Annotated in this window: 63 protein-coding genes (1 of these 63 cut by a window edge); 35 read left to right on the top strand and 28 right to left on the bottom strand. The window is 61.1% G+C overall.

All coding sequences use genetic code 11. The features are described 5' to 3' along the window. A protein-coding gene (locus HB676_RS09540; RefSeq protein WP_346347305.1) for a DEAD/DEAH box helicase crosses the window boundary here: on the top strand, positions 1-773 show its final stretch. Its footprint begins 1,600 nt before the window's first position; only the last 773 of its 2,373 coding nucleotides appear in the window; its start codon lies off the left edge, out of view; it ends in the stop codon at positions 771-773. A 98-nt stretch (positions 774-871) separates the two neighbouring features. Here the strand turns inward: HB676_RS09540 and HB676_RS09535 are convergent, their stop codons facing one another. The 4 genes from HB676_RS09535 to HB676_RS09520 form a co-directional block, all read right to left on the bottom strand. Next, positions 872-2,167 (bottom strand): MFS transporter, encoded by a 1,296-nt coding sequence (locus tag HB676_RS09535; RefSeq protein WP_213737536.1) that lies wholly within the window; start codon positions 2,165-2,167, stop codon positions 872-874. Next, the gene (locus HB676_RS09530) at positions 2,164-2,505 is read right to left on the bottom strand and encodes a hypothetical protein (RefSeq protein ID WP_213737535.1); all 342 of its coding nucleotides are present in this window, start codon (positions 2,503-2,505) and stop codon (positions 2,164-2,166) included. The genes HB676_RS09535 and HB676_RS09530 overlap by 4 nt, the downstream gene beginning before the upstream one ends. Further along, a complete protein-coding gene (locus HB676_RS09525) occupies positions 2,502-3,071 on the bottom strand; it encodes an isochorismatase family protein (protein WP_213737844.1) in 570 nt (189 codons plus the stop codon). Before HB676_RS09525 ends, HB676_RS09530 begins: the two co-directional genes overlap by 4 nt. An 80-nt stretch (positions 3,072-3,151) precedes the next feature. Then, entirely contained in the window at positions 3,152-3,586 is a 435-nt protein-coding gene (locus tag HB676_RS09520; protein ID WP_213737534.1) for a MarR family transcriptional regulator, read from the bottom strand. A gap of 186 nt (positions 3,587-3,772) precedes the next feature. On the opposite strand from HB676_RS09520, the gene HB676_RS09515 reads away from it, so the two are divergent. The 3 genes from HB676_RS09515 (at position 3,773) to HB676_RS09505 (ending at position 5,533) form a co-directional block, all read left to right on the top strand. After that, positions 3,773-4,477, top strand: coding sequence for a glutathione S-transferase N-terminal domain-containing protein (locus HB676_RS09515; RefSeq protein WP_213737533.1), 705 nt, complete (start codon positions 3,773-3,775; stop codon positions 4,475-4,477). A gap of 122 nt (positions 4,478-4,599) precedes the next feature. Further along, positions 4,600-5,130 carry a 2'-5' RNA ligase family protein gene (locus HB676_RS09510; RefSeq protein WP_213737532.1) on the top strand — a complete coding sequence of 177 codons (531 nt, stop codon included), beginning with the start codon at positions 4,600-4,602 and terminating at the stop codon, positions 5,128-5,130. 28 nt (positions 5,131-5,158) lie between these two features. Beyond that, positions 5,159-5,533 carry an ArsC family reductase gene (locus HB676_RS09505; RefSeq protein ID WP_213737531.1) on the top strand — a complete coding sequence of 125 codons (375 nt, stop codon included), beginning with the start codon at positions 5,159-5,161 and terminating at the stop codon, positions 5,531-5,533. A gap of 10 nt (positions 5,534-5,543) precedes the next feature. Here the strand turns inward: HB676_RS09505 and HB676_RS09500 are convergent, their stop codons facing one another. Beyond that, positions 5,544-6,176, bottom strand: a complete 633-nt coding sequence (locus HB676_RS09500; RefSeq protein ID WP_249780150.1) for a PAS domain-containing protein — start codon at positions 6,174-6,176, stop codon at positions 5,544-5,546. 399 nt (positions 6,177-6,575) lie between these two features. Here HB676_RS09500 and HB676_RS09495 point away from each other — a divergent pair, with 399 nt between their 5' ends. The 17 genes from HB676_RS09495 (at position 6,576) to HB676_RS09415 (ending at position 22,063) form a co-directional block, all read left to right on the top strand. Next, entirely contained in the window at positions 6,576-7,331 is a 756-nt protein-coding gene (locus HB676_RS09495) for an ABC transporter ATP-binding protein (RefSeq protein WP_213737529.1), read from the top strand. Further along, positions 7,324-8,079: an ABC transporter ATP-binding protein gene (locus HB676_RS09490; protein ID WP_213737528.1), complete on the top strand. Its 756-nt coding sequence runs from the start codon at positions 7,324-7,326 to the stop codon at positions 8,077-8,079. Before HB676_RS09495 ends, HB676_RS09490 begins: the two co-directional genes overlap by 8 nt. Before the next feature lie 30 nt (positions 8,080-8,109). Further along, positions 8,110-9,330 (top strand): ABC transporter substrate-binding protein, encoded by a 1,221-nt coding sequence (locus HB676_RS09485; RefSeq protein WP_213737527.1) that lies wholly within the window; start codon positions 8,110-8,112, stop codon positions 9,328-9,330. A gap of 75 nt (positions 9,331-9,405) precedes the next feature. Further along, complete coding sequence (locus tag HB676_RS09480) at positions 9,406-10,269, top strand: branched-chain amino acid ABC transporter permease (protein ID WP_213737526.1); 864 nt, start codon at positions 9,406-9,408, stop codon at positions 10,267-10,269. 1 nt (position 10,270) lies between these two features. Further along, complete coding sequence (locus HB676_RS09475; RefSeq protein ID WP_213737525.1) at positions 10,271-11,239, top strand: branched-chain amino acid ABC transporter permease; 969 nt, start codon at positions 10,271-10,273, stop codon at positions 11,237-11,239. A 183-nt stretch (positions 11,240-11,422) separates the two neighbouring features. Further along, complete coding sequence (locus HB676_RS09470) at positions 11,423-12,067, top strand: DUF47 domain-containing protein (protein ID WP_213737524.1); 645 nt, start codon at positions 11,423-11,425, stop codon at positions 12,065-12,067. Between the two features lie 14 nt (positions 12,068-12,081). Then, positions 12,082-13,086 carry an inorganic phosphate transporter gene (locus tag HB676_RS09465; protein ID WP_213737523.1) on the top strand — a complete coding sequence of 335 codons (1,005 nt, stop codon included), beginning with the start codon at positions 12,082-12,084 and terminating at the stop codon, positions 13,084-13,086. A 99-nt stretch (positions 13,087-13,185) separates the two neighbouring features. Continuing rightward, positions 13,186-14,805 (top strand): peptide chain release factor 3, encoded by a 1,620-nt coding sequence (locus tag HB676_RS09460; RefSeq protein ID WP_213737843.1) that lies wholly within the window; start codon positions 13,186-13,188, stop codon positions 14,803-14,805. A 93-nt stretch (positions 14,806-14,898) separates the two neighbouring features. Continuing rightward, a complete protein-coding gene (locus HB676_RS09455; protein ID WP_213737522.1) occupies positions 14,899-15,504 on the top strand; it encodes a hypothetical protein in 606 nt (201 codons plus the stop codon). 95 nt (positions 15,505-15,599) lie between these two features. After that, positions 15,600-15,878 (top strand): hypothetical protein, encoded by a 279-nt coding sequence (locus HB676_RS09450; RefSeq protein WP_213737521.1) that lies wholly within the window; start codon positions 15,600-15,602, stop codon positions 15,876-15,878. Positions 15,879-16,066: 188 nt separating this feature from the next. Further along, positions 16,067-16,375, top strand: a complete 309-nt coding sequence (locus tag HB676_RS09445) for an HdeA/HdeB family chaperone (protein ID WP_213737520.1) — start codon at positions 16,067-16,069, stop codon at positions 16,373-16,375. A gap of 128 nt (positions 16,376-16,503) precedes the next feature. After that, positions 16,504-17,088, top strand: coding sequence for an NnrU family protein (locus HB676_RS09440; protein WP_213737519.1), 585 nt, complete (start codon positions 16,504-16,506; stop codon positions 17,086-17,088). A gap of 2 nt (positions 17,089-17,090) precedes the next feature. Then, complete coding sequence (gene panB / locus HB676_RS09435) at positions 17,091-17,915, top strand: 3-methyl-2-oxobutanoate hydroxymethyltransferase (RefSeq protein ID WP_213737518.1); 825 nt, start codon at positions 17,091-17,093, stop codon at positions 17,913-17,915. 205 nt (positions 17,916-18,120) lie between these two features. Continuing rightward, positions 18,121-18,774 (top strand): tetratricopeptide repeat protein, encoded by a 654-nt coding sequence (locus HB676_RS09430; protein ID WP_213737517.1) that lies wholly within the window; start codon positions 18,121-18,123, stop codon positions 18,772-18,774. Positions 18,775-18,806: 32 nt separating this feature from the next. Further along, positions 18,807-19,367, top strand: coding sequence for a hypothetical protein (locus tag HB676_RS09425; RefSeq protein ID WP_213737516.1), 561 nt, complete (start codon positions 18,807-18,809; stop codon positions 19,365-19,367). A gap of 63 nt (positions 19,368-19,430) precedes the next feature. After that, positions 19,431-20,816, top strand: a complete 1,386-nt coding sequence (gene der / locus HB676_RS09420) for a ribosome biogenesis GTPase Der (RefSeq protein ID WP_213737515.1) — start codon at positions 19,431-19,433, stop codon at positions 20,814-20,816. Further along, positions 20,813-22,063, top strand: coding sequence for an MFS transporter (locus HB676_RS09415; RefSeq protein ID WP_213737514.1), 1,251 nt, complete (start codon positions 20,813-20,815; stop codon positions 22,061-22,063). The genes der and HB676_RS09415 overlap by 4 nt, the downstream gene beginning before the upstream one ends. A 20-nt stretch (positions 22,064-22,083) precedes the next feature. Here HB676_RS09415 and HB676_RS09410 read toward each other — a convergent pair whose 3' ends face one another. The 9 genes from HB676_RS09410 to HB676_RS09370 all read right to left on the bottom strand — a co-directional run bounded on the left by HB676_RS09410 (position 22,084) and on the right by HB676_RS09370 (position 30,286). Next, positions 22,084-23,055, bottom strand: coding sequence for an AraC family transcriptional regulator (locus HB676_RS09410; protein ID WP_213737513.1), 972 nt, complete (start codon positions 23,053-23,055; stop codon positions 22,084-22,086). Positions 23,056-23,182: 127 nt separating this feature from the next. Continuing rightward, complete coding sequence (locus tag HB676_RS09405; RefSeq protein WP_213737512.1) at positions 23,183-24,040, bottom strand: outer membrane beta-barrel protein; 858 nt, start codon at positions 24,038-24,040, stop codon at positions 23,183-23,185. 192 nt (positions 24,041-24,232) lie between these two features. Beyond that, entirely contained in the window at positions 24,233-24,655 is a 423-nt protein-coding gene (locus tag HB676_RS09400; RefSeq protein WP_213737511.1) for a heme-binding protein, read from the bottom strand. A gap of 18 nt (positions 24,656-24,673) precedes the next feature. Next, complete coding sequence (locus tag HB676_RS09395) at positions 24,674-25,459, bottom strand: DUF1445 domain-containing protein (RefSeq protein WP_213737510.1); 786 nt, start codon at positions 25,457-25,459, stop codon at positions 24,674-24,676. Further along, positions 25,453-26,241, bottom strand: a complete 789-nt coding sequence (locus tag HB676_RS09390) for an SDR family oxidoreductase (RefSeq protein WP_213737509.1) — start codon at positions 26,239-26,241, stop codon at positions 25,453-25,455. Before HB676_RS09390 ends, HB676_RS09395 begins: the two co-directional genes overlap by 7 nt. Further along, on the bottom strand, positions 26,232-27,677 hold the full coding sequence (hydA, locus tag HB676_RS09385; RefSeq protein WP_213737508.1) for a dihydropyrimidinase: 1,446 nt from the start codon (positions 27,675-27,677) through the stop codon (positions 26,232-26,234). The genes HB676_RS09390 and hydA overlap by 10 nt, the downstream gene beginning before the upstream one ends. A 4-nt stretch (positions 27,678-27,681) precedes the next feature. Further along, a complete protein-coding gene (locus tag HB676_RS09380) occupies positions 27,682-28,452 on the bottom strand; it encodes an ABC transporter permease (RefSeq protein WP_213737507.1) in 771 nt (256 codons plus the stop codon). Further along, entirely contained in the window at positions 28,449-29,231 is a 783-nt protein-coding gene (locus tag HB676_RS09375) for an ATP-binding cassette domain-containing protein (protein ID WP_213737506.1), read from the bottom strand. The genes HB676_RS09380 and HB676_RS09375 overlap by 4 nt, the downstream gene beginning before the upstream one ends. A gap of 8 nt (positions 29,232-29,239) precedes the next feature. Next, a complete protein-coding gene (locus HB676_RS09370; RefSeq protein WP_213737505.1) occupies positions 29,240-30,286 on the bottom strand; it encodes an ABC transporter substrate-binding protein in 1,047 nt (348 codons plus the stop codon). A 148-nt stretch (positions 30,287-30,434) separates the two neighbouring features. On the opposite strand from HB676_RS09370, the gene HB676_RS09365 reads away from it, so the two are divergent. After that, positions 30,435-31,157: a GntR family transcriptional regulator gene (locus HB676_RS09365; RefSeq protein ID WP_213737504.1), complete on the top strand. Its 723-nt coding sequence runs from the start codon at positions 30,435-30,437 to the stop codon at positions 31,155-31,157. Here the strand turns inward: HB676_RS09365 and HB676_RS09360 are convergent. Both HB676_RS09360 and HB676_RS09355 read right to left on the bottom strand, forming a co-directional pair. Further along, positions 31,133-31,297 (bottom strand): hypothetical protein, encoded by a 165-nt coding sequence (locus HB676_RS09360; protein ID WP_213737503.1) that lies wholly within the window; start codon positions 31,295-31,297, stop codon positions 31,133-31,135. The two genes, HB676_RS09365 and HB676_RS09360, sit on opposite strands and share 25 nt — an antisense overlap. Positions 31,298-31,369: 72 nt before the next feature. Continuing rightward, positions 31,370-31,612: a DUF1127 domain-containing protein gene (locus HB676_RS09355; RefSeq protein WP_213737502.1), complete on the bottom strand. Its 243-nt coding sequence runs from the start codon at positions 31,610-31,612 to the stop codon at positions 31,370-31,372. Positions 31,613-31,842: 230 nt separating this feature from the next. Between HB676_RS09355 and HB676_RS09350 the strand changes: the two genes are divergently transcribed. Beyond that, positions 31,843-33,186, top strand: coding sequence for a PLP-dependent aminotransferase family protein (locus HB676_RS09350; RefSeq protein ID WP_213737501.1), 1,344 nt, complete (start codon positions 31,843-31,845; stop codon positions 33,184-33,186). Between the two features lie 40 nt (positions 33,187-33,226). Here the strand turns inward: HB676_RS09350 and HB676_RS09345 are convergent, their stop codons facing one another. Next, positions 33,227-34,042: an IclR family transcriptional regulator gene (locus HB676_RS09345; protein ID WP_213737500.1), complete on the bottom strand. Its 816-nt coding sequence runs from the start codon at positions 34,040-34,042 to the stop codon at positions 33,227-33,229. Positions 34,043-34,290: 248 nt separating this feature from the next. On the opposite strand from HB676_RS09345, the gene HB676_RS09340 reads away from it, so the two are divergent. The 9 genes from HB676_RS09340 to HB676_RS09300 all read left to right on the top strand — a co-directional run bounded on the left by HB676_RS09340 (position 34,291) and on the right by HB676_RS09300 (position 43,236). Further along, positions 34,291-35,655, top strand: a complete 1,365-nt coding sequence (locus tag HB676_RS09340) for an MFS transporter (protein WP_213737499.1) — start codon at positions 34,291-34,293, stop codon at positions 35,653-35,655. Positions 35,656-35,725: 70 nt separating this feature from the next. Further along, the gene (locus HB676_RS09335; RefSeq protein ID WP_213737498.1) at positions 35,726-36,592 is read left to right on the top strand and encodes a hypothetical protein; all 867 of its coding nucleotides are present in this window, start codon (positions 35,726-35,728) and stop codon (positions 36,590-36,592) included. Further along, the gene (locus HB676_RS09330) at positions 36,589-37,305 is read left to right on the top strand and encodes an NAD(P)H-dependent oxidoreductase (protein WP_213737497.1); all 717 of its coding nucleotides are present in this window, start codon (positions 36,589-36,591) and stop codon (positions 37,303-37,305) included. Before HB676_RS09335 ends, HB676_RS09330 begins: the two co-directional genes overlap by 4 nt. Positions 37,306-37,331: 26 nt before the next feature. Further along, positions 37,332-38,279, top strand: coding sequence for a DUF6282 family protein (locus tag HB676_RS09325; RefSeq protein ID WP_213737496.1), 948 nt, complete (start codon positions 37,332-37,334; stop codon positions 38,277-38,279). 62 nt (positions 38,280-38,341) lie between these two features. After that, positions 38,342-38,695, top strand: coding sequence for a hypothetical protein (locus tag HB676_RS09320; protein WP_213737495.1), 354 nt, complete (start codon positions 38,342-38,344; stop codon positions 38,693-38,695). Positions 38,696-38,791: 96 nt separating this feature from the next. After that, positions 38,792-39,664 (top strand): NmrA family NAD(P)-binding protein, encoded by an 873-nt coding sequence (locus HB676_RS09315; protein ID WP_213737494.1) that lies wholly within the window; start codon positions 38,792-38,794, stop codon positions 39,662-39,664. A 175-nt stretch (positions 39,665-39,839) separates the two neighbouring features. After that, the gene (locus tag HB676_RS09310) at positions 39,840-40,844 is read left to right on the top strand and encodes an AraC family transcriptional regulator (RefSeq protein WP_213737493.1); all 1,005 of its coding nucleotides are present in this window, start codon (positions 39,840-39,842) and stop codon (positions 40,842-40,844) included. A 420-nt stretch (positions 40,845-41,264) separates the two neighbouring features. Continuing rightward, positions 41,265-42,386: an alkene reductase gene (locus tag HB676_RS09305; RefSeq protein WP_213737492.1), complete on the top strand. Its 1,122-nt coding sequence runs from the start codon at positions 41,265-41,267 to the stop codon at positions 42,384-42,386. A gap of 169 nt (positions 42,387-42,555) precedes the next feature. Further along, a complete protein-coding gene (locus tag HB676_RS09300) occupies positions 42,556-43,236 on the top strand; it encodes an alpha/beta hydrolase (protein ID WP_213737491.1) in 681 nt (226 codons plus the stop codon). A gap of 107 nt (positions 43,237-43,343) precedes the next feature. Here the strand turns inward: HB676_RS09300 and HB676_RS09295 are convergent, their stop codons facing one another. The 6 genes from HB676_RS09295 to radA form a co-directional block, all read right to left on the bottom strand. Continuing rightward, on the bottom strand, positions 43,344-44,210 hold the full coding sequence (locus HB676_RS09295; protein WP_218625686.1) for an IclR family transcriptional regulator: 867 nt from the start codon (positions 44,208-44,210) through the stop codon (positions 43,344-43,346). Positions 44,211-44,381: 171 nt separating this feature from the next. Further along, on the bottom strand, positions 44,382-45,527 hold the full coding sequence (locus HB676_RS09290; RefSeq protein WP_213737490.1) for a hypothetical protein: 1,146 nt from the start codon (positions 45,525-45,527) through the stop codon (positions 44,382-44,384). 102 nt (positions 45,528-45,629) lie between these two features. After that, positions 45,630-46,370 carry an SDR family NAD(P)-dependent oxidoreductase gene (locus HB676_RS09285; protein ID WP_213737489.1) on the bottom strand — a complete coding sequence of 247 codons (741 nt, stop codon included), beginning with the start codon at positions 46,368-46,370 and terminating at the stop codon, positions 45,630-45,632. Positions 46,371-46,524: 154 nt separating this feature from the next. Next, a complete protein-coding gene (gene purF / locus HB676_RS09280; protein ID WP_213737488.1) occupies positions 46,525-48,075 on the bottom strand; it encodes an amidophosphoribosyltransferase in 1,551 nt (516 codons plus the stop codon). A gap of 23 nt (positions 48,076-48,098) precedes the next feature. Continuing rightward, entirely contained in the window at positions 48,099-48,728 is a 630-nt protein-coding gene (locus HB676_RS09275) for a CvpA family protein (RefSeq protein ID WP_213737487.1), read from the bottom strand. A 176-nt stretch (positions 48,729-48,904) separates the two neighbouring features. Next, entirely contained in the window at positions 48,905-50,380 is a 1,476-nt protein-coding gene (gene radA / locus HB676_RS09270; protein WP_213737486.1) for a DNA repair protein RadA, read from the bottom strand. 269 nt (positions 50,381-50,649) lie between these two features. Here radA and HB676_RS09265 point away from each other — a divergent pair, with 269 nt between their 5' ends. Then, the gene (locus HB676_RS09265; protein WP_213737485.1) at positions 50,650-50,913 is read left to right on the top strand and encodes a hypothetical protein; all 264 of its coding nucleotides are present in this window, start codon (positions 50,650-50,652) and stop codon (positions 50,911-50,913) included. Next, entirely contained in the window at positions 50,910-51,467 is a 558-nt protein-coding gene (gene dcd, locus HB676_RS09260) for a dCTP deaminase (protein WP_213737484.1), read from the top strand. Before HB676_RS09265 ends, dcd begins: the two co-directional genes overlap by 4 nt. 371 nt (positions 51,468-51,838) lie before the next feature. On the opposite strand, the gene HB676_RS09255 is transcribed toward dcd, so the two are convergent. From HB676_RS09255 to HB676_RS09235, 5 genes are all read right to left on the bottom strand, one after another. Then, complete coding sequence (locus tag HB676_RS09255) at positions 51,839-52,231, bottom strand: hypothetical protein (protein WP_213737483.1); 393 nt, start codon at positions 52,229-52,231, stop codon at positions 51,839-51,841. 34 nt (positions 52,232-52,265) lie between these two features. Further along, a complete protein-coding gene (locus HB676_RS09250; protein WP_213737482.1) occupies positions 52,266-52,787 on the bottom strand; it encodes a hypothetical protein in 522 nt (173 codons plus the stop codon). A 164-nt stretch (positions 52,788-52,951) separates the two neighbouring features. Then, positions 52,952-53,680, bottom strand: coding sequence for a sulfite exporter TauE/SafE family protein (locus HB676_RS09245; RefSeq protein WP_213737481.1), 729 nt, complete (start codon positions 53,678-53,680; stop codon positions 52,952-52,954). A gap of 276 nt (positions 53,681-53,956) precedes the next feature. Continuing rightward, positions 53,957-54,253, bottom strand: a complete 297-nt coding sequence (locus HB676_RS09240; RefSeq protein WP_213737480.1) for a hypothetical protein — start codon at positions 54,251-54,253, stop codon at positions 53,957-53,959. Next, complete coding sequence (locus tag HB676_RS09235) at positions 54,250-54,522, bottom strand: hypothetical protein (RefSeq protein ID WP_213737479.1); 273 nt, start codon at positions 54,520-54,522, stop codon at positions 54,250-54,252. Before HB676_RS09235 ends, HB676_RS09240 begins: the two co-directional genes overlap by 4 nt. 181 nt (positions 54,523-54,703) lie before the next feature. On the opposite strand from HB676_RS09235, the gene HB676_RS09230 reads away from it, so the two are divergent. Beyond that, positions 54,704-55,513 (top strand): transglutaminase family protein, encoded by an 810-nt coding sequence (locus tag HB676_RS09230; protein ID WP_213737478.1) that lies wholly within the window; start codon positions 54,704-54,706, stop codon positions 55,511-55,513. The last annotated feature ends 753 nt before the right edge of the window (positions 55,514-56,266 follow it).

Raw genomic sequence — 56,266 nt, 5'->3', positions numbered from 1 at the left:
TCGAAGCGCGCGGCCTGGGCTATGTCAGCTTCCACGGCGGGTTGCCTTCTGAAAAACGTCCGGCGCTGGTTGAGCGGTTTCGGGACGACCCCACCTGCCGCGTGTTTCTTTCCACCGATGCTGGTAGCACGGGGCTAAATCTGCAGCACGCTTCGACGCTGGTGAACATGGATTTGCCGTGGAACCCGGCGATTCTCGAACAGCGCATCGCGCGCATCCATCGCATGGGCCAGAAGCGGCCGGTGCAGGTCATCAATTTCGTGGCGAAAGGCACCATAGAGGAAGGCATGCTTTCGGTGCTGGCGTTCAAGCGCTCCTTATCGGCAGGAATCCTCGACGGCGGCAGCGGGGAGGTTTCGCTTGGTGGCTCGCGTCTCAACCGCTTTATGAAGGACGTCGAAAACGTCACCGGGCGTATCGGAGTGGGCGAGGCCGTGGCACCGGCTGAGGAAGTAAGGAATATCGTCACCACCAATGACGCCGGATCCTTGGAAGACATAAGCGCGGAAGTGAACGCCGCCGCTGGAACGCCGGCGGTCGTGCCGGTCGATGGTTCCGATCCGTGGCAGGCCTTGGCGCACATCGGCGCGCAGTTTATCGGCGCTCTGGCGGCCGCCAACGATCCCAACGCTCCGGCGCATCCGTGGATCGAGCGCGATCCGGTGAGCGGCACGCAAAGCCTCAAAATGCCGCTGCCACCGCCGGAAACCGCGAGACAAATTGCCAACGCGCTTTCCGCGCTCGCCGATGGCTTGCGGGGCAAGATCGCGTGACGGCGGCCGGCAGCTAGTGATCCATCGCGATCGCTCGGGCTGAATGCAAACGGGATCGGAGTGCGACCCAGTGTCCGTTCATCCTTGCTAACATGTCCTTAGGCCCGGGCGTGCTGGCTAGATTGATAGGCTTCGATCGCAGGCTCGTCGTCGACGCTGATGTGAAGACGCCCGGCGTCGAAGCTCATCCTGAGGTGACGGTACTTGCGCAGGTAATGCAGGCCGACGATCGCGGCGGCAAAACCGGCGGCCGCGCCAACGCCGAGCGACCAGCGCGGTCCAAAACGGTCGGCGATCCAGCCGACGATCGGCGCACCGATCGGGGTGCAGCCGAGTGCGATCGCAAGCCGTATCGCCATCACGCGTCCGCGCATGGCGGGCTCGGTGGAGAGCTGCATCAGGCTGTTGGTCGAGTTGGAGAACGTCAGGGCCGATACGCCGATCATCACGAGTGCCATGCCGAACAGCCAGGCGTTGGGCGCCAGCGCGGCCAGCGTGCAGCCAAGTCCGAAGATGGCGCAACCGACCATCAGAAGCGTGAAGTGAGGTTTCTCCCGCCCGGCCGCGAGCAGCGCACCAACGATGGTCCCGACCGCCATCACCGAGGTCAGAAGTCCATATTGGCTCGCGCCGGCATGAAACACCTTGACCGACATGGTCGAGATGAAAATCTGGAAGTTGAGTCCGAACGTTCCGATCAGGAACAGCATCAGCACAATGGCCTTGAGATCCGGACGTTTCCAGACGTAGCGAAAGCCTTCGACCAAACTGCCGCGCGTTCGTATCGCCCGGTCCTGGACATGAAGCTCGTTGACGCGAAGCAACGCCAGCGAACAGAGCACCGCGACAAAGGAAGCAGCGTTGATCAGGAATACCCAGCCCGAACCGACCGATGCGATCAGGGTGCCCGCGATGGCCGGACCGATCATCCGCGCGGCGTTGAACGATGTGGAATTCAACGCCACGGCGTTCGACAGGTCGGCTTCCCCGACCAGTTCGGCGACAAAGGTGTGGCGCGCCGGCGAGTCGAAGGCCGTGACGCAGCCGAGCGCAAACGCAAACATGTAGACATGCCACAATTGAACGAGCCCGGTGATGGTGAGAATGCCAAGTCCGAAGGCCAAGATGCCCATCGCCGCCTGTGTGCCGATCAGAAGCCTTCGCCGGTTGAAATGATCCGCCGCAAAACCGGTGAGGGGCAGCATCAGCAGATGCGGCCCAAACTGCAGCGCCATCAATACGCCCATTGCGGTCGCGTTGTTATCGGTCAATTGGGTGAGGACCAGCCAGCCCTGGGCGATACGCTGCATCCAGGTTCCCACATTGGAAACCAGCGCGCCGCCGGCCCACACCCGATAATTGAAACCGCGCAGCGAGCGGAATGTGCGTTTCACCTAGCCTCCCTCGATTGGTCGGGAGCGTTGCCGCCGTGAAAGCGCCCAAAGAGGCGCGCCGTGATCAGCGCCAGGACAACAATGCCCAGCCCCAACGCCGTCACATGCTCGGTCGATCGCGCGTCAAATTCTCCGACGCGACTGATCAGAAGGTAGCTGATGACGAGGTTGAACGAACCCCAGAGCACATTGACTGATGACGACGACAAGCCTTCGCCGGGCGGATTCGCAAACGGGCTTTGAAACGGCCGTCCCATCACGCCGCTGACAAAATGTGGAATGGCGTTGGTGAGAAAGGCGCCACCGAAGAAATAGGACAGATCGTGAAGCCACGTCATTGTCCGGCACTCCCATGATCGAGAAGGTCGATGATCTGTTTCGTCGTGCCGGTTTCGCCCAGCCGCGGGAAAACATGTGCGATGCTGTAGTCGTGCGCCGCGGGGCGCAGATCGGTCATGGCGTCGATCGCGAGGGTGACGTTGAAACCCTGCTCGTAAGCCTGGCGTGCGGTCGATTCGACGCCGGTCGCGGTGGCCACGCCGGCGATCACCACCTGCGTAACATCGAGGGCCTTCAGTTGGTGTTCGAGGTCCGTGCTCGCGAACGCGCCCCACGTCCGTTTGGTCACGACGATGTCGCCCGGCTGCCGGTTGATCTCGGGAATGAGGTCAGTCCATCCGGCGGGGAATGGTGTGCTCCGGCGCGGCTGTTCGGTGCGGCCCGGCGCGCCGCCATCGACATTGACAAGCACGACGGGCAGGCCGCGGCGGCGGAATGCATCGGCGAGGGCGCTGGCGTTTTTGATGACATCGCCGATCGGGTGCACCGTTGGCAACGAGACGATGCCTTGTTGCAGGTCGATCACAACAAGCGCGGTCTTTGGGTCAATGAGGGAAACGGTCACGAGGCTCGCTTTCGTATGATTGAACGGCGGTGCGTTGGTGTGCTGCGGCGGCTGAACGATATCGGTGGCGGAGGGCGCCATCAGGATTCCGCCAGCCGCTTGATCAGCGCGGCAGCCGCGACCAGCGTTCGTTGTTCAGCCGGGTCTAGTTTTGTCATCGCGGCCAGCAGCCATTCCCGTTTGGCGAGCGTGCGCTGTCGCCGCGCCTCGGTCCCGTGGAGTGTCAGTTCAAACAGGATTTGGCGTCCGTCGGTTGGATGAGGCTTGCGCTGGACCAGTTTGGCTTGCTCGAGATCGGCCAGCGTGGTGCCCATCGATTGCGGCTTCACGAATTCCGCGCGGGCGAGATCCGCCGTCGTCATGGGGCCCGTCCTGTCGAGCCGGGCGAGGACCGCAAGCTGCGACCAGGTCAGTTCATTCGGGTTCGCTTCCGTCCGCAGCCGGCGGACTAGCTGCCCGATGGCGAGCGAAAGTTCGGCAACCACGGGTTCAGGCGAGACAGGATCATCGGTCATAAATCCCTTTGTAGGGATCGACAGTCAAACTTACAAGTAAAACTGTTAAGTTTGCCTGTTCAAATTCTGTTGATCAAGGCCCTTTTCAACTTGGGAAATGGTCTCGCTTTTCAAGACTTGCCTTGGCGAAGATAAAAGGCCTGATCACTGCGCAAACAAAAACAATCATTTCAGCGAGCATTATGAATGTCAGACCTGTCCGAGTTTCCGATCACCAAGCGCTGGCCGGCGCAACATCCCGACCGCCTCCAGCTCTACTCGCTGCCGACGCCGAACGGCGTCAAAGTCTCGATCATGCTGGAGGAGATCGGGTTGCCGTATGAGCCGCACACGATCAATATCCTCAAGAATGAGACCTTCACGCCGGAGTATTTGTCGCTCAACCCGAACGGCAAGATCCCGGCCATCATCGATCCCAACGGACCCGGTGGCGCGCCGCTCGGCTTGTTCGAGTCCGGTGCGATCCTGCAATACCTCGCCGAGAAGACCGGAAAGCTTCTGCCAAGCGATCCGGCGCTGCGTTATCAGACCATCCAGTGGGTGTATTTCCAGATGTCGTCGATCGGGCCGATGTTCGGTCAGGTCGGCTTCTTCCATAAATTTGCCGGCAAGGAGATCGCCGACAAGCGCCCGCTGGAGCGCTACGTCAATGAATCGAAACGCCTGCTCGGCGTGCTGGACACGCGCCTGACCGGGCGGCCATGGATCATGGGCGACGACTACACCATCGCCGACATTGCCTCATTAGGGTGGGTCCGCAACCTGAACGGCTTCTACGGCGCGGGCGAGCTTGTCGGGTTCGATACGTTCAAGCAGGTCGGGTCCTGGCTGGAACGGGGCCTGGCGCGGCCCGCGGTGCAACGGGGACTGGAGATTCCGCCGCGGCCGTGAGGGGACCTGTAAGCTTCCGGATTTGCAAATTCGGATCGGTATGAACTTTACATCCTTGTTTGTTCCTGTTTTGTTCTGATAAGATTACCCGCCCGTCAGCGGGCCCTTGTCAGTGGCGGGTCATGTCGATCTTTCTCGCGTTAGTTCCAGACGCCGGACCAGCGAAACGCATCTATGGCGTGGCCAAGGCAATCAAACGCGCACGTCACTTCGAGGGCAATCTCACCGCGATGAATCGACTGCACGTGACGCTATTTTTTCTCAATGAAGATGAAAGCGATGCGCGCGACTACATCATCGGGAAGACGAATGAGGCTGCGCGCAACATATGCATGCCGCCGTTCGAGGTTTCGTTCGACCGCACCGCGAGCTTCCGCGGCAGTCCGGGCCATCATCCCTTCGTCCTGCTTGGCGGCGACGGATTGGGCCGGCTGAAACTGCTTCGGCAAGCGCTTGGCGTGCAACTGGCGAGAAACGGACTGAAGCATCTGGTGAAGCGGGATTTCAATCCGCCTGTCACGCTTTTATACGCCGAGCGCGAGGTGGAAGAGCAGCCGATCGAGCTGATCTGCTGGACAGTGGACGGGTTCGTACTCATCCACAGCGACCATGGGCACAGGTACCTTGCGCGGTGGCCGCTCCGTGTAGAATAAAAGGACAATTGCGGAAGGGGAGACCACCGTGCCCGTCACCATCTACGGCATCAAGAACTGCGACACCATGAAGAAAGCCCGCACTTGGCTGGACAGCCACGGCGTGGCTTACGTCTTTCATGACTACAAGACCGAGGGCATCGCCAAGGACAAGCTCAAGCAGTGGAGCGATGAACTCGGCTGGGAAACCCTGCTCAACCGTGCGGGCACCACCTTTCGCAAACTGCCCGATAGCGACAAGGAAGGCTTGAACGAACGCAAGGCGCTCGCGCTGATGCTGGCACAGCCCTCGATGATCAAGCGGCCGGTGCTCGATCTCGGCGGCAAATTGCTGGTTGGATTCAAGCCGGAGATTTATGCCAAGGAAGTCGCGCCGTCAGGTGCCCGGCGGGCCAAGAGCTAGATCGGTTCAGCTAGATCAATTCGACGATGCTGTCGAAAGGCTCGTCGCTGAATTCGATCACGTCACCGACGGCGATGCGGCCGGGTGGGCGGTGAAACAGATCGCGATCGATCACGGCCCGCAGCTTTGCGGTTGGCAGGCTGTCATTGCCCCGCATCAAATTCCTGATCTCGAAATTGCCGTCTTCAGAGATGGTTTTCAGCGACGCGATGACATGCGTGACATTGCCGCGGTCCGAGAACGGCAGCAGCAGGCGCTCATAGGCCACCACGCGTCCATAGCTGTCGTCGACGTTGGAGATCGTATAGACGGGAAGGGCGCGTCTCAGGCACTCGTAATAGACCGGCATCACCAGCGGCTCCAATCTGGAGCCGAGATATTCCTCGAGACGTTTGCCCTTGCCGGTGTGGCCGTAGGCGCTCGACATCCGCGAGCCGTCGCTCTGGATGATCAGACGCGGCGGCTGCGTTTTCTGGACGGTGAAAAACACCATGTCCGGAAGTTCTTCCTCGATTCGTGACGGTTCGTATTCCGCGACCTGCGGCAACAATTGCTCGCGGGCATATAGTCGCAGCCACGTGTTCAGGAGATCACGCTGTTTGATCGATTTAACGATCGTCGCGTTGGCGCTTTCAAATTCCAAAGTCGCAAATTCCAGGGTTGCAATTCGATTTCGGCATAAACAACCAACCATCGACGGCCCGGGCAAATTTTTAATGAAGGCCTGAAATTGCATCCAAACAGCGTTAATGGCTGCTTTCGGGATGATGTGACCGGCCTTTCGACAAGCGCCTGGCGGGACCGGCCGAACGTTCCTTCCTGATCACATGCGCTATTCGACTAAAGGCCGAAACCGGGCCGATACCGGCGCCTGAGTTGCCCAGCTTTCCACCTTGCGCAAGGAGGGCCGTTGACGGCATATTCCGCCCCGGAGGCGGCCGGTCCACGACGAATTCCAAGACGTCGGGGAGAACCTGCCGGTTAGAAAAAATCAGCCACCCGCGATGGGGCGTCGCGGTGATGGCGGATGGGGGAAATTTGATTGGCCGATGAGTTCATTCTCGAAACCCACGGATTGACCAAGGAATTCGCGGGTTTTTTTGCCGTTCGCGACGTCGATCTTCGGGTCCGCCGCGGCAGTATTCATGCATTGATCGGTCCGAACGGGGCAGGCAAGACCACCTGCTTCAATCTTCTGACCAAGTTCCTGAAGCCGTCAGCGGGCCGCATTCTTTACAAGGGGCAGGATATCACGGCGCTGGCGCCGGCAGATGTCGCGCGTCTCGGCCTGGTGCGCTCGTTCCAGATTTCAGCGGTATTTCCGCATCTGACCGCGCTTGAGAATGTGCGGGTCGCGCTGCAGCGCCAGCACGGGCACTCCTTCGACTTCTGGCGTTCCAAAACGGTGCTCGACCGCTTCAACAATCGCGCGCATGAACTGCTCGACGATGTCGGTCTCAGCGAATTTGCCAAGACGCCCGCGGTCGAGATGCCTTACGGTCGCAAACGCGCGCTCGAAATTGCAACCACGCTGGCGCTCGACCCGGAAATGATGCTGCTCGATGAGCCGATGGCCGGCATGGGGCATGAAGACATCGACAAGATCGCCGCGCTGATCAAGCGCATCTCGGCGAAATACACCATCCTGATGGTCGAACATAATCTGAGCGTGGTGGCGAACCTTTCCGACATCATCACCGTGCTGACGCGCGGTCATGTGCTGGCGGAAGGCAATTATGCCGACCTGACCAAGGACGAGCGCGTCAAGGAAGCCTATCTGGGGGCCGGGCATGGTTGATTTGAAAACGGCCAGTGCCGCCACGACAAATTCCATGTCGGCATCCGGCGCGCCGGTGCTGTCGGTCAAGAATCTCGAAGCGTGGTACGGCGAATCCCACATCCTGCATGGCATCAATTTCGATGTGAATGCCGGCGAAGTCGTCACTTTGCTGGGACGCAACGGCGCCGGCAAGACCACGACGCTGAAATCGGTGATGGGGATCATCGGCAAGCGCACCGGCGCGATCCGTTTCGACGGCCAGGATATCATCCGCGCTTCGTCGGACAAGATCGCGCGGTTGGGTATCGCGTTCTGTCCGGAGGAGCGAGGGATTTTCGCCAGTCTCGACGTTCGCGAAAACCTGCTGTTGCCGCCGGTGGTGCGCCCAGGCGGCCTGTCGCTGGATCAGATCTTCGAACTGTTTCCCAACCTCAAGGAGCGGCTGAACAGCCAGGGCACCAAATTGTCCGGCGGCGAGCAGCAGATGCTGGCGATCGGGCGAATCCTGCGCACCGGCGCGCGGTTCCTGATGCTGGACGAGCCGACCGAAGGTCTCGCACCTGTCATCATCCAGCAGATCGGCCACACCATTGCGCGCCTCAAGAAAGAAGGTTTCACCATCCTTCTGGTTGAGCAGAATTTCCGGTTCGCCGCGACCGTGGCGGACCGCTACTACATCGTCGAACACGGCAAGATCATCGACGGCTTCGCCAATGCGGAGCTACAAGCCAATATGGACAAACTGCATACCTATCTCGGCGTCTGACAGCCGGAAGGAATAACAGAGGGAACCGATATGAAAACCAGAATTGCCGCATTATTGCTCGGCACCGCGCTGAGCTTCGCGGCTGCAAATACTGCCTTCGCACAGGACAAGACCATCAAGATCGGCGCACTGTCCGATCAATCCGGCCTCTACGCCGATCTCGGCGGCCCCGGCTCGACGCTGGCGGCCCAGATGGCGGTCGAGGATTCCGGCATGGTTGCGAAGGGCTGGAAGATCGACATCATCTCCGGCGACCATCAGAACAAGCCCGACATCGGTGTAAACGTCGCGCGCCAGTGGTTCGACGTCGACAAGGTCGACGTCATCGTTGACGTTCCCAATTCCGGTGTCGCGCTGGCGGTGAGCAATCTGGTGAAGGAAAAGAACGGGGTATTTCTCGACTCCGGCGCGGGCACCTCGGATTTGACCAATGCGCAGTGCACGCCGAATACCATTCACTGGACCTACGATACTTATACCCTGGCGCACGGCACGGGTTCGGCGCTGGCCAAGGGCGGCGGTGATTCCTGGTTCTTTCTGACGGCGGATTACGCCTTCGGAGCTGCGCTCGAACGCGATACCACCAGCGCCGTGCAGGCGGCCGGCGGCAAAATACTTGGCGGCGTCAAGCATCCGCTCAACACCGCGGATTTTTCGTCGTTCCTGTTGCAGGCACAGGCGTCGAAAGCCAAGGTTATCGGCTTGGCGAATGCCGGCGGCGACACCACCAACAGCATCAAGCAGGCGGCTGAGTTCGGCATTGTCAGCGGCGGCCAGAAACTTGCTGCGTTGCTGCTGTTCATTACCGACGTTCATTCGCTCGGTCTCGCCACCGCGCAGGGACTTAGCTTCACGGAAACGTTCTACTGGGATGCGAACGATCAGAGCCGAGCGTTCGCGAAGCGTTTTCAGGAGCGCATGAAGAACAAGGGCATGCCGACCATGGTGCATGCCGGGGTCTATTCAAGCCTGCTGCATTACTTCAAGGCGCTTGAAGCGCTCGGCGGCAATCCGCACGATGGCGCCAAGATTGTCGCCAAGATGAAGGAATTGCCGACCGACGATCAGTTGTTCGGCAAGGGCAGCATTCAGCCGAACGGCCGCAAAATCCATCCGGCCTATTTGTTCGAGGTCAAGAAACCCTCGGAATCCAAGATGCCCTGGGATTATTACAAGCTGGTTGCCACCATCCCAACCGAGGAAGCCTTCACGCCGCTGGACAAAAGCACTTGTCCGCTGCTGAAGAAGTAACCGCGACCCGCCGGCCTTGCGCCGGCGGGTTTTAATCTGCGTGACAACGGGATTGAGCGCGAAAGATCGATCGATATGCAAGCTCTCTACGCACAGCTCCTGGTGGGATTGATCAACGGTTCGTTCTACGCGCTGCTCAGTCTTGGGCTCGCCGTGATCTTCGGGATGCTCAACATCATTAATTTCGCGCACGGCGCGCTCTATATGATGGGGGCGTTCTGCGCCTACTTCCTGCTCAACATCGCCGGGATCGGATACTGGCCCGCGCTGATCGTCGCGCCCATTGTGGTCGGCATTTTCGGCATGATCCTGGAGCGGACCATGCTGAAATGGCTGTCCGGCCTAGATCATCTCTACGGGCTGTTGCTGACCTTCGGATTGGCGCTGATCATCCAGGGCGTGTTTCAGAATTATTTCGGCTCCTCGGGCCTGCCTTACGCCATTCCCGATGAACTCAAGGGCGGCATGAATCTCGGCTTCATGTTCCTGCCGATCTACCGCGGCTGGGTCGTGATCTTCTCGTTGATCGTGTGCCTGCTCACCTGGTACCTGATCGAGCGAACGAGATTAGGCGCCAATCTGCGCGCCGCCACCGAAAATCCGACACTGGTGCGGGCCTTCGGCATCAACGTGCCGCGCATGATCACGCTGACCTATGGGCTCGGCGTCGGGCTTGCGGCGCTGGCCGGGGTATTGTCGGCGCCGATCAACCAGGTGCGCCCGCTGATGGGCGCCGACCTGATCATCGTCGTGTTCGCGGTGGTCGTGATCGGCGGCATGGGCTCGATCATGGGATCGATCATTACCGGATTTGCGCTCGGCGTGATCGAGGGACTGACCAAATACTTTTATCCGGAGGCCTCCAACACCGTGGTATTCGTGCTGATGGTGCTGGTGCTGCTGGTGAAGCCTTCGGGACTGACGGGACGGACGACCTGACATGACAGCTTTGACCGACGATACCCTGCCGGTAACCGGGCGCACCATCCGCGACGAGATGATCGCGTTCGGCGTCATGACCGCGTTGTTGCTGATCGTGCCGTTCACCGGGCTCTATCCGTTCTTCGTGATGCAGGCGCTGTGTTTTGCGCTGCTCGCCTGCGCCTTCAACCTGTTGATCGGCTACGGCGGATTGCTGTCGTTCGGTCACGCGATGTTTCTCGGTACCGCGGGCTATGTCACCGCACATGCGCTGAAGGTCTGGGGTCTGACGCCTGAGCTCGGCATTCTCGTGGGCACTGCGGCGGCCGCCGGGCTTGGCATCGTCACCGGGCTGGTCGCGGTCCGCCGTCAGGGCATCTATTTCGCGATGATCACGCTGGCGCTGTCGCAGCTCTTGTTTTTCATCTATGTGCAGACGCCGTTCACCCATGGCGAAGACGGCATCCAGGGCGTCCCGCAGGGCTATCTGTTCGGGGTCTTCAACCTCGCCAAGTCCACAGTGCTGTATTACGTCATCGTCGCGGGCTTCCTGCTCGGGTTCCTGATCATCTTTCGTACCATCAACTCGCCGTTCGGCGAGGTGTTGAAATCGATCCGGGAAAACGAGCAGCGGGCGATCTCGCTCGGCTACAAGACCGACCAGTACAAGCTGCTCGCCTATATCCTGTCGGGAACACTGGCGGGATTTGCCGGCTCGTTGAAGGTGTTCGTCGCGCAGAACGCCTCACTGACCGACGTGTACTGGACAATGTCCGGTGAAATCGTGCTGATGACGCTGGTCGGCGGTCTGGGCACGGTGTTTGGACCTGTGGTCGGCGCTTTTGTGATCATCGCCATGCAGCAATATCTGGCTGGATTCGGCCAGTGGGTGACGGTGATCCAGGGCGTGATCTTCGTGGTCTGCGTGCTGACGTTCCGTCGCGGCGTGATCGGCGAAATCGCGCATTATTTCCGGCGCTCGCTTTAGAAGCCGAATACGCGCCGATTACGCTCTGGAACGGACGAAATCCAGAGCCGTTCCTGCCTCCACAAAGCAGTGGATGAACCGGTCCCCCTGACCGCGCCCCACGCGCTTTCCCGAAAAATGCTCTATGACAGTTTTATGACAGATGGCTTTTAGCCAGTCTTTTCCGCGATATGGACCTAACAAATGCTGCGCTGGTTTCGTTATTTTTTGCCCAGGGAAGAGCGGTTTTTCGAGCTGTTCGCCCGGCACTCCCAGACGGTGGTGCAGGGGGCGCTGGCGCTGCAGGGCATGCTGCGCGGCGGCGATGAAACACCGATATTCTGTCAGCGCGTCAACCAATTCGAGAACGATGCCGACAACGTCACCCGCGAAGTGCTGACCGCGGTGCGCCGGACTTTTATTACGCCGTTCGACCGCGTCGACATCAAGAACCTGATCACGTCGATGGATGACGCCATCGACCAGATGCAGCAAACCGCCAAGGCGGTCATCCTGTTCGAGGTGCGGACCTTTGAGCCGCCGATGCGCGAAATCGGAACGCTCTTGGTCGAATGTGCCAATCTGGTCGGCCGCGCGCTGCCTCTGCTGCAATCGATCGGCAACAATGTCGCGATGCTGACCGCGATTACCGAGGAACTGACCAAGCTGGAGGGCCGGGTCGACGATCTCCACGACATCGGCCTCAAGGAGCTATTCCTCAAGCACCGCGACGCCAATGCGATGGATTTCATCGTTGGCGCGGAAATCTACGATCATCTGGAGAAGGTCGCCGACCGGTTCGACGACGTCGCGAACGAGATCAATAGCATCGTCATCGAACAGGTATAGGGCAGGGCTGCGCAGTGGATGCCACGCTTGGTCTTCCCGTTCTGGTCGGATTGATAGCGGTCGCGCTATTGTTCGACTTCCTCAACGGATTGCATGACGCCGCCAATTCGATCGCGACCATCGTCTCGACGAGGGTGTTGCGGCCGCAATATGCGGTACTGTGGGCGGCGTTCTTCAATTTCGTCGCCTTTCTGGTGTTCGGCCTCAACGTTGCGCAGACCATCGGCACCGGGATCATCGACCCCGCCATCATCGATGTGCAGGTGATCTTCGCCGCTTTGATCGGCGCCATCGTCTGGAACCTGATTACCTGGGCGCTGGGCATTCCATCCTCCAGCTCGCACGCCTTGATCGGGGGACTGGTCGGGGGCGGCATGGCCAAGGCCGGGTTGTCGGCGGCGGTCTGGAGTGGACTGACCAAGACGCTGCTCGCGATCGTGCTGTCGCCATTGGTCGGATTTCTTTTCGCGCTGGTGCTGGTTGCGATCGTGTCCTGGGCCTCGGCGCGCTCGACACCTTTCGCGGTCGACCGTGCCTTTCGCATCCTGCAATTCGCCTCGGCCTCGCTGTATTCGCTGGGGCATGGCGGCAACGATGCGCAAAAGACCATGGGCATCATCGCGGTGCTGCTGTTCTCGCAGGGCCAGCTCGGCGAACATTTTTTCGTGCCGTTTTGGGTAGTGCTGGCCTGCCAGGCCGCGATGGCGATGGGCACGCTGATGGGCGGCTGGCGCATTGTCCGCACCATGGGCCTGCGGATCACCAAACTGACGCCGATGCAGGGATTTTGCGCCGAGACTGGCGGCGCCGCGACGCTGTTCATCGCGACCTGGCTCGGGGTTCCCGTCTCGACCACGCATACCATCACCGGCGCGATCGTCGGCGTCGGCGCCGCGCGGCGGGTCTCGGCGGTACGCTGGAACGTCGCCAGTTCGATCGTCTATGCCTGGGTGATCACGATCCCGGCCTCGGCCGGCGTCGCGGCGCTGGCCTATTGGGCGGTGCTGTTGCTGCACTAGCCGGACATCCCCTCGATTGGAGTTTGGCTTGGCAATTCTTATATGAAGTTGCGCCGATCCTCCTTGATCCGGCCCGGTTTCCCTGCCATGGCCTCACTGATGTCCGACCTCGCACTATCGACCGAATCGCCGTCCCGCTCGCCGCTCGCCGCTGAAGTCGCGCGGCGCCGGACCTTTGCGATCATCTCGCATCCTGACGCCGGCAAGACCACGCTGACCGAAAAGCTGCTGCTGTTTGGTGGCGCCATCAATCTGGCCGGGCAGGTCAAGGCCAAGGGCGAGCGCCGCAATACCCGTTCCGACTGGATGAAGATCGAGCGCGAGCGCGGCATTTCGGTCGTGACCTCGGTCATGACATTCGAATTCGAAGGTCAGGTGTTCAACCTTCTGGACACGCCGGGCCACGAAGACTTTTCCGAGGACACCTATCGCACGCTGACGGCGGTCGACTCCGCGGTCATGGTGATCGACGCCGCCAAGGGCATCGAGGCGCGGACCCGCAAGCTGTTCGAGGTTTGTCGTCTGCGCGACATTCCCATCATCACCTTCATCAACAAGATGGACCGCGAGAGCCGCGACACGTTCGATCTGCTGGACGAGATCGAAAAGACGCTGGCGCTCGACACCACGCCGATGACCTGGCCGGTCGGCCGCGGCCGCGATTTCCTCGGCACCTACGATATCGCCACCGGCGGCGTGCGCCTGCTCGAAGGCGGCGGCGCCAAGACCGGCGCGGCGCAACAGATCGACATCGCCGATCTCGCCGGCCGCAACGCCAATCTCGATGTCGGCGCGATCAAGGAAGAGCTGGCGCTGGTTTCGGAAGCGTGCAAGCCGTTCGAACTCGACGCGTTTCGCGAGGGCCATCTGACACCGGTCTATTTCGGCAGCGCGCTGCGTAATTTCGGCGTCGGCGATCTGCTCGAAGGGCTCGGCCGTTATGCGCCGCCGCCGCGCGCGCAGGACAGCAATCTGCGCAAGGTCGAAGCATCGGAGCCGCGCATGAGCGCCTTCGTCTTCAAGATCCAGGCCAATATGGATCCGAACCACCGCGACCGCATCGCCTTTGCGCGGCTGTGCTCGGGCAAGCTCACCCGCGGCATGAAGGCCAAGCTGGTGCGCACCGGCAAGAACATGTCGCTGTCGAGTCCGCAGTTCTTTTTCGCACAGGATCGTGCGCTGGCCGATGAAGCCTTTGCCGGTGATGTCGTTGGCATTCCCAATCACGGCACGCTGCGGATCGGCGACACCCTGACCGAAGGCGAGGACCTCACTTTTGTGGGCGTGCCGAGCTTCGCGCCGGAAATCGTGCGCCGGGTGCGGCTCACCGACGCGATGAAAGCCAAGAAGCTCAAGGAAGCCCTGCAGCAGATGTCGGAAGAGGGCGTGGTGCAGGTGTTCCGCCCGCGCGACGGCGCGCCGGCGCTGGTCGGCGTGGTCGGCCCATTGCAGCTTGACGTGCTCAAGGCGCGGCTCGACGCCGAATATTCGCTGCCGGTGGAATTCGAGGTTTCGGAATTTCAACTGGCGCGCTGGATTTCGTCCGATGATCGCAAGAAGCTCGATACGTTCGTGGCGGCTAACAGCTCCGGCGTCGCTGACGACGTCGACGGCGATCCGGTGTTTCTGGCCAAGAACGAATTCTATCTCGGCTACACCAAGGAACGCGCCGAAGGCATCGTGTTTTCCAGCGTCAAGGACGTGAAGAAGAAGGCGTGAACGCGCGCGGATGTGAACGCTGCCGGGCTTGATACCAGCCGCTGATCGCCTCACTTTACAAGCTAGGTCGTATCGCCACCGAGGGCTCGTATCATGCTGCGTCGCATCGGGTTCGGTCTCATCGTCATCGCTGCATTGATCGCGGGAAACGCCAGCGCGCGGCATCGCCATCAAATCAATCCGGTCCCGTTTTCGCATTCGCCCTGCAGCGTGCTGGATGGGCGGCCGTGCACGCCGACCTTCTGCAGCGTTTTCAATCACGGGCCGTGTATTCCCGACATTGATTATCCCTACGGCGAGAACCTGCAGCTTACGATCCAGACCGTGCCCTCTCAGGATGACGCGCCTAAATATCAGAAGCCCGACCACGATCTCGACAGCATCGGCGACCTGTTTGCGCAATTGCGCTCCTGCTGGACACCGCCGCAGGCTGACTCCGCGAAGGAGGGCATGCAGATGACGGTACGCTTCAGCTTCAAGCGTTCCGGCAACATGATCGGCCCCCCGCGCATCACCTTTGCCACCGCGGGCGCGCCGATGGATGTGCGCAATACCTATCTCAAGGCGATCAACGCCTCGCTCGACGCCTGCGTGCCACTGAAATTCACCGACAGCCTCGGCGGCGCACTCGCCGGCCGCCCGATCGCGATCCGCTACGTCGATAACCGCGAGCTGGACAAGAAGTCCGCGACGCCGTGAAACCCGCGGGAAGCTCTGTAGAAACCGTTTCCCGGGGAACCAGCCGCGTCTGCGGTTGTTGTGATTTGATATAATCAAATTCCCGGGAGGACATAATGTACAAATTAGCTGCCGCGTTATTGCTGCTGTCCACTTCCGCCTTCGCTCAAAACAAGGGTGCAGACCCCGCGGCGCTTAAGAGCTGTCCCCCGATCGGCCAAACTGCGAAAGGCGAGTTGATCTATTCGCTCGAGTGTAAGGCAATCACGACTGATTCCACGGTTGGCGAGTACAAGCCCGATATGGCCGATACCAATTTGAAGAATACGGTGGTCCCGAAGTCTGGCGGAACGCAGACGCCCGAAGCAACGCCGACCAAAGGCGAGACCCGATAATACGAGAAACCCGATGTGCGATACACATCGGAGGATCTCGATATTGCCTTGTGAACTTCATCCCAATCCCAATCCGTCGCTCGATAGCAACGACCCGACTTGCAACGCCGGGTCGTCGCGCTAGGATGAGCGAAACGGCGCAAATTTCCGCGTCTCCGGACAAAACCGGGCAACGGGAGAGAAATGCCATGAAGTTCGTGATCGCACTTTGCTGCGCCGCCATGCTCGTCACCTGCGAGGGGGCATCAGCGGCAACGCCGGCGGTGCAGGCGGTAGACTTTTCGACGATGAGCTGTGAGCAGTTCTGGCAGAGAACCCCGGCATCCGATCGCGGTCCATTCCTGTTCTGGTTGAGCGGCTATTTCGGACACCAGAAAAATTCCTCCGTCCTCGACCCGGCGAACTTCACCGAGAAGACCAAGGCGCTGTCCGACTATTGCGCCAGGCAGCCTAATGACAATGTTCTCTCCGCCGCCGGCAAGGCGTTTGCCGATTAGGGCGGTTTCAAGCGAAGTGGATAAGGCGCCAGGCGGACAGGACTGATCTGTGCTTTTGGCGCATTGCAGTCCGCGCCCCTAAAGTGGTACCCGATCCCTCCAAAGTCGGCCCTGCAATGGAGGACATCTTGGGACTGCTCGTGATGATCCTGGGCCTGGTGCTGTTTCTCGGCATCCACACGCTGCCGGCGCAGCGCGATCGGCGCGCGCGCGTGGTCGCGGCGATGGGCGAGGGCGGCTACAAGATCTTCTATGCCCTGGTGTCGCTGGCGGGCCTCGCGCTGATCATCTGGGGCTTTGCCCATTATCGCAAGTTCGGCTGGATCGACGTCTGGTATCCGCCGAAGGCGCTCAAGCACATCACCGTGGCGCTGATGCTGCCGGCCGTGATTCTGGTGGTGGCAGCCTTCATTCGCGGGCGTATCTACAGCACGCTGAAGCATCCGATGCTCGCGGGGATCAAGTTGTGGGCGGCGGCGCATCTGCTCGCCAATGGCGATCTCGGGTCGATCATCCTGTTCGGCTCGTTCCTGGGCTGGGCGGTATTCGACCGGATCTCGCTCAAGCACCGGGCCGACACCGGTGCGCCTTCCATTCCGGTCGGAGGTCCCGGCAACGACATGATTGCGGTGGTCGTCGGGTTGATCGCCTATCTGGCGCTGGCCTTTGCGTTTCATCCCGTCGTGATCGGCGTTCCCGTCGTAGGAGCTTAAACATGTCAGTTCAGTCCACGATCAAGCGCAAGACCGCGCCTGACATCCGCGCCCGCAAGAATGCCGAGCCGATCGTAATGCTGACCTCGTATCACGCGCATACCGCGGCCCTGGTCGATCGCTATTGCGACGTGATTCTGGTCGGCGATTCCCTGGGCAACGTCATGCACGGCTTCGAGACCACGGTGCCGGTAACGCTCGATATGATGATCCTGCAGGGCCATGCCGTGATGCGCGGCTCGCAGCAGGCGCTGGTCGTGGTCGACATGCCCTTCGGGTCCTATGAAGCCTCCAAGGAGCAGGCGTTTCACTCGGCGGTACGGATCCTGAAGGAAACCCTTTGCGGCGCGGTGAAGCTCGAAGGCGGCGAGCGGATGGCGGAGACCATCGCGTTTCTCAGCGATCGCGGCATTCCCGTGATGGGTCACATCGGTCTGACGCCGCAGTCGATCAACACGCTCGGCTCGTTTCGCGCCCAGGGCCGCGAGGAGGGCAGTTGGGAGCCGATCGAGAACGACGCGCGCGCGGTCGCGCAGGCCGGTGCGTTCTCGGTGGTGGTCGAGGCGATCGCCGAACCGCTCGCCCGCAAGATCACCGAGACCATCGACATTCCCACCATCGGCATCGGCGCCAGCGCCGCCTGCGATGGTCAGGTCCTGGTGCTCGAGGATATGCTGGGGCTGTCACCGCGGGCGCCGAAATTCGTCCGCCGCTACGGCAATCTCGGCCCGATGATCGAGGCCGCGATCGAGGGTTATGCGACCGACGTGCGCTCGCGGGCTTTCCCGGGGCCGGAACATGTCTACGGGATGAAGGCCAAGGGCTGAAAAGCCGATAGAGAGGGGCCGCGAGGGCGGGGGCAGGCGACGGCTGGAACCGGTTCCGGGGGGCCGGCCGATCGTTAACGCTTTGATAGGCCCGGCTTTGCCTTGCCAGCGCCATATCGCTAGGGTATCGCCGCCGCCACGCGGGGATCAGGTTTGGGGCAAAGCCTTGTTTTGGGGCGGCCTATCGGGGACGGGATATCTTTAAGTGTCTGAATTATTTGATGAAGTAGACGAGGACGTCCGCCGCGACCAGCTCAAGCAGATCTGGGACCGGTATTCGATCTTTATCGTCGCCGGCGCGCTGCTGATCGTGGCTGCGGTCGGCGGCTGGCGCGGCTATGAATATCTGCAAATGCAGAAGGCGGTCGAGACCGGCAAGGCTTTCGACGCCGCTGTCGAACTCGCCGACCAGGCCAAGCACGCCGAGGCCGAAGCGGCGTTCGGCAAGCTGGCGGCAACAGCGCCCGCGGGCTACCGCATGCTGGCGCGGCTGCGCGAAGCGGCTGAAGTCGGCAGCCGGGATCCGCAGGCGGCGGTCAAGATGTACGACGATATTTCGGTCGATCGCAGCATCGGCGCGGTAGAGCAGGATCTGGCCAAGGTTCGCGCCGGCGGTTTGCTGCTGGAAACCGCGACCTATCCCACCATGCTCCAGCGCCTTGAGGCTTCGACGACGCCGACGGCGACCTTTCGCCATAGCGCACGGGAATTGCTGGCGCTGTCGGCCTGGCGCGCCAACGACAATGCGGCGGCGCGCAAATGGCTGGATTTGATTGCCAATGACGGCGAGACGCCGTCGGGCCTGCGTTCGCGCGCCGAAGCGCTGCAGGCCTTGCTTCCGCCGGTCGCGAAGAGCTGACGGCGAACAACGAGTTGAATGAGAAGTCGACCATGCGCCGCTCGCAACGTCTGATCGCTGCTGCTGTCCTCATCGCGCTCACAGGCGCGCTGGCCGGCTGCTCTGGCGGTGGCATCTCCAGCTTCGATCCAAGCGATATGCTGGATTTCCTCGACACCAAGAAAAAGCTGGCGGGCGAACGCAAGCCGGTATTCCCCGAGGGCGTGCCGGGCCTGGAACAGGGCGTGCCGAAGAGCCTCTACAAGGGCGCGTCGCAGCAGGAGATCGATCAGCAGAACGCCGCCGCGGCCGCTGCGCCGCCGCCACAACAGCCGCCGGAAAAGCCCAAGCGCGGCGCCAAAGCCAAGAAACCGCCGGCTGCTGATACGGCAGCGGACCCCGCCGCAGCCCCCGCTGGCGGGACCGAGGAAGATGCGGCCGCAGCCGCACCGCCCGCACCGAAACCCAAGAAAATCGTCCGCCAGCGCACCACCGCGCCGCCGCCTGATCAGCCGACCGCGCAATCTGCCCCCGCCGGGCAGCCTGCGCAGCCGACGCAACAATCCGCCGCGCCGTTCCCCGCGCCACTGCCAGGCGGTACCTTCACGCGTTAATTTCAGCCTCTCGTCTCTTTGACCCGCGCGTTGTAAAGAACATTCTGCGCGCATGGATCTTTTATGCCCTTCACGATTGCCATTATCGGCCGGCCCAATGTCGGAAAATCGACGCTGTTCAATCGGCTGGTCGGGCAGAAGCTCGCGCTGGTCGATGACGAACCCGGCGTCACGCGCGATCGCCGCGAAGGCGCGGCGCGCCTTGGCGATCTCGAATTCACGATCATCGATACCGCCGGTCTCGACGAGGGCGCCAAGGGCTCGCTGACCGCGCGGATGCAGGAGCAGACCGAAACCGCGATCGCACTCGCCGACGCGCTGATGTTTGTGGTCGACGCGCGCGCCGGCCTGACGCCGAACGACCGCGCCTTCGCCGATTTCGCGCGCCGCGCCAACAAGCCGGTGATTTTGGTTGCCAACAAAAGCGAAGGCAAACAGGGCGATGCCGGCGCGATGGAATCCTACGCGCTGGGGCTCGGCGATCCCATCCAGATTTCGGCCGAACATGGCGAGGGCCTCAGCGATCTCTACGACGCGTTGCGCGGCTTGATGCCGGAACCGGCCGAGGAGTTGGAAGAGTTCGACGATGACGACGTCATCGATCCCGATGAAGATATCTCCAAGCGGCCAATTCGGGTCGCGATCGTCGGCCGCCCCAATGCCGGCAAGTCCACGCTGATCAACCATCTGCTCGGCGAGGAGCGGCTGTTGACCAGCGCCGAGGCCGGCACCACCCGCGATTCCATCTCCGTCGAAATCACCTGGCAGGGCCGGGATTTCCGCGTGTTCGATACCGCGGGCCTGCGGCGCCGCTCGCGGATCGAGGAAAAGCTGGAAAAACTCTCGGTGGCGGATGCGCTGCGCGCGGTGCGCTTCGCCGAGGTCGTCGTGCTGATGATGGATGCGCAGAACAAGTTCGAGGAACAGGATTTGCGGATTGCCGATTTGATCGAGCGCGAGGGCCGCGCGCTGGTGATCGCAGTCAACAAATGGGATTTGATGGGACGCCAGACCAGCCTGCTCTCGGCGCTGCGCACCGACGCAGACCATCTGTTGCCGCAGGTCAAGGGCATGCCGATCGTCGCGGTGTCCGGGCTGATGGGCGAGGGCATTGACCGGCTGATGACCGCGATCCAGGAAGCCTATGCGGTGTGGAACCGGCGGGTGCCGACCGCATCGCTTAATCGCTGGTTCGAGCAGGCCGTTGATAATAATCCGCCGCCGGCGGTTTCAGGCCGTCGATTGAAGTTGAATTACATCACCCAGGCCAAGGCGCGGCCGCCGAGCTTCATTCTGTTTTGCTCGCGCGCGGATGCTGTGCCGCAATCCTATCTGCGCTATCTCGTCAATTCCCTGCGCGAGTTTTTCGAGCTTCCGGGCACGCCGGTGCGAATTTCGCTGCGGGAGAAGGCCAATCCGTTTGCGCATAAGCGCAAGAGGCCGTCGTGAGCGAACAGGCGCGCGCCGATGTCGGTGCGCCGCCGGTACACAATGCGGCGGTAGCGTTCATCTTCGTCACCATCCTGCTCGATATGTTCGCGCTCGGCCTGATCATGCCGATCCTGCCCAAGCTCGTCGAAAGTTTTGTCGATAATGACACCGCGAGCGCCGCGCGGATCTTCGGCCTGTTCGGCACCGCCTGGGCGGCGATGCAGTTTATCTTCTCGCCGATTCTCGGCGGCCTGTCGGACCGTTTCGGCCGGCGGCCGGTGGTGCTGCTGTCGAATTTCGGGCTTGCGCTGGATTATGTCCTGATGGCGCTGGCGCCGTCGCTGATCTGGCTGTTCATCGGCCGGGTGATCTCGGGCATTACCTCGGCCAGTGTCTCCACCGCGTTCGCCTACATTGCCGACATCACGCCGCCGGAACGGCGTGCGGCGGTGTTCGGCAAGGTGGGCGCGGCGTTCGGCGCGGGATTTATTGTCGGACCCGCGATCGGCGGTCTGCTTGGCAATGCGGATCCGCGGCTGCCATTCTGGGTCGCTGCCGGCTTGAGCTTCGCCAACACGCTGTATGGATTGCTGATCTTGCCGGAATCGCTGCCGCGAGATCGCCGCTCACCGTTCCGCTGGAAGAGCGCCAATCCGCTCGGCGCGCTGCATCTGTTGCGTAGCGATCGGGTTCTCGCTGGATTGTCGATCACGAATTTCTTCGCGCAGTTGGCGCATGTCGTGCTGCCCTCGACCTTCGTGCTCTACGCGAGCTATCGGTATGGCTGGGACACCAAAATCGTCGGCCTGACGCTGGCTCTGGTCGGCATCTGCGCGATGGTGGTGCAGGGCGCCGGCATCGGTCCGATCGTGCGGCGCATCGGCGAGCGCCGCGCGCTGCTGCTGGGATTGGGCAGCGGCGCCGCAGGCTTTCTGATTTTCGGTGTGGCGCCGACGGGGCCATTGTTCTGGCTAGGCATTCCCGTGATGGCGCTGTGGGGCCTTGCGGGTGCGGCGAGCCAGGCGCTGATGACGCAACTGGTGGCCGGGGATCAGCAAGGACAGTTGCAGGGTGCGACCACCAGCGTGCAAAGCGTGGCGCAACTTGTGGGACCGTTTCTGTTTACGCTGATCTTCGCATACTTCATCGGCGGCCAGGCACCGATGAAATTGCCGGGCGCACCGTTCCTGCTGGCCTCGACGCTATTGATGCTGGCGCTCGCGATCGCCGCGCGCACACTGGCGACACGAAAATCGCCGGCTTGATTCGCCTGTGGCGACGGAAATTATCCGCCCTTCGGGCGTTGCCCGGTCCGTCGAATATCCGACGGCGTCGCGCCATAGCGGCGGCGGAACGTACGATTGAAATACGACAGATCGCCGAATCCGGCTTCATAGGCGAGCGCGCTGATGCTGCGGTCGGCGTAGTGGGGATCGAGCAGCATGCGATGCGCGCGCGCCAAACGGCTGCCGAGAACGAAATCCGTGAACGTGGTCCCGGTTTCCGCCAGCAACTGGCGGATATAACTCTCGGAGATTTGCTGGCTTCGCGCGACATCGCCAAGTGACAGATCGTGTTGTGCGACCTTCGCGAGAATATGATCCTTGACCGCCTTTAGCCGCGCGGCCCGCAAGCCTTGCTCCGGCAGTTCAAGGTCGCCAGCGCCTCCCAGCAACAGGGTCGCCAGGCCGTGCATATGCGTGGCGACCATGTGACGGAGTTCCGGCGTCGCAAGTTCGGCCTGATTGTTGAGCATGGTCGCATAGCCGACCAGGAGCTGCAGCACGCGATTGTCCTTCGGGATCGGCCGCGCCACCAGCGCGTCGAGATCGCTGATATAGGGCGTCAGCAGATTCCGGCTGAGCCGGAAATTGATCACTCGCGTCGGGGTGTGCCCGGTAAAGGTGGCCTCTGTGCCATTGGCGGTGAGAACGGCTTCGCCTTCGGTGACCATGGCAATGCGGCCATACTGGTTCACTTCGCCCGTTCCGCTCTGCATCACGACAAGGACGACATCGTCATTGTCGACAAGGGCTGTCGTGTGCTGGTTACGCGTGGGCGACACGGATCCCGCAGCCATGGCGAAGCCCGGGATCGCCCGCAGTGTCAAATTGATATCGAGCGGATGTCCTTCGAGCGGATCGATCTCGATACCAAGAATCTGGCGGCCGAAAATTTCACGGAACGCCTCAACGCCACCATCTTCATGAAAGGCTTCGGTTGATATCCGAAGTCTCTTCATTTCGTCGTCTGGCATTCCGTCAACCCCTGATGCGCTGTTGCTTCCAGCACAGCTTAGTCGCGTCGTTGCGAGACCCGGTTCAGGGATAAAACGCGGTGACAAGGGACGGCAATAGCGCCGATCCCGGATTTGCATTCAGCTCTCAATATTTCGCGACGACGGGGGCGCCGAAGCGGTAATTCACGCCGGCGCGCAGGATATTGTCCGTGACGTGCGCACTGGCGGTAACAGGCGCGAAGGGGGCCGTGCCGGCGAACGTGTTGTTGACAGTGCCGAGATCCACATAGAGGTATTCGAGCTTGGCGGTCCAGTTGCCGCCGATCGCGCCTTCCACACCGGCGCCGATGGTCCAGCCGGCCTGCGTGGAACTGGAAGCGGCAAGCGAGGACACGGAAGTGGGGCCGGGCGGTGTACCAAAGCTCAGCGCCGTGGTGGTGGTCGTTGTCGCACCGGCGGTCGTCTTGACCTCACCGACGGCCAGACCGCCTGTCACATACAGCAACACGCGATCGCTCGGCAGCACACCAATCCTGCCGCGGAAAGTTGCCAGCCACGACAGCTTCTCCTCAAGGGAGCCCGTCGCCGTTGTCGTCGTTGTCCTTGTCGGAAGAGCAAGGGCGCCGACGATCGGCGGAACAACCGTTACTGCCGTCGTGCTTGGCCCGAACAACCCGGTGCCGTCCTGCCCGGTCGCGTCGATGTCACCCTCGAGGCCGAACACCCAGCTCCGGTTGAACTGCCAGTTGTAACCGGCCTGACCGCCAAATACCCAGCCATCCATGTGCTGCGAAGCTGAGGCCAGCGGCACGGTCGTGACGATCGTGTTCGATGCATTGCCCCAGCTATAGCCGCCATTGAGACCGATATAGAAGCCGGTCCAATTGTAGCCGGGATCCACATAGACAGGCGCCTTGGTATAGGTCCGCACCGGCAGATCGGCCGCGAGCGCCGAAGTGGCGCCAAATGATGCAACTAAAATCGCTATAGCAAATCTGTTCATGCGGTCCTCACTCGAATCTGAGGCCCTTTTTAGTACGTCCACCAAAATCGGCTTGGTCTGGACGTCACTCGGCTTGGACTGGGCGACACTGGTTGACGATTGAGGCCGCGCTGTTGCCGATGGGAGACAAGTTGTGCCGGCGGAAAATGGGCGTTTTGAGCGAGCTTTGAGGCTCCAATGGGTTTCAACGGATCAGAATGTGAGCGCGCCCGCAAATTTCGCCAGCGCGGCATTAGCCACCTCATGATCCTGGTCGCCATGCCCGGAGCCGACGCCGATACCGCCGATCACTTGTCCCTCGACGATGATAGGGAGTCCACCGCGCAGATTGACCATGTCACCGTCGGTGGCGATGGCCAGTTTGAGTTCGATAGCTGGATCGATCCCGCCGGTCGGCTTGCCCGTGGTCGCGGCGGTCATGGCCTTGCGTTGCGATGAGGGAATGCTCAGAATTCGCGCGCCGTCCATCCGGATGAAGGCGACGAGGTTGCAGCCCTCGTCGACGATCGAGATGCATTGGGGCACGCCCATCGCCCGGGCGTGCTCGATAGCTGCATCGAGCAGGACCCGGGCTCCGTTATCGGTCAGTCGAATGGCGCTGCGCGTCAAATTCATCAGAACACCCTAATCTTCTTAATCCTGGAGTTCATCGTTTCTCACATCCGTGACCAGCATGGCCCCGGCGGCGTGGGTAATGAAATGCGAAATGCCCGATCGCTCCAGCGCTGCGAGCGCGGTCAGGCCGCAGCCCCAATACATCGCGACTTCACCGGGCAACGGCAGCAGCAATTCGCCGAAGTCTGGTCGTGCGATGTCGGCAATGCCGAGTGTCTCGGGATCGCCGATATGCAGCGGGCCGCCGTGAACGCGGCTAAAGCGGCTGGTGATGTTCTTGACTGTCGTGACATCGCGCGCCGCAAAAGGCCGCATCGAAACCACAAGTTGCCCGCCGAAGCGGCCGACCGCGACGGTGTCGCGCGTGGTGCGGAACAGCGACCCCTGGATGCCTCGTTCGATGTGGCGCATCCGCACATTGGCGCGCGCCAGCGCATCCTCCATGGAAAACCAGCACCCGATCGCGACCGCGACATGATCGTCTCGCCAGAGTCTGGAAATATCGGTTGTGCCTTCGGTAGGCTCGCCGGCCCGGTAGACCCAATATTTCGGCAGATCGGTTCGCACGTCGATGTCATATCCGAGCGTCGGCAGATGCCAGTCGCCGGGTTCGCCGACGGCCAGCACCGGGCAGGCCTGCGCATTGGCATGACAGAACGCGACGAAATCGGCGGCGTCCTGCGCCGGAAGGATCACGAGATTGGCCTGCACATAGCCCGGCGCATGTCCGGCGGTGATTCCGGAGAAATCACGCCGCCGCGCGGCGAGCCGCAATTCATGCGAGGAGGCCTGCGCGCTTACCATGATCGCACGATGCCGCCATCGATGCGGACCATTGTCCCGGTCATGTAGCTGGCCTGGGTGCTGCAGATAAAAGCCGCCGCCGCGCCCATTTCTGCCGTCGAGCCGTAGCGTCCCAGCGGTATGGCCGCGAAAGATCGCGCCTGAATTTTGTCGATCGGAAGGCCTTCTTTCTCCGCAACCGCCGTGTCGGTCAGACGGACCCGTTCGGTATCGATGCGGCCGGGCACCAGAATGTTGACAGTGACGCCGTCGGCCGCCACCTCGCTCGACAACGTCTTCGACCAGCCGACGACCGCGGCGCGCAGGCTGTTGGAAATGGCGAGGATCGGGATCGGCTGCATGACACCCGACGAAATCACCGTGACGATACGGCCCCAGCGCCGTGCGCGCATCCCGGGCAATAGTGCGTCGGTCAGCGCAATGATGCTCACCACCATTTCGTCGAAGCTGTCACGCCATTCATTCAGCGGCCGGTTGCTGGCGCCGCCATAGGGTGGCCCGCCGGTATTGTTGATCAGGATGTCGATCGGACCGAAGGACTTCGTGATCTCTTCGGCAAAGCCGGCAAGCCCGGCGGATTGCTGCAGATCGATTTCGGCACTGGCGATCTTGCCCCGCGCCGTTGCGCGCAGTTCGGTCGCCGCCGCCGCCAACCGCTCCATATCGCGCGCGGCGATCAGGACGTCGGCGCCTTCGTCAGCGAGCACCCTGGCGATGCCGAGGCCGATGCCGCGATTGCCGCCGAGCACCAATGCACGCTTGCCGGCGAGCCCTAGGTCCATGCGAGGCCTCCTTTAGGGGGCGTCACCGGTTCGGGCGGGCCGCACTCCAGGAATTGTCCTCGGCCCTTCACGCCATGCAGCACGCCGCCATCGCAGATGGCGTCGCCGCGCGATAACACCGTGATTGGCCAGCCTTGCACTGTCATGCCTTCGAATGGCGTGTAGTCGACATTATGATGCAGGTCCGCATTGCGGATCACAACCTTCTTTTCGGGGTCCCAGATCGCGATGTCGGCATCGGCGCCGACGGCAATGGTGCCCTTGCGCGGATAAATGCCATAGATCTTCGCGGCATTTGCAGAATTGAGCGCGACAAAACGCTCGATATCGAAGCGGCCGGCCACCACGCCTTCGGAAAACAAAATCGGCGCGCGGGTTTCCAGCCCCGGCAGCCCGTTGGCGACCTTGCGGAAGGAAGCCTTCATGCCATGCAGCTTCTTGCCGCCGGCGTCGAAGCGATAGGGAGCGTGGTCCGACGACAAGATGTCGAACAGGCCGTCCTTCAGCCCCTGCCACAGCACCGCCTGACTGGCCTTGTCGCGCGGCGGCGGCGAGCACATGCATTTGGCCCCCTCGAAATCCGGCAAGTCGAGATCGGCCTCGGTCAGCAGCAGGTATTGCGGGCAAGTTTCGGCGCGAATATTGAGGCCGCGCGCCTTGGCGCGGCGGATTTCGTCGGCGGCCTCGCGTCCCGACACATGCACAATCAGGATCGGCACATCGGCAATCTCGGCCAGCGTGATCGCCCGATGTGTCGCTTCCCGCTCGACCGCCATCGGCCGGGACGTGGCGTGATATTTCGGTTCGGTCTTGCCGGCGGCTTCCAGTCGCTCGGTCAACCAGGTCAGGCATTCGAAGTTCTCGGCGTGGATCATGACAAGCGCGCCGAGATCGCGAGCCGTCGCCAGCACGTCGAGAATCTGCCGGTCGGACAGCACCATCGCCTCATAGGTCATGTAGACCTTGAGCGAAGTATAACCGGCCTTCACGAGTGCCGGCAGTTCCTGGCCCAGCACCGCCGCGGTCGGGTCGGAGACGACCATATGAAAGGCGTAGTCGAGATAGGAATTGCCGGTGGCACGCTGGTGATAATCGGCGACGGCCGCGCGCAGCGACTGGCCGCGGTGCTGCACGGCGAAGGGGATGATCGTGGTGGTGCCGCCGAACGCAGCCGAACGTGAGCCGGTCTCAAAACCATCCGCCATGATCGCGCCGCCCGACGCCAATCCCTTGGCGCGTGGCTGATCGAGGTGGCAATGCGCGTCGATGCCGCCGGGCAGCACCAGCCGGTGCGTGGCATCTATCGTGCGTTCGCCGCCGGTCAGGCGTTCAGCCAGCGCGACGATGCGGCCGCCGGTGATACCGACATCGCAGCGCGTGACGCCGCCGGCCGTTGCGACCGTGCCGCCGGAGATAACGAGATCGAAGGTGCTCATGATGTCATCCCGTCATTAATCCGTCGCCGCGTTTCGCCCAGAAAGTCATGCGCTGTTCGACGACGGCGAAGATTGCGTACATGATGATGCCCAATGCCGCGATCACGAACAGGCCGGCAAATACCAAAGGCGTGTCGAAATTGGCGGTCGCTGCCATCATCAAATAGCCAATGCCGCTGCTGCTGGCGACGGTCTCGGAGATGATGGTGCCGACGAAGGCAAGCGTGATCGCGATCTTCAGCGAGGCAAAGAAATAGGGCAGGGATCGCGGCAGTCCCACTTTGATCAGGATTTGCCGCTTGCGCGCGCCCAGCGAGCGCAGCACGTCGAGCAATTCCGGCTCGACGGTCGCAAGCCCCGTCGCGACATTGACCGCAATCGGAAAGAACGACACGAGGAAGGCGGTGAGGATGGCGGGCACGGTGCCGGTGCCGAACCAGATGACAAACACCGGCACGACCGCAACTTTCGGCACGCTGTTGAAGCCGATCAGCACCGGATAAAGCCCGCGATAGATCAGCCGCGACGAGCCGATGGCGATGCCGAGCAGGGCGCCGAGCACCACCGCGAGAACGAAGCCGGTGACGGTACGCACCAGCGTATCCCACGAATTCTCCATGATCGCGCTGAACTGCGTCACGAAGGCCTGCGCGACCACACTCGGCCGCGGCAGAATGAAGTTCGGGATGCCAAATCCGACGCAGGCGAGTTGCCAGACCAGCAACAGGCCGGCGACGAATAACCATGGCATCGCGGATTCAAGCTTTTCGTTCATGATGCCCGCACCTCGGCGATGCCGTCGTGGAGCTCGCGGACCAGTGCGACGAATTCCGGCGCGTATTTGTCGCGCGGATGCGGCAGATCGACGTTACGAGTGGTCACGATACGGCCCGGCCGTTTCGAGCAGACGTGGACCTTGTCGGCGAGATAGACCGCTTCGGTCAGGTCATGCGTCACCAGGATCACGGTGAAGCGCTGCGCCGCCCAGAGGTCGCGCAGAACAGCCCATAACTCCTCGCGGGTGAAGGCATCGAGCGCGCCGAACGGCTCGTCGAGCAACAGTAAAGCCGGCTCGTGGATCAGCGCCCGGCACAACGACGCGCGTTGCTGCATGCCGCCGGACAACTGCCAGGGGTAGCGGTCGCCGAAACCCTCGAGGCCGACCGCCTTGAGCAGCGCCAGGGCTTTTTCAACGTAGCTTTTGCGGTTGGCGCGAAAGCGGCCGGCATGGGGCTCGACGATTTCGAGCGGCAGCAGGATATTATCGAGCGTGGTGCGCCACGGCAGCATGACCGGATTCTGGAACGCCATCCCGACGATGCTGATCGGCGCGGCGACCTCCCGGTTGGCGACGATGACGCCGCCACGCGTCGGCAGATGCAGACCGGAAACCAGCTTGAGCAGGGTCGATTTTCCGCAGCCCGAAGGACCGACGACGGCGACGAACTCACCCTTTTCGATCGACAGCGTGGCGTGCTCGAGCGCGAGCGTCGCGTTCGCACCCGCGCCCGGATAGGTCAGGCTGACGTCGGAGATTTCGACAAAGGGTCTCACGTCGGCGATCAGGGCAGTTGGCGGATCGCGGCGTCCGGCAGATAGGCCGGATCGAACACATCCTCAGGCTTGACGTTCGGCAATTGAAACGCTTCGGCGACCGTGGCGACCGATTTGCCGAACCGCTCAGCGCGCACGCCGCCGAGACCATCGGCCTTCGATTCCGCCGTGACCAATTGGTTCTTGATCAGCCATTCAAGTTTTTCGAGCTCGATGGCTTCGTTCACCAGGCTGGATCGTTTCTTGACCGCAGCGATGGCGGCCTTCGGGTCCTTGATCGCATCCTGCCAGCCTTTAGCCGTTGCCTTGACGAAACCCTTCACGACTCCAGGCTGCTCGGTGAGGATTTTCTTCGAGGCCAGAATGGCGTTGCCGTAAATATCCATGCCGGCGTCGGAGTAGTACAGGAACTTGATGTCCTCGGGCTTGATGCCCTGACGCACCAGGTTGAAATACATCGTCGAGTCGAAGCCGAGAATGCCGTCGACGTCGCCCTTGAGCAGCATGGATTCGCGCAGGCGAAGGTCGCCATAGGACCATTTGATCGAATCGGCCTTGATACCGGTGACCGCGGCGTAGGCCGGGAACAGCTTGTAGGCGCCGTCGCCGAGCGATCCGCCGATCTTCTTGTCGACCAGATCGGACGGCTTTGAAATGCCAGCCTTGGCGAAACTCCCGATCGACAGCGGTGAACGATAGTACAGCATGTAGACGGCGCGGCCGGCGTTGGCGGGATTCTTGGCATTGAAGTCGAGCAAGACGTTGACGTCGCCGAAGCCGAATTCGTAGGTGCCGCTGCCGATGCGGGTCACGGCCTCGCCGGATCCTCCTGATGGATCGAACGTCGGCTTGATGCCTTCGGCGGCGTAATAGCCGCGTTCCTCGGCGAGGAAGAATGCCGCGTTGGAACCGTCGAACGGCGCATTGAGCGATACTTTCACCGCTTCTTCGGCGCGGGCCGGAGCAATCGCCGCGAGCAGGCTGAGCGTCAGCGCGCCAAGTAAAAGACGCCGTGACCGGGACGCGACGCTGATAACACCTGACTTGTTCGCCATGACACCTTCCCTTGTTGACGCTGAAGATGGTGCAAAGGCCATGCCATATTGTGCGGCATAAATTTATCCTTATTGCTCAATATGTGGTCTTGATTGCGCACAATCTTGCGCACACTATTCCGGCATGATGCTTAGGAAATCTTCCGCCGTGCCGAAATTGGTAGGATTGAGCAATGCCTTCAACCGGCCCAAGGCCGACGGTCTCGACCAGGTCTACGACCATATATTCGCGTCGATTGTCGATCAGCGGCTGCCGCCGGGGACCAAGCTCAACGAGCTGACGCTCTGCGAAATCTTCAATGTCGGGCGCCGGCAAATCGCCCAGGTCCTGAACCGGCTGTCGTATGACCGCCTCGTCACGCTGCACGCCAATCGCGGCGCCTTTGTCGCAGCACCCGATGTTGCGGAGGCGCGCACCATCTTTGAAGCGCGCAAGGTGATCGAATGCGAGATCACCCGGATTGTCGCGACGGATGCCACGCGCGAGGCGCTGGGTCCGTTGCGGCGCAATGTCGAGGAGGAGACCGCGCACCGCATGCACGGACGCCTGCGCGAGGCGATCCGCTCATCCGGGCAATTTCATATTCTGCTGGGCGAACTCGCCAAGAACGAGATTCTCGCGGGGTTGGTCCGGCAATTGGTTGCGCGCACGTCGCTGGTGGTGAGCCTGTACGAAAACCAGAGCACCATGAGTTGCTGGCACGACGACCACGGCGCCTTCATCAAGCTATTGGAAGCTCATCGCGTGGCGCCGGCGGTCAGCCTGATGCGCAAGCATCTGTCGGATGTCGAAGAGAGCCTGAATTTCGACCGTCACGCCCACGATCCCCTGGATTTGCGCAACGTCTACGCGCCGAACGGGCGCGGCTGATTGCGGGTGCGCGGACGTCCGGTTGATGTTGCCTGGGGCTCTCTGAGCACATACTCCGCAAGGCGGTCGGCGAGCGAGCCGATCACGATGGATGCAAGGCCCAGGAACGCCATGGCGGCTTCAAAATAAGTCGAGTGCATTGGTGTTGTCCTTTCTCTGCTTCTACAAAAACCCGGTCGATAAAATCCGAGTCATCCTCCAGTGCTCGCGCTTCATGCCTGTCGCCATGAAGATATCGAAGCACCGACACCGCCCGGGGAGGTTGTCATCCCATCCGGGTTTGGCCGGGGGAGGCGGATGAACCCGCGGACGGCCGCATCGATCTGGGTGCGGTGAAGGCCGATATCCCGCAGCGCGCGGTCATCGAGCTCGTGCAGGCTCATAATCGCGGCGCGGCGGACGAGATAGTTCGCGAACCCATCCAGCCAGTTGCTGAGAAGCTGCAAGACGGCCATTTCCGGTCTCCATCGGTTGCTCCCGATTGGTTGCTCCGGGCAATGCGACGCTGTCGGCGCAATCGCTCCTTGAGCGGGCTGGCGCCGATGGAGGAAAGCTTCGCATTCCCCGGTACAATCAGGTTGATGCGGATATAATGTTCCGATACAAATGTCGGTGCAATCAAAACATTGATCTCGGTGCAATAAAGGTCCAAGTCGGAATCCATGCCGGAATCCAGGTCGGGATAATGTCAAAGTCGGAATATCTGAAGCTGGCCGACGCCATCGCCGGGGACATCGCTGACGGTACGCTCAAGCCGGGCGATCGCCTGCCTCCCCAGCGCGACTTCGCGTATGAGCGCAAGATTGCCGCCTCTACGGCGAGCCGCGTCTATGCCGAGCTATTGCGACGCGGCCTTGTCGTCGGAGAAGTAGGCAGGGGCACTTTTATCTCGGGCGACGCCAAGCGCGGGGTCGCTGCGCCGGGTGAGCCGCGCGGCATCCGGATCGACTTCGAGTTCAACTACCCGATCCTGCCCGACCAGACGGCGCTCATCGCCAGGAGTCTCGACGGCCTCGATAAACCCGCGGCGCTGGATGTGGCATTGCGACAGGCGACCAGTATCGGAACGCCGGCGGTTCGACGCGCGTCGGCCGCCTACCTGTCGCAGGGGGCGTGGTCGCCAGCGCCCGAACAACTCGTATTCACCGGCAATGGCCGGCAGAGCATTGCGGCGGCGCTTGCCGCGGTCGTGGCCACCGGCGGCCGCTGCGGCGTGGAGTCCTTGACCTACCCCTTTATCAAGGGCATCGCCGCGCGGCTCGGTATTTCGCTGGTGCCGTTGGCGATGGACGAAAACGGGGTGCGGCCTGACTCGGTGCAAAAGGCGCACCGCGAGGCCCATCTTTCGGCCATCTACATTCAGCCGGTGATTCAGAATCCATTGGGAATGACGATGAACGCGGCGCGCCGGGCCGATATCCTGCGCGTCGCCGAGAAGCTCAAGCTTCCGGTCATCGAGGACAATGTCTACGGCTTTCTCGACAATGAGCCGCCGCTTGCCGCGCTCGCACCGGACTCCTGCATCGTGATCGACAGTCTCTCCAAGAAGGCCGCGCCGGGTCTGTCGCTGGGCTTCATCGTGCCGCCGCCGCGGCTCCGCGAAAGCGTGATGGCCTCGGTGCGCTCCGGAGGGTGGACCGCATCCGGATTTGCGTTTGCGGCCGCGCAGCGTGTCATTGAGGATGGTACCGTTGCCGAGCTTGCCAGATTGAAACGCCTCGACGCGCGCGCCCGTCAGAAGCTGGCGGCTGAGCGTCTTTCAGGCTTCGAAATCCAGGCCAACGAAAAATGCTACCATCTGTGGCTGACGCTGCCGGCGCATTGGCGCTCGCAGACCTTCGTCGCGGCCGCGGCCAGACGCGATATTGCGTTGACGCCCTCGACAACTTTCGCCGTTTCGCCCGGCCACGCGCCAAACGCCGTCAGGCTGGCGCTGGCGGCTCCCGCCATGGATCAACTCGACACCGGTCTGCGCACGATTGCCGCGATGCTGAATGCGACCGAGCACGACTTCGATTCAACCGAATGAATCATTTCATTGGATATTTAGAGGGCACGAAGCCTTCCGATCAAGCCGTTCTTTGCCGCGCAGATCGAGCCGTGTCGGGACCGCCGACACGGCCGTGACCAAGCAATCGCGAGATTTGTCCGGCTGCGGCCTTCAAAGCGGAAATACTGTTCGCATCCGGCTCTACAGGCAGGAACTGGATCGAGCCCACCAAAGCGAGCGCGCCGGCACAGGAGTCCTGGTCATCAAAGATCGGTGCCGCTACCGCATTGATACCGAGCATCGCCTGTTCGGGCGCGGTTGCGAAGCCGAGTTGGGCAACGCGCAGCAGCTCGTCCTCGAGCGGCTTTGGATCGACCACGGTATGCGGTGTGAAGGATTGCAGCGGCCTGGCAAGAATGCGCAGTTGTTGCGGGCGTGGCGCGAACGCCAGCAGAATTTTGCCTTGTGCGGAGGAATGGAACGGCAGCTCGCTGCCTGATCGAACGCCAATCTCGATAGCGGCGGAACCGGGCACCATGCTGAGAACCAGCGCGCCGCGCGGCGTTGATTCGGAGAGCACGACGGAATGGCCGAGTTGATCGCGAAGCTCGCGCATCGGGCCTGCTGCAAGCTGAATGAGATCGGTGTCCGGCGCATGGTGCGCCAGCAAGCGGCTTCGGGGGCCAAGGGCGTATCGCGTCGTGGTCGGGTTTTGCACGAGGTAACCGCGCTCGACCAAGGTGAGCAGGTGACGATGCACCGAGCCTTTGGTCAGCTTGAGGCGTTGGGCAAGCTGGGTGACGCCGAGCTCCTCATTGGCGAAGGCCAGTGTCTCCAACACGTCGAGCGCGAGCTGGACCGAGCGTACGCCGCCGTCCGATCGATCTTCTTGCATGTGTTATCTCCAGCGTTCGCTACTGCAATACAGCATATCAGATATAAAATCTCTTAAAAGGTATTAATACACCTTTATTGGCCGTTGACGGTATGTTTCTCTCAATATATGGAACGGCGTATCGCTGTCGAGAACAATCAATCCGGTGCTTTATTCTCCCGATTGGCTGCGAACAGCCGCAATAACAACAGGCCCACGCCAACGGCCGTCATCGCGAAATTTCGCCTTTGCAGTCAGGGAGAGCAGGGATGGCCAATTTTTTCTCGCATGCGTCGTTCAATTCGAATGACGAAGCAGCAACCTATAATCGGGTCGCATGGCGGCTCATTCCGTTTCTGCTCATTCTCTACATCATCTCCTTTCTCGATCGGGTGAACGTCGGCTTCGCCAAGCTTCAGATGAGCGCCGACATCGGATTGTCGGATGCCGTCTTCGGGTTGGGCGCCGGGATATTCTTCATCGGATACGCCGCCTGTGAGATACCGAGTAATCTGCTGCTGCAGCGGTTTGGCGCGCGTTTCTGGATCGCGCGAATTCTTGTCGTGTGGGGGATCATTTCCGTTTCCTTCATGTTCGTGACAACGCCGGCGCAATTTCTGACGTTGCGTTTTCTGCTCGGCATTGCAGAAGCCGGATTTTACCCCGGTATCGTTTTGTACCTCACATACTGGTTTCCATCGAAACTGCGGTCTCAGGTCTGCGCGCTGTTTTTCATCGGCATACCGATTGCCGGCTTCATCGGAGGCCCATTGAGCGGTTTCATCATGAAATCCATGTCGGGCGTATCGGGCTTCTCGGGATGGCAATGGCTGTTCCTGCTTGAAGGCGCGCCTGCGATCATCGCCGGCATTGTTACTTACTTCTATCTCAGCAACGGTCCGAAGGACGCGGCATGGCTGACGGCAAAGGAGCGCAATGTGATCGTGCCGGCGCTGCAGGCCGAAGAAGCCGCTCATCGTGCGATGGGTCATGGGCACCGGCTCGTCGACGCGCTGGCGAGCCCGAAGGTGTGGATTCTGGCTGTTAGCAACTTCACGCTGCTCGGTGGTATCTACGGAATCTCTTTTTGGTTGCCTCAGATCGTCAAGGATCTGGGCGTGCAGGACGTGTTTCTGAATGGTCTTGTCACCTGCATTCCGTTTGCCGTCGCCTGCGTTGCGATGGTCGTGGTGGGCCGAAGCTCCGACCGCACGCGCGAACGCCGCTGGCATATTGTTATCTGCGCCACAATCGGTGCGTTGGGCCTCATTGGCGGTGCCACGCTGACCGGCGTCCCCGCATTGGCGCTCGCCAGCCTGTCGCTGGCGCTGGCCGGAGCCCTGGCGTCGATCACCGTTCTCTGGGTTCTCCCCAGCACGCTTCTAACCGGTGCGGCTGCGGCGGGTGGCATTGCCCTGATGGCGACCATCGGCAATTTGGGCGGATATGTCGCGCCTTACGTGTTGGGGTTGGCAAAAGAGGCGACGGGGCGTCTGGACTTCGGTTTCTATGTAATGTCGGCCGCGATGATTGTCGGTGCATTGCTCGTCCATCTGTTGCCGCGTAACGCGTCAATCGACGAGGCCGAACAGGTCCCGGTGATGCCGGAACGTCATGCGGTTGGTATGCCCTGAGCCGGCAAGCGAAAATCTTTCCGAATTCCCAAAACTTTCAAGGAAACGACGTTCAGTTAAGGAACAGATCATGACGATCGCACGACGCAAGGCCACGCATGCACGCCATTTCGCGGAAGCCCCGCAAAAAACCGACGCCGATGGCACCAGGCACTGGATCACCCGTGCCGCGAATTTCGTCACGGTGGTGAGCGAGGCTGCGGAAGGCGCGGTCCTGTCGCGGTCGGATCAGGCCGACGAGTACATGACATTTGTCGTGACCGGTTCGGCGACGATCGAAGCGGGCGGGGATCGCGGCGCGGCGGGCGCCGAGACGCTCTCGATCGTTCCACCCGGACCGAGCCGCATTACCATGCGTCAGCCCGGCCTTGTGGTCCGCATCTTCACAAAGCAGGCAAGCGATCTCGTCGCTGACGCAGGGAACGCTGCGACCTATGCCGATGGCGCGCCGGAAGTTGCTCCGATCGTTCCATGGCCCGATCCCGTGGGCGGATTCAAGCTCCGTACCTACAGGCTCGCCGATGTCGTCAGTCCGGATCCGGGTCCGCTCAAGATGCGGCTGTTTCGTTCGACCAATCTGATGATCAACATCTTCGAGCCCTGGACCAGGCGTCGCGAGCCCTCGCGGCTGAGCCCGCATTCGCATGATGATTTCGAGCAGATGTCGCTTGGATTGAAGGGCGCGTTCCGTCACCACCTTCGTTACCCCTGGGGTCCCGACATGTCGGCGTGGATGGAAGATGAACACGCCACGTATGATGCGAGCCCCTCGATCCTGGTTATTCCTGCGGGCCTGATTCATACCACGCAGGATCTCGGCGAGGGCGTGACCTGGCTTGTCGATATCTTCGGGCCGCCACGCCGCGATTTCTCCAGCAAACCAGGGTTCGTGCTCAATGAAGCCGACTATCCGATGCCGCAGGGTGCCGCCGCGTGAGGGTGCTGATTGTCCACGCCCATCCGGAACCGCAGTCGTTCAACGCGGCGCTGACCAAGGCCGCAGCGACAGCGTTGCGCGACGCCGGGCACGAGGTAACAGTCTCGGATCTCTATGCCGACCATTTTGATCCGGTGGCCGGTCGGCATGATTTTTTGCAGGTCGCTGATTCCAGCCGCTTTCATTACCAGAGCGAACAGGCGCATGCTGCGACCAGCCACTCCTTTGCGCCGGACCTCCAGCGCGAGCAGGCACGCCTTCTATCGGCCGATCTTCTTGTCCTGCAGTTTCCGCTCTGGTGGGGCGCGCCCCCGGCGATCCTCAAGGGATGGCTGGAGCGCGTGCTGGCCTACGGTATCGCCTATGTAGACGGGCGGCGATTCACGTCGGGGCTCTTCAAGGGACGGCGCGCGATGATGTCGGTGACGACAGGCGGCACACCGGAGCGATTCAGGCCCGAGGATGTCTATGGAAACATCGATCAGGTGCTATGGCCGGTCCGCCGGCTCGCGCTCGAATATATGGGTTACGACGTCGAGGAGCCATTCGTCTCGTACGCCGCGCCGAGGGTCGCTGACGCGGAACGCAAAGCCTATCTCGATGCCTGGTGCGCACGCGTCGTGGAAGCCGCCGGCAAGCCCGTCACTTCGGTGTCTATCGATTCTGAAGCCCTGATCGCCAGTACCGGGCCCGCAGCCTGGGCGCGGTCCTAAGTTTTCCTCGCGCGAAAGAGATGACCATGACCACCTTGAATGCCAGCGACATCGAAGCCCGGATCGACGCCATTCTCGTGGGCGCAATTGATCCTCATGTTCACTCCGGCCCCTCGATCGCGCCGCGTGGAATCGATCATCTTGAACTGGCGCAGCAGGCGTCGAAAGCCGGCTTCGCGGCCGTCATCACCAAGGATCATGACTACAGCGGGGTCATGACGGCTGCCCTCATTGCGCGTCATTACCCCGAACTGCAAACAAAGGTCTATTCGAGCATCGTTCTCAACAATGTCATCGGCGGCTTCAATCCCTATGCGGTCGAACACACCGCCGCGATGGGCGGCAAGATCGTGTTCATGCCGACGCTCGCCGCCGAGAACCATCTAAAATGGGAAAAGACGTCGGGCTGGGTTCATCCGGCTTCAACACAGAAGATTCGCCCGGCGTCGGCCGTTCCTGTCCTGGATGCGAACAAGCAGGTGAGGGACGACGTCAAGGAGGTGCTCGACGTTATTGCCAGGAATGATTTGGCGCTGGCCAGCGGTCACATCCATATCAGCGAGACCTGGCGCGTGTTCGAGGAAGCTCAAAAACGTGGCGTGAAGCGAATGGTGCTGACCCATCCAGAGGAAATCGTCGGCGCCAGCTTCAACGACGTTCGCGGCATCGCCGCAATGGGCGCCTTCGTGGAGCACTCCCTCTGCATGTTTCTCGAAGGATCGAAGTTCAAGGTCTCCGACGGCGAGAGCCTCAAGAAATACATCGACGCGGCGGGCCTTTCCCAGACGATCCTATGTTCCGATCTAGGCCAGGTCGGAATATTCAGTCCGCTCGAGGGGTTCAGGCGCGGTGTGAAGCTCTGCATCGATCTCGGTTATGGCGATGACGATATTCATGCCATGGTTTCGACCAACGCCGCGAATGCCTTTGGTTTGCAGGATGATGTGAAACGTGCCAAAGCGGCCAGGGCCTGACCGGATCATCGCGCACTCGGATTTGAATGGCCTTCCCGCGGCCGACAGTTTACGATGGCCCCATGTCGCGCTTTATGTGTCTATCCATTGCCGTCGTTCTGTCGCTGCTGCCGGTCGTAGCACCGGCTGCGCCAATCCATAAGCGGCCGCTTTGGCACGGCTACGGCTTCCTGCCGGGCTATCAGCAGCCGCTGAACAACAGCCTGCCGCTTTACGCCCAAAAAGATGGGACGCGGCGGTTGGCGCGCCAGAACCGGCGCCCCTGGTATATCGATCCGGTGCCCGCTTATTACGGATATGATGGCAACCGCTACTATTTCGGCCAGCCCGGCATCAATGGCGGTCGTTACAATGGCGGCAGCTTTGGTCCGTGCTGGACGCGGACGCCGATCGGGGCGGCGTGGAATTGCGGCTGACCGGCCGGACGCACCACAAAATCTCCTGATAAGAATCTCCCAAACTCCGCGAGATTTAACAATCCCGCGCTGGTCCGTTGGGCTCATCCTCCCGTCGTGACCAAACCCAGAGCCATGATTACGGGAGCAACGGGCCAAATCGGCTCCGCGGTCCTTCGGCTGGCCGCCGCAAATCCCAATCTCGATGTGGTTGGAGCGGTTCGCTCGGCCGAAAAGGCTGAAACGCTTGGCTTCCCGGCGGTGCTGCTCGATTTCGACCGTCCCGAGACGTTGGCTCCGGCGCTTGAGGGCGTCGATCGCGTGTTCCTGATGACGGGCTACACGATCCGGATGTTCAGGCAAAACCGGGATTTTCTAAACGCGGCCAGGCGAGCGGATGTCGAGCATATCGTCCATCTCGGCGCTCCCGGGGATGATGACACGCCCGTCGAGCATTGGCTCTGGCACCAGTTCATCGAGCGCTACATCGAGTGGTCCGGCTTCTCGTTCACGCATTTGCGTCCCGAGATCTTCATGCAGAACCTGCTCGGCTATGGCGGCGTCAGGGTGATCGTCAACGGCGTGATCCGCCACTATGTTGCGAATGCCCGCCTTACCTGGATTGACGGCGAAGATATTGCCGCCGTCGCGGTTGAAAGCCTGTCGAAACCCGAAGAGCATGCCGAGAAGACCTACCGGCTCGGCTCCGACGTGAGGTCCTATGCTGAGATCGCCGAGATTCTGACGCGGGTTATCGGACAACCCTTTGCCTATGAAGCGCGGCCTCCAAACGAATTTCTTGCTGCCGCGCTCGCGGCCGGAGCCGACACCGCCTACATGCAAAGCGCTTATGAAAACTACGCGGCCTATACAGCCGGCACCAACAGAGGCGAGGAGAAACTGTTCAGTAGTTTCGTTGACGTGACCGGACGCAAGGCGGCCTCGGTCGAGGATTTCATTCGAAGGCATCATGACGCCTTCTCGTACTGAGCGATGCGGGTCCGATCGAGAGGCTGCATGCGGCATTTCGATGCGGATGCGAGAGAGTATCCCCAGCGGACAACCCGTTGTACACTCTCTGTCGGTCTATACGCCGGGGCCAAGCCCAGCTCGCCGTCCAAGTGCGATCGCGATACGCAACCGAGCCGGACAAGAGGCACAATTGATGGGTAACAAGGAGCGCGCCGATACGCTGTCACCTCCTGGCGTTCGCCCGGGCTACTTCTGCTCATCGCGCGCGGTAGCAAACAGGCCCCGGGAGGGTCTTTTGCCCGTGGATGCCGCATCGATCGACACCATCATGAGCGGACGGTTTCGATTGGACCGCGCGCCCACTCTGGCCGCTCCTTCTCTTTCGGATAACCCGATCGCGTTCACCCGACTGCAATGCGACAATGAGGGACATGGTCTGGTGGGACCGGTTCCACCCGAGGGGTCGTTCGCATTCCAGGTGATGCTCAAACCGGTGCAAAAATGGGGAGTGTCGACAAATCGCGGCCACGGATCGCGGCCGCCAACAACGCCCGGAGATACATTTCTGTTTGACCTGACGGAGAATCCGCGGGTCGAGATGCACTGCGCGTTCGACATGATGCGGTTCTATATGCCGCGCTCTGCGCTGGACTCGCTGGCCTACGGACGGGGCCTGCGACGGGTAGCCGGCCTGCGTGCGCCGGCCTCCGGCGCGCACGACCCGATCATGTACGGGATGGCCCTGACCATGTTGGCCAGCATGGCTGGCGAGACGCAGCCGATGTTTGTCGAGTATATGGCGTTGGCGTTCCATGCCCACGTTGTACATACCTATGGCGATGTGCCGGAAGGCCGCAGCAATTATGGGGGGCTGGCGCCGTGGCAGATGCGGCGGGTCGCCGAGGCGGTTGAGGCTGATCCCGGAGCCAATCACACGATCAGTGCGCTGGCGCAGGAATGCGATCTGTCCAGCAGTCACTTTGCCCGCGCCTTCAAGGAGACGACGGGGCTGGCGCCGCACCAATGGCTCACACGCCAGCGAATTGAACACGCCCGCAGACTGCTGTCGCAAACCAGCATGGAGCTGTCTGAAATCGCGCTGGCCTGCGGCTTCGTCGATCAGAGTCACTTCTCCCGTGTATTTGCACGCCAGGAGAAACATAGCCCCGGCAGGTGGCGCCGAAGGCTCGCGCTCTGACACTTTCACCTAGGCCTTGCACCTAGTCTTGCAACGAGCCTTGCCATTCCTGACTCCACTTTCTGATTTTATGACAGCGCATGTCGACCGGCACGTACGGAAGCGCGCATGCCCGATGTTGATCGCGCGCCCATGATCGTTGCGAACAGAAAATGCCATTTAGGCTGGTTTTTTGCAATCCGCTGGCCGAGCCGTCAGCCTAGGGTGCGGCCTCGTTGGTCGCGGGCTTCCAATCTCGACCACTCGCAGCATCTACGCTTACGACGAATATGCAGAAGATACCCGAGCCGCTGCTGGTCTCGCTCGACTTCGACTCTCTTACATTCACTTAGCCACGGCGTGCGCGTACCGAAATGCGTTCCGGCATTGTTTGCACGAAGAATGCTGCCGTCAGACGGCACTGCGTAACAGGAGCTGATGATGTCCATGCTATTTTCATCGATAAATGTCGGCCAGATGGCGTTTTCTCACCGCGTGGTCATGGCGCCCCTGACGCGTTCACGATCCGAGCAACCTGGGGACGTCCCGGGGGACCTCATGCGGGAATATTATACGCAACGCGCGTCGAGCGGCGGTCTCATTATCTCCGAGGCCACGACGATCTCTGTTTCGGCTCGCGGGTGGCTGGGAGCACCCGGCCTCTATTCGGATCAGCAGGTCGAAGGATGGAAGAAGATAACGGCCGCGGTCAATGCCAAGGGTGGCCACATGATCTCGCAGCTTTGGCATACCGGGCGCTCGTCGCATGTCGAGATGACAGGTGGCGTGGCGCCGGTTTCGGCGTCCGTCAATCCTGCCTATTGGCAGGATGCGTCGCACGTCGCATCGACGCCCAGCGGCTGGATCCGGCCATCGCCTCATCGCGCGCTCGAAATTCCGGAGATCAAGGCGATTGTCGAAGACTATCGTAACGCCGCACGGCGCGCGATGGCCGCCGGTTTCGACGGGGTCGAACTGCATGCGGCCAATGGCTATCTGCCGGATCAGTTCCTGCAGGATGGAAGCAACAAGCGCACCGATTCATACGGCGGATCCATCCAGAACCGCTCGCGCTTTCTGCTGGAGATTGTCGATGCGTTGGTGTCGGTCTGGGGCCGTGATCGCGTCGCCGTCCGCATTGGGCCCAGCGGCACCTGGAATGGAATGTCCGACAGCAACCCACAAGCGCTGTTTTCCCATGTCGCGCTTCAATTGAACGAGTTCGGGCTGGCCTATCTGCACGTGATCGAACCGCGGGTGAAAGGCAGCGTCGTGACCGCGGAAGGTGAGGGGCCCGTCGCCGCGCATCAATTCCGAAAGATCTTCAAGGGCAAAATCATCGCGGCCGGCGGCTTTGAGCCGGACAGTGCGGAAGCCATTATCAAATCGGGGGACGCAGACCTGGTCAGCTTCGGCCGTTACTTTGTCTCCAATCCGGATCTTCCGTTCCGCATCGAGCGGGGTTTGCCGCTCAGCCGTTACGACCGTGACACGTTCTATACTTTCGATGCCCGCGGATACACCGACTACCCGCCCTATCGGGAGAAGATCGGCGCGGCCTGATCGCCATTCGGACAACGTTTCCTGTCGCTGAAACCTGTCACGGCCTGCGGTACCTGCCGCAGGGGCCGGCGTAATGCGGTCGTCCTGCAATCCCAGCAGAACGCAAGGCTACGAAAGACAACCCAAACCAGGCTCGTCATCCCGGCGGGTTGAATCAAGGAGCAAACCAATGAGCAAAATATCGAATGTCGTGCTGGTCCATGGCGCCTGGGCCGATGCCTCGAGCTGGTCGAAAGTGATCCCATTACTGGTTGCCGGGGGGTTGAAGGTAACTGCGGTACAGTTGCCGCTCAATTCCTACGTAGCGGATGTGGCGACCGTGCGCCGCGCCCTTGATCTGGAAGATGGTCCCGTTGTTCTGGTCGGGCACAGCTATGGCGGCTCGGTTGTGACCGAGGCTGGTAACCACAAGAAGGTCGCATCGCTGGTCTATGTCGATGGCTTCGCGCCGGACGCTGGAGAATCCGCGGGCTCGCTGTTCGCCCAATTTGAATCGGCGCCATTAAACCCGGAAATTCGCCCCGATGCAGAAGGTTTTCTCAAATTGAGCAAGGCCGGTATCTTCGAAGTCTTCGCTCAGGATCTAACCGACGGGGAGAAGACGATGTTGCTGATCACGCAGGGGCCGATCAACGGCGGCGCTTTTGGCGGCGTCGTGACCGAAGCCGCCTGGAAGACCAAACCGTCCTGGTACCTCGTCGGCGATTTGGACAGGGCCATTCCGCGCGTTAATCAGGAACGGATGGCAACCCGGATGAACGCCACTGTTGCGCACGCCAACGCCAGTCATGTCGCAATGCTGGCGCAGCCCGAAGCCGTAGCGAACCACATCCTCAGCGCCGTGGGTTAGCGCGGCGGGCGGCCAGTCTTGGCTGCTGCCGACCATACACCGGGTGACATAGGGTGCGAAAGGGAAAGCAAACTGTGACGCCCGATGGCGGGTCTATTCTGGTATTTCTATTCCGATGTTACTTTTTTTGTTCCACAGAGAATGGCGCCCGGCGCGCCGAGTTCGATCGATAGTTCATCGACCGCCGCGATCAGCTGCTCTTTGACCTGGTCGAGATATTCGGCCGAGGCCCGAAACAACGGCATCGCCACGCCGATAGACCCGACCACCGCGCCGGCATGATCGCGAATTGCTGCGCCGACGCAGACGACGCCGGAGTGAAACTCTTCGCGGTCGATTGCAAAGCCTCGTCGTCGCGTCAGCCGAAGCTCTTCGGTCAACTCGTCGAAGTCCGTGATCGTATTTGGCGTAAAGCCCGGCAGCCCCTGGTGGGCAATGATGCGGGACAATTCGATCGGCGGCAGCCAGGCCAGGATTGCCTTGCCGGTCGCGGTTGCATGCGCGGCGTTTAATTTTCCGCCGAGACCGCCATCGACGCGGACGGGCTGCCGTGCCTCACGGCGCAGGACATTTACGAGGCTGGTGTCCTGCATGATCGATAGTTGAATCGTTTCCCGGGTCTGATCGTTCAGCCGGTCGACGTAATGCTGGGCACGCCGGGGAAGATCGACCTGACGCAGGCAGGCCGCGCTGAGATGCAGGATGCGGGGGCCCAGCACGTAGGTCTTGCTGTCGACGCCTCGCGCAACGTAACCCCAATTGTACAGCGTCGAAATCAGGTGATGACAGGTCGAAACATTCAACCCGGCGATCGCGCTGATCTCGGTGAGTTTCGCCTCGCCGCCGGCATCCGCTATAATGTCCAAAATAAGAAAGGCCCGATCGAGAGCCTGTATCCCGCCACCGTTATCGCGCCCGATTGGCGGGCGCGCAGGCATGACGCTGCGCAGCTCATCCACGCCTTTGGAAATCATGAACGTCGCCCCCGGTGCTTGTGTTTGACAAGCCAATTAGAGGCGCATCCAGCGCGCCGGGCAAATCAATTTTCACGCACGTCGAGCATTTTTCATTAGATGAAAATTAGGGGCGATGAGAACCGCTTGAACCCTAAACGCCGTTCAGTTGTTCTCATCGCGTGGAGATTCCTACCTTAGCGCATCCGATATCAGCTTGAATTTCTGGATGCGCTTTCCGGTATCGACCTCGGCCGTGTAGACGTTGCCTTTGGCATCGGCCGCGATCGCGTGGACCCAGTGGAATTGTCCGGCGTTGCGGCCGTTATGTCCGAAGCTGCCGACAACAGTTCCGTCCTGACGGTTCAGGACCCGGATTTCATTGTTCTCGCCATCGGCGCTGAGCAGATAGGTCTGCTTCGGATCGGGCCAGATCGCGATGTCCCACACCGCGCCGGCGCCGAGCGTGTTCTTTTCGTAGAACCATTCCTTCACGAAGCTGCCGTCCTTCCGGAACACCTGGATGCGGTCGTTGATGCGGTCGCAGACATAGACCAGCCCGTCATTGGCGATCTTCACGCAATGCACGGGATTGCCGAACTGCTGCGACACCGGCGCCTTCGGATCGTAGGCGGCCTGCTTGTCATCGTTCGGCGGGTTGCCGTAGGCACCCCAGTGACGCTTGTAGGCGCCGGTGGTCGCGTCGAACACGATGACGCGGCGGTTGCCATAGCCGTCGGCGACGTAGATTTCGTTGGCGTCCTTGTCGATCGCGGTTTCGGCGGGCTTGCCGAGTTGGGTGGTGTCGTTGCTGCCTTTGCTCGGCGCGATCTTGCCGATCTGCATCACGAACTTGCCGTCGAGGGTGAATTTCAAAATCGCATTGTCGTTGTCGGCATTGCCGCCGATCCACACAAAGCCCTTGTCGTCGACTTCGATGCCGTGCTCGCGGCCGACCCATTCATAGCCTTCGCCGGGACCGCCCCAGGCGCGCAACAGATTGCCGTCAGTGTCGAACTCCAGCACCGGCGGCGCGGGCACGCAGCATTTCGAGCGCGGCGGCGTGAGTACCGCGCCCTTTTCGTCATCGGTCAGCGAGCGCGGGCGGTGGATCATCCAGATATGTCCCTGCGCATCGACGGTGATGCCGCCGACCTGGCCGAGGATCCAGTTGTTCGGCAGCGGTTTTGGCCATGCTGCGTCCACCGCGAAGCTGGGAATTTCGCTGGCCTGCGCGGTGCGCGGGCTCAGAGCGACGGCGACGATCCAGATGGTGGCGAACAGGGCAAGGGCGGCAACGGCGCGCGGCAACAGGCCGCGGCTTCGGATCGGCGTCATGGCGTTCTCCCGCAGTTTCTCGGCTCGGATTTTTCCGATTGGCCAAGAGTGAATAGCGCCGATCAGCGGGAGTCAATTGCGGTAGGGGAGGCTTTCGCGCAACTACGCCGGCGCGCGGAAACTCAACAAGCTGCGCGTCTTGTAGTCGTAGAATTTGCCGGTCTCGGTCCACGACGGCAGGCACATCGGCACGATGAATTCGGCGGCCTGATCGGGCGTATCCAGCGTCATCGGGTCTTCGCCGGGAAATACCGTGGCGCGCATGCGGGTGCGGATCGGGCCGGGGCTGAACAGGTTGACGCGCATCTGTGACGACGCGGTCTCGTTGGCCCATACCCGCACCAGCGCTTCCAGCGCGGCCTTGGAGGCCGAATAGGGGCCGAGATAGGCCAGTGCCTTGTTCGACGCCGCCGACGTGACGAACACCGCGCGGCCGGCGTCGGATTGTTTGAGCAACGGCTCCATGCAGCGGATCAATTGAAAGTTCGCGGTGACGTTGATCGCCATCACATCGTCCCATGGCTTCACTTCGATGTGGCCAAGCGGCGAGGAGGGACCGGCGACACCGGCATTGCCGACGAGAATATCGAGTTTGCCGTGTCGTTCATGCAGCGCCGCGCCAAGCCGGGCGATGCCGTCAAAATCCGTGAGATTGAGCGGCACCAGCGTGGCCGCGCCGCCGTCCTTGCGGATTTCGTCATCGAGCTCTTCGAGACCGCCCTGGGTGCGCGCCACCGCGATTACATGCGCGCCGGCCTTGGCCAGCGCGCGCGCGGTGGCATAGCCGATACCGCGCGAGGCGCCGGTCACGAGAGCGATGCGGGAGGTCAGGGGAAGGGTCATGGAAGTAATCTCAGTCGTCGTCCCGGCGAACGCCGGGACCCATACGCTGCGGCGGTTATGATGCGGGAAGCTGTTTGTGTCTAGCGGTGTTCAGAACAATGACAGCCGCGGCGTATGGGTCCCGGCTCAAGCCGGGACGACGCCGTGGGTGTTACTAGCTCGCCTCCGCCAGTAACGACAATTGGCGCGGCTGCGGTTCGACCAGGGAATGGTCGGTCAGATGCGTCGGATAGGCGCCGGTGAAACAGTGATCCGAGAATTTCGGATTGGCGGGATCGCGGCCGGGCTCGCCCATCGCGCGGTACATGCCGTCGACCGTCAGAAACGCCAGCGTGTCGGCGCCGATCAGCTCGCGCATCTCTTCGAGATTATGCGTCGCGGCCAATAGGCCTCCGCGGTCGGGCAGGTCGATGCCGTAATAATCGGGATGGACGATCGGCGGCGAGGCGAGGCGGAAGTGGACTTCCTTGGCGCCGGCGTCGCGCATCATGCGGACGATCTTTTTCGATGTGGTGCCGCGCACCAGTGAATCGTCGATCAGGATGATGCGCTTGCCTTCGATCGCGGCGCGGTTGGCCGAATGCTTCATGCGCACGCCGAGTTCGCGCACGCTCTGGGTCGGCTGAATGAAGGTGCGGCCGACATAATGGTTGCGGATGATGCCGAGTTCGAACGGCACGCCGCTCTCCCTGCTATAGCCGAGCGCGGCCGGCACGCCGGAATCCGGCACGGGCACCACCACATCAATATCTACGTGACTTTCGCGCGCGAGCTGCGCGCCGAACGCCTTGCGGACTTCGTACACGGAACGGCCGCCGACGATCGAATCCGGCCGCGAGAAATAGATGTATTCGAAGATGCAGGGCCGCGGCGGCTTCGGCGGAAACGGCTTGTGGCTCTGCGCGCCGCGCTCGTCGAACACGATGATCTCGCCGGGCTCGACGTCGCGGACATATTTGGCGCCGATGATATCGAGCGCGCAGGTTTCCGAGGCCAGGATCGGGCAACCGTCGAGTTCGCCCAGCACCAGCGGGCGAATGCCGAGGGGATCGCGGGCGCCGATCAGCTTCTTGTTGGTCATCGACACCAGCGAATAGGCGCCCTCGATCGCGCGCAGCGCCTCGATGAAGCGGTCGATGAAATGGCTGCGCTTGGATTGCGCCACCAGATGCAGGATCACTTCGGTATCGGTGGTGGATTGCATCATCGCGCCGCCGCGCACCAGTTCGCGGCGCAGCGTCAGTCCGTTGGTGAGATTGCCGTTATGGCCGACCGCAAAGCCGCCGGCGTTGAGTTCGGCGAACAGCGGCTGCACGTTGCGCAGGATGGTCTCGCCGGTCGTGGAATAACGCACATGGCCGACAGCGTGGGCGCCGGGCAGCCGTTCGATTACTTCGCGGCGGGAGAACGTGTCGCCGACCAGACCAAGACGCCGTTCGGAATGAAACCGCGCGCCGTCGAAGGAGACGATGCCGGCGGCTTCCTGGCCGCGGTGCTGCAGAGCATGCAGCCCGAGCGCGGTGATGGCGGCGGCTTCGGGGTGGCCGAAAATGCCGAACACGCCGCACTCTTCGCGCAGCGTGTCGCCGTCCAGATCGTCGTCGGTGAGGTAAAGTTCTTGGCGGTCGATGCTTGGATTGGGATGATCCAGGCCTAGGTCGTATTGCGCGGCGGCATCATCGGAAGGGCTCTGTCTGCAGTCCATCGCGCCTCTCTTTTGGCCTGGCATCACTTGGCCGCGGGTTTCTCAATCAGCTTTTTGAGGCTGTCGCGGGCAGGTTTACTGTAGCCATCACCCGATGCCGGCGCCGCCGGATCGGTGTCAGTTTGTTCGTCTTCTGGCTTGTTCTTCTTGAATCTCTTCAAGATGGTGTTCTCGGGGTCATCCGGCAAGAGCGACATCAGCCAATCTCCGGTTCCCTGCAGCACCACCCGGGACTTGGCCCCTGTGACCCAATCCGGTCGCTGCTTGTCGGGAACCAGCCAGCTAAAGAACAGGAAGGCCACCACCACGATCAGCAGGCCGCGGGCCAGTCCGAACAGGAAGCCCAAGGTGCGATCGAGCGCCCCGATCCGCGAATCCAGGATCATGTCGGAGATCCGCACCGTGATGATCGACACCACGATCAGGGTGCCGATGAACACGCCGGCGACCACGACGATGCTCGCGACCGTGTCGTTATTGAAATAAGTCTTCGCGGTCGGCAGCAGTTTTGAGAAAGCATACAGCGTGACCAGCGCAGCGGTGCCCCATGCCGCGATCGACAGGATCTCGCGCATGAAGCCGCGCACCATCGCGAGCAGGCCGGAGATCAGCATCACGGCGAGCAGGACGAGATCGAGGATCGTTATCGGCATCGGCTGGTCAGGTCCGCATCAAAAGTTCAAAAATCGCGAATCGAAAACCGCGAATCGGGCTGTCGGTGCCGCCTTAAAGTGACGGGGATAGTGTGTGTCCCGCAAGGCCGGAAATCGCGTCATCCGGTCCCGCGCGCGGGTTGTATAGCGGCGAGGGCGCGCAAGGTCACGTCCGGCTAGCCCTCCTGACGCCGGAATCTCGCAGGTGTGGCATTTTTCTCCACTGTTGCGTTGTCGCGATGGGCCTCCTTGTTGCTGTCCCTGTTCCTGGGCGACCCCCGCGCGGCGATATCCGCGACCAGGCTGGTCAATCCGCCGACGGTATTGAGCACCAGGCCCGCATCGCCGCCGCTGTCGCCCCGGGCCGATTCGGGCAGCACCGCGCGGCCGAAGCCGAGCTTGGCGGCTTCCTTGAGCCGGGCCGAGGTCTGCGCCACCGGCCGTACCGCGCCGGAAAGCGAGATTTCACCGAAATACACCGCATCCGTGGGCAAAGGCGCATTCACCAGCGACGACACCAAAGCGGCGGCGGCGGCTAAATCTGCCGCGGGTTCCTGGATGCGCAGGCCTCCGGCGACATTGAGATAGACGTCGTAGCCCGACAGTTTGACCCCGCAATGGGCCTCCAGCACCGCCAGCACCATCGACAGCCGGCTCGGGTCCCAGCCCACGACGGCGCGACGCGGCGTGCCAAGCGTGGTCGGCGCCACCAGCGCCTGCAATTCCACGAGCACCGGCCGGGTGCCTTCGATCCCTGCGAAAACCGCCGTGCCGGGGCTGCCGAGGTCGCGGTCCGACAAAAACAGTTCCGACGGATTGGAGACTTCGCGCAAGCCAAGCCCGGTCATCTCGAACACGCCGATTTCGTCGGTGGGCCCAAAACGGTTCTTGATCGCGCGCAGGATGCGGAACTGCTGCGAGCCTTCGCCCTCGAACGACAGCACCGCATCGACCATGTGCTCGACGACTCGAGGCCCGGCAATCTGGCCGTCTTTGGTGACATGGCCGACCAGGATGATCGCGGCACCGGATTTCTTGGCAAAGCGTATCAGCGCCTGTGCCGAGGCGCGCACTTGCGTGACGGTGCCCGGCGCGGATTCTACCGTGTCGGTCCACATGGTCTGGATTGAATCAATGACAATCAGCCGCGGCACCGGGCCTTCGGACAGCGTCGAGACAATGTCCTCGACCGAGGTCTCCGCGGCCAGTTGCACCGGCGCATCGGCGAGGCCGAGCCGCTCGGCGCGCAGCCGCACTTGGGCGACAGCCTCTTCGCCGGAGATATAGACCGCGCGATGCCCGGCCCGCGCCATCAGGCTGGTGGCCTGTGTCAGCAAGGTCGATTTGCCGATGCCGGGATCGCCGCCGACCAAAAGCACCGAGCCGCGCACAAACCCGCCGCCGGTCACACGATCGAGTTCGGCCATGCCAGAGGGCAGGCGAGGTGCGTCGTTGCTCTTGCCGGTCAGGCTTTCCAGCGTGAACAGCCGTCCCCGGCGTTTTGAGCGGATCGACACCGGCATCGAGGTTGCGCCGGTCGTGTCCTCCTCAGCCAGCGTATTCCACTCGCCGCAGGACTCGCACTTGCCCTGCCAGCGATTATACGCCGCGCCGCAGTTCTGGCAGACAAAGGAGAGGGTGGATTTGGCCATGGAGGGGGTGAATCGCTGTGGTGGGGTGACAGCGATATAGCACGGAATTATAAAAAGTTCCTATTTTGTTCCTTTAATTTTATGGATACTGGCCTATTCCGACATGGCTTGTTTTGAAAAACGCAGTGGTCTGATTTACTAATTTGATTTTTGTTCTCTGTATGTTCTAATGTCTCCTAGACCGCCAACATCGTTAACGAATTACGAAGAAGCTAGCGGTTGCGCATGATTCGGAACTTGCGCGTGGAGCAAAAAACGGGAGAATGACCATGATGCGCCTTAAAATTGAAATTGTTGGAAACGGTCTTCATCCGAACGAAGCGGTCGTCGGCATCAAAACCAACGAAGGTCCGCAGCGGCTAGTCATTTCGCGACGCTCAATTGACGACGGTTTTATCGCGGTCGGCTGGCCCCTCGGGCATCAAGATAAAACTACCCTTGTCGAGTTGCCGCGAGAGACGCAAACAGGCGCTTGGAGGGTATGGGTTCCCGACGACCAGTTAATTCAACCAGAAGAGCGTAAACGAGCGTGATCTTAACTGATCGTGAAATCCAAATTGCACTATCTAGGAAGCAGGTCATTATCGATCCGCTGCCTCAGGCCATTGCGTATAGCTCTACGAGTGTAGATCTCACCCTTGATCCGGTGCTCAACGTCTTCGCGGTCGGCAATTCATCAATAAAAAAAGTCATTGATCCCACGAATCCTGCATTCAACACTGAGGAAGTTTTAGCGGAACTCACTAAAACTGAGAACATTTCTGGCGGGTATGAACTGGTTCCGAAAGTGCTCGTGCTGGGATGGAGTGCCGAATACGTCGAACTTCCTATAGATTCTAGAATTGCTGCTCGCGTTGAAGGCAAAAGCTCTCTCGCAAGGCTTGGCCTAGGCGTTCACATTACTGCCCCTACGATCCATGCCGGCTTTCCCGGACAAATAAGATTGGAGATCGTAAATCACGGGCATCTTCCAATTCTATTGAAACCAGGAATGCGAATTTGCCAACTCATTTTTGAGCAGACGCTGGGCACTGCTGATGCGGGTTACAAGGGACAGTTTGTCGGTCAAACAGCCGCAAAACCTTAGGAAAGGCCGCTGAGTTGGCGGCCTCTTTCATTGCCTGAGTAGCTTCGCGCCGAGCAATACATTTCGACCAGCTACGTTGAACGGAAGAACCTGAGCATGGCATCGTGCCGGTTCACTCGCTTGACGAGCGGCTTTAGCAAGAAGTTAGACAACCACGTTGCGGCGGTCACGCTATAAGTTGCGCACTACAATCTGTGCCACACCCATAAAGCGCTGCACACGACGCCAGCGAAGGCGCTGTGCGTTGTCGACCGCACTTGAAGCATTAGGCAACTTGTGGACGCCGCACTTGCCGTTGCCCCCCGGTATGCCAACTGAGACCCCACGGACCGGCGGCGAAAGTTCACGCTAATTCAGAAAGGAAAGTTAGATTAAGCCCTTTTCTTGTGCTCATCCGCTTGCTTCTTGGCCAATTTAGCTAGCGTTGGCCCAATCGGCTCGTTCCGATGTTTCTCAGCCATGTGCGGCGCGAGAAATTCTCGCACTGCTTTTAGCCCCGATAAATGTCGGCTTTCTCTCGTGCGTTTTTCAAGGAACACGATCTCTGCGTCGAGATCGGCATATGATGCCTCAGAAGTTTCCTTGTAAATCGTCTCGCCCTCTTTAGGCCGAACAGGAATACAAACCGGCAAAGCCACGGAAGTCAGATCCATCGGAAGAATCAGTTGCGATGATCTCAGACTGTCTGAATCGGAGGAGAGTATTTTTCGCGCCCAAGAAGCGATTGTTTCGTTGAACAAACGCTCTTTCTCTTTCTCGACCAATTTTGGATATCGGCTTGAGACTGCCGCAACAATCTCAGGAATCGTTGGCGGCGCGGATATTCGCAGGTCGGAATATACGCCGCGAATTACTGTGCGTAGCTTGGGGTCTTTCTTCCGTGCCATGACACTGCCAGTAGTCAGAGAGCCGAATCAGCCATTTTACCGCTTTTTCTAAATTCTTGCTAATTTCGGCCCGATCTGCAGAAACAATGCTATCAATGATCGATTCGGGCGCGTCCTCGTTTAGGGCTAATTGAGCCAGCGCGCTTCGCAGGCGTGCGATGTGATCCCATTTTCGGTGCAATTCAGCCCGCGCCAATTTATCCGCTTTGCTTCTTGGCGGTTGCATGGTGCCGTCAGCGGCTTTAACGCGAACCCCAATCAAACGCCCAATCGTTGCCGCTGTTTTGCGGTTGGGACGGCAACCGTGGTTGAGAAGATAATCCGAGTAGGCGTTCGGCCCATATGCTTCGGCCAGCGTTGCGGCTTCCGCAGACAATCGCCTGCGGTCTGCCAGTTGATCCAACCGCGCGACATGGATGCGCTTGTTACCCATAGCGTATCTTGCGAGGATTTATGGTTAAGGGCGGGTTAATAACCGTCGCAAGTGGCCCGTTTTGAATCTGCGAGCAGCCTATTTCGGCCAGTACCGTTTTAGGGGGGATTTGACCCCCCTGAGCGTTCTGGATGATCTTCAATTCCTGTTGGTCGTTCCGATTGCTAACTTGCCACAAACGCATTCCACACCATCGCCACCCCCGCCACCAACATAATCCCGTCCATCACCAGCCGAAACACGTCCGGATCTAGCTTCAGCACAAATCGCTTGGCGATGAAGGCGCCGGCCATCAGCGAGGAGCCGGTGATCAGGCCCTGCAGCGCGACGTCTGGGGTCAGCGCGCCGAAGCGCTGAAACACGATCGATTTGCTCATGTAAAGTCCGAGCGAGCTGGCGGCTTCGGTGGCGAGGAACGCGCCCCTGGTGAGGCCGTAAAACAGAAACAGCGGCACGCTCAACGGGCCGGTCGAGACCACGATGCCGGTGATGTAGCCGATGATGGCGCCGCCGATCGCCAGATGCCACAGCGAGAACTTTAAGTCGTGCCTGGCGAGCCAGTGCCGCGCCGGCACCATCGCGATCAGAAACAGCCCGATTGAAATGTCCACCGCGTGCGACGGCAGCGCCAGCAGGGTGCGGGCGCCAAGGGCGGCGGTGGGTATGCCGGGGATCGAATAGGCCGCGCAGGCGCGCCAGTCGACCTCGCGCCACCAGGCGAGAATCCGTGACAAATTGGCCATGACAGCCGCGATCGCCATGATCGGCACCGCCTGCTTCGGCCCGTATTGATAGACCAGCACCGGCATCAGCATGATCGACGAGCCGGTGCCGACAATGCCGCTGATGGTGCCGGCGAGCAGACCCACCGCGAGGACGAAGAGGAAGCTCAAGGGGGGATGTCTCCGAATAGACCACAACTCCTCATCCCCAGGGAGCCGCCCATTGGTCGCGTCTCTAAGGATGAAGATGGACTGTGGCCTGATGGTTCGAGACGGCGCAAGAGCGCCTCCTCACCATGAGGGATCGGTGGGTAGTGTTACGGGAGTGTAGAACTCTATCGCCGTCATTCCGGGATGATCACCGTCATTCCGGGATGGTCCGAAGGACCAGACCCGGAATCTCGAGATTCCGGGCTCGATGCTTCGCATCGCCCCGGAATGATGAATTCAGTTCTCGCCGGATAACCGCGCAAAATCCGCCAGCACCGCCTCGACCAGATCGCGGTGCTGCGTATCGGCCGCACCCAATCCAGCGGCATACAAATTCAGCACGTAACGCGCCTTGGCGGCGGCTTCCGGCCATGATGCTGCGGGGACGCTGCGAAGCTGGCTTTCCAGCACTTCCTGCCGGTCGCGCAGGGTACGCGCGTTGTTCTCGACCTCCGCCAGAATGCGCCTGATGTCCGTGGCCTTCTGCGCGGCCATGCCGCGATGCTTGTCGAGATCGAGCGGCTTGTCATTCATGATGGATTTTCCGTGCATGCGTCGATGCGCTGGGCATCGGCCAGATCGACCGAGCCGATCGAAATCATCTCCATGGTCGAGCCGCGCGGCGGCGCCGCCGGAACCATGATCATGGTGGCGACGCGGCGATACGAGGCGAACGACAGGCCTTCGATCATCTCTTCGTCGGTGACGACTTCATAAGCGCCCGACGGCAACAGGCGATCGATGCCCTTGATCCGGAACGGGTGCTTGAAGTGAACCGTTTCGCGCCGCGAGCGCGTGGTCATATCGTGGGCGCGGCGTTTGCGCGCTCCGGATGGCTGGCGTGTTCGTGCATCCGCATACGCTGCGCGCATTCGGGACGATTAGCCATCGTTTTCTCGGAGAATGCGGCCAATTGGCTGCGTGCCGCTTGTATTCGCCGGTTTCGTAACCATCTGCAGAATACATTTCAGGAAGGTATTTCGAATGAAGATTCGCGTCGGATTCGAAATGCATTATGAGTTCCCACAACCGACGCCGATGATCATGGTGCTGGGCACGCATTTCACGCGCGCCTCCGACATCATCGTCCCCGATTATCTGACCACCAGTCCTTCGGTCCCGATCACGCCCTACCGCGACATGTTCGGCAATTGGTGCAGCCGCATCGTCGCGCCGGCCGGTCAGTTCCGGCTGGCGGCCGATGGCATGGTTCGCGACAGCGGCCTGCCTGATCCGGTGTTTGCCGGGGCTACCCAACACGCGATCGAAGACCTGCCGGCCGACACGCTGGTGTATCTATTGGGCAGCCGCTACTGCGAAACCGACCGCTTGTCGGATATCGCGTGGCGGCTGTTCGAGAACACTCAGCCAGGCTGGGCGCGGGTGCAGGCGATCTGCGATTTTGTTCACCATCACATCGCCTTCGGTTACGAACACGCGCGCGCGACCAAGACGGCGTGGGAGGCCTATGAAGAAGGCAAGGGCGTGTGTCGCGACTATGCGCATCTGGCCATCGCGTTCTGCCGCTGCATGAACATTCCGGCGCGCTATTGCACCGGTTATCTCGGCGACATGGGAACGTTGCCGCCGTACGGGCCGGGCGACTTTGCCGGCTGGTTCGAAGCCTATATCGGCGGCCGCTGGCATACGTTCGATCCGCGCAACAACGTTCCGCGAATTGGCCGCATCCTGATCGCCCAGGGACGCGACGCCTCCGATGTTCCGATCACCCAGACGTTCGGACCGAATACGCTGGTTAGTTTCAAAGTGTGGACAGACGAGGTGGTCGTATGATGCGCGCGTTAGATATTATCGCACGAACGTTGGAATTCGTGCTCCGCTTCGGAAACTATCCGCCGGTTCCTTCGCCATCGCGACGCCCCGCGGGGCGCAGAGGGCGCGAGCGCATCAAAAAACCTTGAAGGATGGCTGCGCAGCAAAGAACTGCAGCCACCGGGTTGATCGTGCAGTCTGTTCGAGCTCGACACGATGGCGGAAAATAATTTCTGAATTTCAGAAATAATGCTTTTCGCCGCACCCAAATCAGTTGTATATCCGCTGCCGTCTCGTCCCACTCGAGGGGCGTATCGCGATCGTCACGAACGCGGGGCGGGATGCGATGGACGCAGATGTGCCTTTGACGAATGGCGCAAAAGCGGACGGCGAAGTCGTGTGGTCCTGACGCCTCGACGCTGGTGTCAAGTCCCGCGCAGGAGACTGCGCGAGGCGACGGTGACAAAAGAGCCCGATCACCGGGGAGAGCGCGAAGGAAACCGTTAACACCATCGCGTGCGGGAATGCCGGGTTCTCCGGTGTGCTCGTGGTGACTAACGCGCGTGCTACCACCCACACCACGCGCGGCTGCGGGTGCATCGAGCACCCGGCATTCCCCACGCCCTCAGGGGCGGAAGATTTTTGCAATAACTCGGGCGGAATACGCCGCGAGAATGCGGAATGCTATTTGAAAATTTGAATTCGCTCTTCTCCCCTCCCTCCGTGCGCGTCAGCGCGTGGCGGGGAGGGGTCGGGGGTGGGGGGTCTATCGGC

Source organism: Bradyrhizobium sp. dw_411, from assembly GCF_018449695.1.
In the GTDB taxonomy this organism is placed as follows: Bacteria; Pseudomonadota; Alphaproteobacteria; order Rhizobiales; family Xanthobacteraceae; genus Bradyrhizobium.
Note: the sequence above shows the minus strand (reverse complement) of the source record. Positions and strands in the feature narration are given on the sequence as shown.

Bases quoted from the DNA above. Each gene is read 5' to 3' on its own strand.
- HB676_RS09530 (WP_213737535.1), bottom strand. From the start codon at position 2,505: ATGACGTGGCTTCACGATCTGTCCTATTTCTTCGGTGGCGCCTTTCTC.
- HB676_RS09520 (WP_213737534.1), bottom strand. From the start codon at position 3,586: ATGACCGATGATCCTGTCTCGCCTGAACCCGTGGTTGCCGAACTTTCG.
- HB676_RS09515 (WP_213737533.1), top strand. From the start codon at position 3,773: ATGTCAGACCTGTCCGAGTTTCCGATCACCAAGCGCTGGCCGGCGCAA.
- HB676_RS09510 (WP_213737532.1), top strand. From the start codon at position 4,600: ATGTCGATCTTTCTCGCGTTAGTTCCAGACGCCGGACCAGCGAAACGC.
- HB676_RS09490 (WP_213737528.1), top strand. From the start codon at position 7,324: ATGGTTGATTTGAAAACGGCCAGTGCCGCCACGACAAATTCCATGTCG.
- HB676_RS09485 (WP_213737527.1), top strand. From the start codon at position 8,110: ATGAAAACCAGAATTGCCGCATTATTGCTCGGCACCGCGCTGAGCTTC.
- HB676_RS09480 (WP_213737526.1), top strand. From the start codon at position 9,406: ATGCAAGCTCTCTACGCACAGCTCCTGGTGGGATTGATCAACGGTTCG.
- HB676_RS09475 (WP_213737525.1), top strand. From the start codon at position 10,271: ATGACAGCTTTGACCGACGATACCCTGCCGGTAACCGGGCGCACCATC.
- HB676_RS09470 (WP_213737524.1), top strand. From the start codon at position 11,423: ATGCTGCGCTGGTTTCGTTATTTTTTGCCCAGGGAAGAGCGGTTTTTC.
- HB676_RS09460 (WP_213737843.1), top strand. From the start codon at position 13,186: ATGTCCGACCTCGCACTATCGACCGAATCGCCGTCCCGCTCGCCGCTC.
- HB676_RS09455 (WP_213737522.1), top strand. From the start codon at position 14,899: ATGCTGCGTCGCATCGGGTTCGGTCTCATCGTCATCGCTGCATTGATC.
- HB676_RS09450 (WP_213737521.1), top strand. From the start codon at position 15,600: ATGTACAAATTAGCTGCCGCGTTATTGCTGCTGTCCACTTCCGCCTTC.
- HB676_RS09445 (WP_213737520.1), top strand. From the start codon at position 16,067: ATGAAGTTCGTGATCGCACTTTGCTGCGCCGCCATGCTCGTCACCTGC.
- panB (WP_213737518.1), top strand. From the start codon at position 17,091: ATGTCAGTTCAGTCCACGATCAAGCGCAAGACCGCGCCTGACATCCGC.
- HB676_RS09425 (WP_213737516.1), top strand. From the start codon at position 18,807: ATGCGCCGCTCGCAACGTCTGATCGCTGCTGCTGTCCTCATCGCGCTC.
- der (WP_213737515.1), top strand. From the start codon at position 19,431: ATGCCCTTCACGATTGCCATTATCGGCCGGCCCAATGTCGGAAAATCG.
- HB676_RS09410 (WP_213737513.1), bottom strand. From the start codon at position 23,055: ATGCCAGACGACGAAATGAAGAGACTTCGGATATCAACCGAAGCCTTT.
- HB676_RS09405 (WP_213737512.1), bottom strand. From the start codon at position 24,040: ATGAACAGATTTGCTATAGCGATTTTAGTTGCATCATTTGGCGCCACT.
- HB676_RS09400 (WP_213737511.1), bottom strand. From the start codon at position 24,655: ATGAATTTGACGCGCAGCGCCATTCGACTGACCGATAACGGAGCCCGG.
- HB676_RS09395 (WP_213737510.1), bottom strand. From the start codon at position 25,459: ATGGTAAGCGCGCAGGCCTCCTCGCATGAATTGCGGCTCGCCGCGCGG.
- HB676_RS09390 (WP_213737509.1), bottom strand. From the start codon at position 26,241: ATGGACCTAGGGCTCGCCGGCAAGCGTGCATTGGTGCTCGGCGGCAAT.
- hydA (WP_213737508.1), bottom strand. From the start codon at position 27,677: ATGAGCACCTTCGATCTCGTTATCTCCGGCGGCACGGTCGCAACGGCC.
- HB676_RS09380 (WP_213737507.1), bottom strand. From the start codon at position 28,452: ATGAACGAAAAGCTTGAATCCGCGATGCCATGGTTATTCGTCGCCGGC.
- HB676_RS09370 (WP_213737505.1), bottom strand. From the start codon at position 30,286: ATGGCGAACAAGTCAGGTGTTATCAGCGTCGCGTCCCGGTCACGGCGT.
- HB676_RS09360 (WP_213737503.1), bottom strand. From the start codon at position 31,297: ATGCACTCGACTTATTTTGAAGCCGCCATGGCGTTCCTGGGCCTTGCA.
- HB676_RS09355 (WP_213737502.1), bottom strand. From the start codon at position 31,612: ATGGCCGTCTTGCAGCTTCTCAGCAACTGGCTGGATGGGTTCGCGAAC.
- HB676_RS09350 (WP_213737501.1), top strand. From the start codon at position 31,843: ATGTCAAAGTCGGAATATCTGAAGCTGGCCGACGCCATCGCCGGGGAC.
- HB676_RS09345 (WP_213737500.1), bottom strand. From the start codon at position 34,042: ATGCAAGAAGATCGATCGGACGGCGGCGTACGCTCGGTCCAGCTCGCG.
- HB676_RS09340 (WP_213737499.1), top strand. From the start codon at position 34,291: ATGGCCAATTTTTTCTCGCATGCGTCGTTCAATTCGAATGACGAAGCA.
- HB676_RS09335 (WP_213737498.1), top strand. From the start codon at position 35,726: ATGACGATCGCACGACGCAAGGCCACGCATGCACGCCATTTCGCGGAA.
- HB676_RS09325 (WP_213737496.1), top strand. From the start codon at position 37,332: ATGACCACCTTGAATGCCAGCGACATCGAAGCCCGGATCGACGCCATT.
- HB676_RS09320 (WP_213737495.1), top strand. From the start codon at position 38,342: ATGTCGCGCTTTATGTGTCTATCCATTGCCGTCGTTCTGTCGCTGCTG.
- HB676_RS09310 (WP_213737493.1), top strand. From the start codon at position 39,840: ATGGGTAACAAGGAGCGCGCCGATACGCTGTCACCTCCTGGCGTTCGC.
- HB676_RS09305 (WP_213737492.1), top strand. From the start codon at position 41,265: ATGTCCATGCTATTTTCATCGATAAATGTCGGCCAGATGGCGTTTTCT.
- HB676_RS09300 (WP_213737491.1), top strand. From the start codon at position 42,556: ATGAGCAAAATATCGAATGTCGTGCTGGTCCATGGCGCCTGGGCCGAT.
- HB676_RS09295 (WP_218625686.1), bottom strand. From the start codon at position 44,210: ATGATTTCCAAAGGCGTGGATGAGCTGCGCAGCGTCATGCCTGCGCGC.
- HB676_RS09290 (WP_213737490.1), bottom strand. From the start codon at position 45,527: ATGACGCCGATCCGAAGCCGCGGCCTGTTGCCGCGCGCCGTTGCCGCC.
- HB676_RS09285 (WP_213737489.1), bottom strand. From the start codon at position 46,370: ATGACCCTTCCCCTGACCTCCCGCATCGCTCTCGTGACCGGCGCCTCG.
- purF (WP_213737488.1), bottom strand. From the start codon at position 48,075: ATGGACTGCAGACAGAGCCCTTCCGATGATGCCGCCGCGCAATACGAC.
- HB676_RS09275 (WP_213737487.1), bottom strand. From the start codon at position 48,728: ATGCCGATAACGATCCTCGATCTCGTCCTGCTCGCCGTGATGCTGATC.
- radA (WP_213737486.1), bottom strand. From the start codon at position 50,380: ATGGCCAAATCCACCCTCTCCTTTGTCTGCCAGAACTGCGGCGCGGCG.
- HB676_RS09265 (WP_213737485.1), top strand. From the start codon at position 50,650: ATGATGCGCCTTAAAATTGAAATTGTTGGAAACGGTCTTCATCCGAAC.
- HB676_RS09250 (WP_213737482.1), bottom strand. From the start codon at position 52,787: ATGGGTAACAAGCGCATCCATGTCGCGCGGTTGGATCAACTGGCAGAC.
- HB676_RS09240 (WP_213737480.1), bottom strand. From the start codon at position 54,253: ATGAATGACAAGCCGCTCGATCTCGACAAGCATCGCGGCATGGCCGCG.
- HB676_RS09235 (WP_213737479.1), bottom strand. From the start codon at position 54,522: ATGACCACGCGCTCGCGGCGCGAAACGGTTCACTTCAAGCACCCGTTC.
- HB676_RS09230 (WP_213737478.1), top strand. From the start codon at position 54,704: ATGAAGATTCGCGTCGGATTCGAAATGCATTATGAGTTCCCACAACCG.